The sequence below is a fragment of the Acinetobacter sp. ANC_7654 genome, assembly GCF_056779855.1.
Genome location: NZ_JBWYIR010000001.1, coordinates 403,434 through 451,164, shown reverse-complemented (window position 1 = coordinate 451,164; position 47,731 = coordinate 403,434). Strand labels below are relative to the sequence as shown.

Here is a 47,731-nt window from a genome sequence, read left to right as displayed (position 1 = left end):
ACACACCATCAGTTGAATTGGCAGATGGCGAATATGACGTAGTTGCAAAAGCAACAGATCAAGCAGGTAACACAGGTGAATCTCAGCCAGAGAGCTTCGAGGTTGACACAGTAGCGCCTGAATTAACCATCGATGAGCTTAAGCCAACAAACGATACTACACCAACAATCTCAGGTAAGACTGAGCCAGGTGCAACAGTAAAAGTTGAAATCTTAGACAAAGATGGCAACCCTGTAGCAACAGGTGATGCGACTGTAGATCCAGAAGGTAACTGGTCGTTCACACCGACTGAAGAATTACCAGAAGGTGAATATACAGTTAAAGCTGAAGCGAAAGATGCGGTGGGTAATACTGCTACTGAAACTGCGGATGGCAAATTAACTGTAGATACAACTGCACCATCTGATACCGATGTAACGATTGATCCAATTGCGGATACAAACGATACAACACCAGAAATCACAGGTACAACTGAACCAGGAACAACAGTAAATGTCGTTGTTAAAGACAAAGACGGTCAAGTTGTTGCAGAAGGTCCAGCGACAGTTACAGGTGACACATGGACATACACACCATCAGTTGAATTGGCAGATGGCGAATATGACGTAGTTGCAAAAGCAACAGATCAAGCAGGTAACACAGGTGAATCTCAGCCAGAAAGCTTCGAGGTTGACACAGTAGCGCCTGAATTAACCATCGATGAGCTTAAGCCAACAAACGATACCACTCCTGAAATTACTGGTAAAACAGAACCAGGAGCGATAGTTGATGTTGTGATCAAAGACAAAGACGGTGAAATTGTCTCTGAAGGTAAAGCAGAAGTTGATCCAGAAGGTAACTGGACGTATACACCGACTGAAGAATTACCAGAAGGTCATTACGATATTGAAGTAACTCCGACTGATAAAGCGGGTAACAAAGGTGATACTTCTAAAGAACAGTTAGAAGTTGATACAACACCTCCTTCTGACATTACTATTGATCCAATTGGTGGTGATGATTTCGAATCGAATGATCCTCAACCTGAAATTACAGGAACAGGTGAGAAAGGTTCGCTAGTGGATATCGTGATCACCGGTCCAGATGGCTTCGAAGAGAAGGCCACTGTTGAAGTTGGAGAAGATGGTAAATGGTCGTATAAACCAGAAGCTGAGTTGGAAGAAGGTGACTACAAAATCGAAGCTACTCCTAAAGATGAAGCTGGAAACGTAGGTAATCCAACTGAACAAGATTTTGTAATCGACTTGACACCACCAGATATCGATATTGATCCGTGGGAAGATGATAATGATCCTTGGTTAGATATCGATCCTTGGGATGATGAAGAAGCTGCATGGGATGTGAGTGAAGCTGCATCTGTACAGGCAGTATCATTAGCTGCTGAGCCTCAAATTGCTGCATTCTCTGCTTTCGCTGCACGCTCATTATTTATTGCTGAACCAGTAGTAACAGCATCTCAAGTAACGGCGGTTGATCCAAGTATTAATTATACTAATGATCCACAACGTACGATTAGTGGTAATACAGTAAATAATCCTAAAGAGGTTGCTGTAGAGATTAAAGATGCTAACGGTGCTGTGGTATCTAGTGGTTTAGCAGTGTTGTCTGCAGGCCGTTGGAGTTATAAACCAGCAGAACCTTTAGCAGATGGTATATATACACTTGTAGCCACTGCACGTGATGCTGCTGGTAATACTAGCCGTACAGTTTCTTTAAAATTTGGTGTAGATACACTTTCACCTGATTTGTCAGTTGAAGAGTTATATCCTACAAACGATACTACTCCAGCAATTTCTGGTTCAACTGAACAATATTCTAAAGTTCAAGTCGTGATTAAAGATAAGAATGGAAATACTGTTGTAGATGCACCAGCTTCTGTAGATAGCTCAGGCAATTGGACATTTACACCGCCAAGAGATTTAGCGGATGGAAATTACACAGTTGAAGTAACATCTACTGATTTAGCTAAGAACAAAAAAACTGAAACTCAGCAATTAACAGTTGATACTCAAGCTCCTGATGCTGTGATTATTAATCCAATTACAGATCCAAGTGACTTGAAACCAGTATTAACAGGTAAAGCTGAAGCGAATACTACTGTCGAATTAGTGATTAAGGACTCTACAGGTCGAATTATTGATTCTGCACTTGTTCCTGCTGATCAAAATGGTAATTGGACATATCCAATCAACAATAATTTACCAGAAGGTACAATTATCGTTGAAGCTAAAGCGATTGATGAAGCTGGAAATGTCGGTCCTTCATCAAGCATCGGCTTCGATTTGGATGTGACTCCTCCAGATGCGCCAACGGCAACATTTAATGCAGATGGTTCATTAGTAACAGGTACTGCACAAGCTTTATCAACTGTTAAAGTAAAAGATGCAAACAACAACGTGATTGGTACAACCACTGCGGATAGCAATGGAAACTACTCAATTAAGTTGATACCAAGTTTAAACGATGGACAAAATGTATATGTGACCGCTTCGGATGTAGCGGGTGAATCTGCACCACGTCAAGTGACTGCTCCAAACATTCCGTTGGATGCCATTGATAATGTTGCTAAAGCTGGTATTGAATACGAGTATCCTGTTACAGAGAAATTCATTAAAGATGCAATTTCTTATAATTGGTTGATTGGCTTCGCCGGTTTTGCGATTGGTAAAACAAGTGGTGCTACAGAGTTTACAATTGGTGCAAACAAAACTGCAGATGTGCAGCTTCAAGTAAAATCAGCATCATGGGGAACATTATTAGACTCAGTATCAATTGTTCTTTACCAGCAAAATAGTTCTGGTAAGTGGGTACCAATTGCCAATAATAAATCTGCAGGATTATTTGATTTCATCGGCTTATTTGGAGAAGTTGCTCATATCAATTTAGAAGATTTACCTGCAGGTAAATATTGCATAGAAATGAGTAATGGTAACCTTGCTTCTTTACCAGGTTATGTACAGACTAATTTAGTAATTAAAGAAACTAATACAAGTACAACGCCTGTAGTGAAGTCAATCACTGAAGCGAAGGGTAATGTGATTACTGATCTTGATCCTGTACATGGTAAAGATCTTGTAGTTGCTGGTGCTCTTGTGAAAGCTGTAAATGGTGTTGCGATTAATGGTGCAACAACAATCAAAGGTGAGTTTGGTACATTAACAATCGATGCAAACGGTACATACGCTTACAAACCAAATGCAAACCTTAATGCGATTGGTAAAACGGATGTATTTAAATACACGATTACTGATCCTGTAACTGGTAAGTCTGATACAGCGCAATTAGTACTTCAAATTGATTCTAAATCAGGTACACCATTGGCTTGGAGCAAATTCACACCAGAAGCAAACGCGAATGATGCTGATGCATTGGCGAATGAAACAGCTGGTAAGTTCAACTCTACTTACTTGAATGAAACAGTTTCTGCTAAAGGTTTGGATAAGTTGATCTTCAATGTGTTAAATGACAACAGCCATAACGGTGGTAACGGTGTTGACACAATCAATGACTTCCAATTAGGCAGCAATGTGAAGATTGATGTTTCTGAGTTGTTATCTGATAGTGCAACTGCTCAAAACATTGATAAATTCATTTTTGTCGAGAAAGACGGAAACAATACGAAGTTAAGTATTGATCGTGATGGCGCAGGTACAACTTATAACAAGGTTGACTTAATTACTTTCAACAATACTGATGTTTCACTTCAAGACTTGTTGAACAAAAATCACTTGTTGTTCTAATAGACTAATGTAAAAAAGAGGAACTTCGGTTCCTCTTTTTTTATTCTTGAATTAAAAAAAATGGGACATTTAAAATGTCCCATTCATTGTCTATAACTTATTTGAGTAGATTAAGAAAATTTAAATAATGTTGTACGAGGATTTGTTCTTGTTCCAATATTGGTGTATGACCTACACCTTTTAAGATGATAGGCCCTTGAGCATTTTTCAGTAATCCTTTCAGTTCAGCTGCAGCTTCTACATTAATAATTTGATCACGATCTCCCCAAATGATGAGTGTTGGTTGATCGATTGAACGAGCCGCTAGCGCAAATGTTTCAGGTGTAAATGATTTGGACATGAGAATAAGTTGCTCAACGAGTTTCGTGTTATTTGTAACATTGGATATCATGAGCTTTTCTTGTTCGACTTTCAGTTCGTTCGGTATAAATGGAGGTTGCTGCGTAGCAATTTTAAATAACCGATCAAAATCTCCAGGTTTAGAAACGATAAAATTTTTGAGTAAATTTGGGTCTTTTAAGTAAGGGGTATTGGCAGATTTAAATACACCTGCACTGTTAATGAGTAGTAATGATTTAGTATCGATTGGATACTGCGCAGCATAAAGTAATGCTACAGCTCCGCCCATGGAGTGACCGGCAACATTTAGATTTTGATCAACATGAATGGCTTCTGCAAAGCGACGTAATTTTTCTGTCAGATTAGGAATTGAATAATCAAAATCTGCAGCTACTTTACTATCACCTTGTCCAGGTAAATCAGGGATAATGACGTGATAATGTGGTGTCAGATAGCGAGCGACTCGGTTCCAATTATCCCGACTGCCTGCAAGACCATGCACAAGCATAAGTACTGGTTTGCCTTTGGTTCCACCTTCACTGTAAGCCCAATCGATGTCGGAGACTTTAATGCGCTTGGTATTCAGTCCAGCCCAAGCACGTTCTTGTTGTAAAATATTTTGTATATTTATACTGCTTGGCGCGGCTTGAGTCGTCGATGTAATAGAGATTGTACCGACTGCAATTGAAGCAGCAAGTAAGTGTGAAAATATCCTTTTCATTGTATTTCTCTGTGTATTGTTATTGTGCAAATTTAGATTAAGTGAGTCTGTTATGAAATGCATTTGCTCAAATCAATCATCCGATAAACTATAGGTCAATTATTGATGAATCGATCAGTATCAGCGGAAATGGCACAGTTGATCTTGGCCACAGTATCACAAATTCCTTATGGGAAAGTAGCCAGTTATGGTCAAATTGCTGCGATGTCAGGACTGCCTAAACATGCCCGTTTGGTTGGTCGTGTTTTGAATCAATTAGATGTGAGTAGCGACTTGCCTTGGCATCGTGTCATTAATGCACAAGGTAAAATTAGTCATCAGCGTTTGGATGATCAAGGTTTTAATTGCCAGCAAGCTAGATTGCTTGAAGAGGGGGTTGTGTTTAACAATGGCAAAATAGATTTCAAGGTTTTTGGATGGTTCGAGTAGCTCCGTATGACGATATACGGAGCTATCAGTTATTATTGCTTTACGACAAAAACAGGTACATTGACTTCAGTGATGAGGCTTTGTGCGACACTGCCCATAATTAATTTCTTGAATCCTGAGCGACCGTGCGAGCTGATAACAATCAGATCAATATTAAGCTCATCAATTGACTTCATTATGGTACGGTGAATACTTTCTCCTTCGAGTATTTTTGTCTCTACGTCTACTCCATATTCATTAAACTTTGCCTTAGCTTGAGCTAGGTTATCTTCAATAAATTTTCGTGCTCGTTCAATTAAAAGATTTGACTGCCCATCTGAGAGATATTCGGCTGCGATATAGGGATCGAGTGTCATCACTTGAACTACAGTAATTTTGCTATTAAATGCTTTAGCCAATTCAACAGCATGCTGAACGACGTTGAGTGCTACTTCTGAACCATCCACTGGAACGAGGATATTTTGATAACTCATGTTGTTTTCCTTTTTTAACCGTTTTAATTAAAAGTGTATAAGTTCATCATAGACCTTAATTGTTCAAAATAAAACCAAGTGTAAAACTATGGTTTTGTGTATTAAGTTATTGTTTTTGATTTAATATCTTAAAATTTTCGAGATATAAGATAGTAACGACTTATGAGAAAAAATTTGATCAACTGATTCATAAATCAAAAAATTTGAAAATATTGTGATGGGTAGAGATGTAATTAAGGGGGCGTAACATCTCTATAGAGTATGGAGTTGATGTTTAGAATTAAAAAAAGTATTAGTCTTAATTTAGACTCGATATTCTAAAAAAACCAACTCCGATTGAGAGTTTTTTTATGTCTTTAAGAATAATAATGATAAGATTTTTTTAAATAAGCTACTGAATTCTATATTTAATGAATAAGAAGTTTTTTGAATGGATTAAAGTAAATATTGGAAGTTGTCTTTCATGGGCTGTGACTATTGGTTGGCTAATTTTTATTTATTTTAAAATTCATAATGGAATTTTACCTACAGATTTAAATGAGTTTGGTGACTTTATCGCAGGTGCTTTTGCACCACTCGCATTCTTTTGGTTAGTTAGAGGATTTTATCAACAAGGTAAAGGACTTGAACAGAATTCTGAAGCATTAAAATTACAAGCGATTGAATTGCAAAAAACTAGTGAAGCCTTAAACTTACAAATAAAAGAAATGAAGGAAACAGTAGAACAACAAAAATTACTAGCAGAATATCAGCGTCTTGAGATTGAGGATAAACATCATTCAGTAAAGCCAATTCTTACAATAACTTTTACTGTTGAAGCACAATCATATAAACACTGCTTAGATTTTAGAGTTATTAATGCTACAGATAACCCTACCAAAAATTTAACATTATTTCCTGATTTAGAGAAAGATGTTGACTATGCTCCAATAATTAAACCTTACTGTGAAAAAAAATATATTCATATTACTGATGCATTGAGTGAGGCAGAAGAGGAATTATTTGATCAAGGTGCAGTGTGTATTAGAAACATACTTCTGACCTATGAAAATATATATTCAAGAAATTTTAGTGAAAAATATAAAATTTCTTTCCGTAAGGATGTAGACTCAAAGATATTGACAGAGGTCCATGTTATTGAATGAATCATTTTTAAACTTTATTTATGAACTTTATCAATAATTCAACATCATCCGTCTGCAATTGCTCACGCATTTTTAAAAACTGCTTTTCATCCATATCATAAAGTTTAAGGGAAAGCAGTTTTTCTATATCTTCTTCTGGGAAGCGGTATTTAATAATTTTCGCAGGTACGCCACCCACCACTGCATAAGGTGGCACTTCTTTGGTGACGACAGCACCAGTTGCCACCACTGCGCCTTCACCAAGTTTTACCCCTTGCATAATCATGGCACGACTACCAATCCAACAACCATCACCAATGACCGTGTCGCCAGCAGGCACAAAACTACGCGTATCAAAAGGAAATGCAGAAATCCAGTCGGTACGGTGTAACTGATTTCCACCCATCATGATGACACACTCAGCGCCAAAACAGACAAAATTGCCAATATAAAGCTGATCGATGGGTTTTTCTGGTGTCGAAGGTTTGTCATGTAGATAACGCACTACACAACGCTCAAAACCTTGATCCCAATAGGCTGAGTAATAACTGTAATTGCCTTTAATATGAATATTCGGATTTTTGACTGTTTTAGAGATAAATTCGAATTCGCACCAGTGATTGACAGGGGAGTTGATCAGCTTTTCAGACATGGTGAAATAAAAGGAGAATATTTTAGGGCATTATATACCAATTAAAACTTACATCCTGAATAAAAACTTTTATATTCATTGAGCATTAGAAGAATGGAAAAGCTATGTTTGTTGAAACAGAATTTAGAGAAGATAGACCTGAAGAAATATATAGAATAATAAAGGAGTATCCTCTTGCATCTTTGGTCGCACAGACCCAAACAGGGTTAATTGCTGAACATATCCCGCTCATATTAGTAGATGAACAAACATTGAGAGGACATGTTTCATTGCAGAATACACTATTCAATCATTCGATTTTGAATAATCAAATACTATGCATCTTTAAAGCAGAGGATGCTTATATTTCACCGAATTATTATCCTTCAAAATTTGAAGATCACAAAAAAGTACCTACTTGGAATTATCAAGTCGTACACATTAATGGTGAAATTCAGTTTTATCATGATCAGAAAACTAAACTTGCAGTATTAGGTCAACTCACCCAACAACATGAACGTATCACGAATGGTAAAAATGCTTGGAAAATGGCAGATGCACCAAAAGATTTCTTGATGGAAATGCTCAACCATTTTGTTGTATTTGAAATTAAAATTGAAAGAATCATTGCTAAATCAAAACTAAGTCAAAATAGAGAGGAAAAAGATTTTCGTAATGTTATTACGAAGCTTCATGAAGCTGGAAAAGTGCATCTAGCAAAAACAATGAATCAATTAAAATGAAAATAAAAAACCCCTCATCAGAGGGGTTTATAGCCTAAAATATCAAGAATTAAAGATATTCTACGCTCACAATTTCGTATTCAACTTCACCTTGAGGTGTCGTAATTTTAACTTCATCGCCTTCATTTTTACCCAAAAGACCACGCGCGATAGGGGAATTCACAGATATTTTGTTAATTTTAAAATCTGCTTCGTCGTCACCAACAATTTGATACGTTTTACGTTCTTCAGTATCCAAATTTTCAATTGTGACAGTCACGCCAAAAACAACGCGTCCATTTTGCTCAAGTTCTTTAACGTCAATCACTTGTGCAGCACCCAATTTTCCTTCGATATCTTGGATACGGCCTTCACAGAAACCTTGTTGCTCACGTGCAGCGTGGTATTCCGCGTTTTCTTTAAGATCTCCGTGTTCACGCGCTTCAGCAATCGCTGCTGTAATACGAGGACGATCTACAGTTTTAAGTTGGTGTAATTCTTTCTCAAGCGCTTCTTTGCCTTGAGGTGTCATAGGATAACGTTGCATAGTTGTCCCTCAAAAAAGTAAGTATGAAAAAATACTAAGTCTATAAATGAAAAAAAGCCCGCCACCAAGAGGTGGCGGGACTTCTTGGTAGTGTATTAACCTACTGTTTGTAAGTCTTGCAAACGATATACATCCATTGGCAATTTGATTGCTAAAGCTTGGCAAACTGCATCTGCACCATTAAGGGTAGTCGTATGATAGACCTTACCTTGAAGTGCAGAACGGCGGATTGAGAACGAATCCTGCTGAGCTTGTTTACCTTCTGTTGTATTGATAATGAGGTGTATTTCGCCATTTTTCAAGCGGTCCACAATATTTGGACGACCTTCAGTCACTTTATTTACACGTTCACATTCAATACCAGCCGCTTTGATGACATCGTAAGTGCCACCAGTAGCAAGTATTTTGAAGCCAAAGTCAGCAAGTTGTTTTGCAATACCAGCTGCACGTGGTTTATCAGAATCACGTACAGAGATGAACGCATGTTTAACTTCACCTTCCGTTGGAAGACCTGGTAAACGCTCATTTGCACCTAATACAGCTTTATAGAACGCTTCACCAAATGTTTTACCAACACCCATTACTTCACCTGTAGATTTCATCTCAGGCCCAAGGATTGGATCAACACCAGGGAACTTGTTGAATGGGAACACTGCTTCTTTAACAGAGAAGTGCTCAGGGATAATCTCTGTAGTGAATCCTTGAGATTCTAAAGATTGACCCGCCATACAACGTGCAGCGACTTTCGCTAAAGACTCACCGATACACTTAGATACAAATGGAACTGTACGTGATGCACGTGGGTTCACTTCTAAGATGTAAACGTCTTCGCCTTTAACAGCAAACTGTACGTTCATTAAACCAACAACACCAAGCTCTTTCGCCATCGCGATAGTTTGACGGCGCATTTCGTCCTGAATCTCTTTAGAAAGAGAGTAAGGAGGGATCGAACATGCAGAGTCACCTGAGTGGATACCTGCTTGTTCGATGTGCTGCATGATACCGCCGATCACCACGTCTTTACCGTCAGATACGCAGTCTACGTCAACTTCGATCGCGTCGTCTAGGAAGCGGTCAAGAAGAACAGGGGCATCGTTAGAAGCTTGAACAGCATCACGTAAATAGCGACGTAACTCTTCATCGTTGTATACGATTTCCATCGCGCGACCACCAAGTACATATGATGGACGTACTACAAGTGGATAGCCAACTTTCGCTGCTTCAGCCATACCTTCTTCAGCAGATTTTACAATGCTGTTGTTTGGTTGACGAAGTTGCAGACGTTGAATCATTTGTTGGAAACGTTCACGGTCTTCTGCACGGTCAATCGCATCAGGAGATGTACCAATAATTGGTGCACCAGCTTCTTCTAAAGCACGAGCCAATTTAAGTGGTGTTTGACCACCGTACTGTACGATGATGCCTTTTGGCTTCTCAATACGTACGATTTCTAACACATCTTCGAGTGTAATTGGTTCGAAGTACAGGCGATCAGATGTGTCATAGTCAGTAGAAACCGTTTCAGGGTTACAGTTCACCATGATTGTTTCATAACCGTCTTCACGCATTGCAAGCGCCGCGTGTACACAGCAGTAATCGAATTCGATACCTTGACCAATACGGTTAGGACCACCACCGATCACCATGATCTTGTCTTTGCTAGACGGGTTTGATTCACATTCGTCATCGTAAGTTGAATACATATACGCTGTGTCTGATTCAAACTCAGCAGCACAAGTATCTACACGTTTGTAAACTGGGGTTACGCCCAAGTTCCAACGATGTTTACGGAATTGTTTTTGTGAAATACCCATCAAGTTCGCAATGCGAAGGTCAGATAAACCTTTACGTTTAAATGAACGGATGTTGTCCGCATTTAGATCGCCAAAACCTAAAGTTTTGATTTGGTTTTCTGTTTTGATGATGTCTTCGATTTGGATCAAGAACCATTTGTCGATCTTAGTCGCTTGGAATACATCTTCTAATGTAAAGCCGTGACGGAAAGCATCAGCAACATACCAAATACGCTCAGGACCCGGAACACGAAGTTCTTGTAAGATTTTCTCACGCGCGCCTTCAGCACCCACTTCGATTTTTTCATCAAAGCCAGTTGCACCCACTTCAAGGCCACGAAGTGCTTTGTTCATAGACTCTTGGAAGTTACGACCAATCGCCATCACTTCACCAACAGATTTCATCTGTGTGGTTAAAGTTGCGTCAGCTTGTGGGAATTTCTCAAAGTTGAAACGTGGAACTTTAGTTACAACGTAGTCAATCGCAGGTTCGAAAGATGCTGGAGTTGTACCGCCAGTGATGTCGTTTTTAAGCTCATCAAGGGTATAACCAACCGCTAATTTCGCAGCGATTTTCGCAATAGGGAAACCAGTTGCTTTTGAAGCCAATGCAGAAGAACGAGATACACGTGGGTTCATCTCGATCACAACCATACGGCCAGTATTTGGACAAATACCAAACTGTACGTTAGAACCACCTGTTTCTACACCAATCTCACGTAACACTGCTAAAGATGCATTACGCATTAACTGATATTCTTTATCTGTTAATGTTTGTGCAGGTGCAACAGTGATTGAGTCACCTGTGTGTACGCCCATTGGGTCAAAGTTTTCAATCGAACAGACGATGATACAGTTGTCGTTTTTGTCACGAACAACTTCCATCTCATATTCTTTCCAACCAATTAAAGATTCATCGATCAATAATTGTTTGGTTGGAGAAAGATCGAAACCGCGTTCACAGATTTCAAGGAATTCTTCTTTGTTGTATGCGATACCACCGCCTGAACCACCCATGGTGAATGATGGACGGATAATCACTGGGAAGCCGAAACGTGCTTGAATTTCTAAAGCTTCTTCCATTGATTCAGCGATTGCTGCTTTTGGACATTCAAGACCAATTTTACGCATTGCTTGGTCGAAAAGTTTACGGTCTTCCGCTTTTTCGATCGCTTCTTTCGTTGCACCAATCAATTCAACATTGAATTTTTCTAAAATGCCATGCTCATCAAGGGCAAGGGCACAGTTCAATGCAGTCTGACCACCCATTGTTGGAAGAACTGCGTCTGGGCGTTCTTTCTCAATGATCGCTGCAACAGTTTGCCAAGTGATTGGCTCGATATACGTTGCATCTGCCATTGCAGGGTCAGTCATGATCGTTGCAGGGTTAGAGTTTACCAGAATTACACGGTAACCTTCTTCACGTAATGCTTTACATGCTTGTGCACCTGAGTAGTCAAACTCACACGCCTGACCGATAACAATTGGACCAGCACCAATAATTAAGATGCTTTTAATATCCGTACGCTTTGGCATTATTTGCTCCTCAATTACTTCTTAGATGCTTCAATAAGTTCGATGAAATGATCGAACAATGGTGCGCAGTCATGTGGACCTGGGCTTGCTTCTGGGTGACCTTGGAAACTAAACGCAGGCTTATCTGTACGATGAATCCCTTGAAGAGTTTGATCGAACAATGATTTGTGCGTCGCTTTAAGGTTTGCAGGTAATGTTTCTGCATCCACTGCGAAGCCATGGTTTTGAGAAGTAATCATCACTGTACCATCTTCGATGTTTTGTACAGGATGGTTCGCACCATGGTGACCATGAGGCATTTTCACCGTTTTAGCGCCAGAAGCGAGAGCAAGAATTTGGTGACCCAAGCAAATACCGAATACAGGTACGTTACGAGCATCTTCAACAATTGTTTTTACAGCTTCAATTGCATAGTCACATGCTGCAGGATCGCCAGGACCATTCGATAAGAATACGCCATCTGGATTTAGAGCAAGAACTTTTTCAGCAGGAGTTTGTGCAGGTACAACAGTTAATTTACAACCGCGGTCTGCGAGCATACGTAAGATGTTGGTTTTGACACCGTAATCATATGCGACAACATGAAATTTTGCTTCTGGTTGGGAGAAACCTTGACCTAATTTCCAAGAACCTTCAGTCCATTCGAAACCGTTTGGATCACAGCATTCTTTCGCAAGGTCTAAACCATTCAGACCGCCGAATGCACGAGCTTTTTCTAAAGCTTCTTCTTCTGTAATATTTTCACCAGCTAAGATACAACCGTTTTGTGCACCTTTAGCACGTAAAATACGTGTCAGTTTACGTGTATCAATGTCAGCGATAGCGACAACATTGTGAGATTTTAAGTATTCGCCTAAAGATTGCGTAGATCGGAAGTTGCTGTGCAATAAAGGTAGGTCACGAATGATCAATCCGTTTGCCCATACTTTATGAATTCGACCTGACTCAGCGTCTTCATCATTACAACCTGTGTTACCAATGTGTGGATAGGTAAGCGTAACAAGCTGTTGTGCATAACTTGGGTCAGTCAAAATTTCTTGATAGCCAGTCATGGCAGTGTTGAAAACGACTTCACCAGTCGTACTACCCGATGCACCGATTGACGTTCCTTTAAAGATCGTACCATCGGCAAGGGCTAAAATTGCTGGGGTGCTCAAACCAAAGCTCCTGAAATTTAGGCTGTAAAAAAGCGAGTAGACGAAAAAAAAGGAAGGCTACTTTAAAACCCACCCTCCTTACATCTGCTCGCTTGAACTTAACACGGCATTATACGCAAACACCTTGATAAAGTCCACGTAAATAAACCTGAATTCGTCAGATATATACCTTGTAATTTGTTTAAAAGTCTGCTTTTTAAACTTTGGACAAAAGTCTAAGAATGTAAGAATTGTTTAATAATTCAAAAGTTAAGTTTTATCACGATTTATCAAAATTTATGTAGACTTACAATTAATAAGCTAAGTTTCTGAAACAGAATAACAAAGCTTCTGAAAAGCTGATTTGTTAAATAGAACAAATGTTGAAGTTGCTCCAAATGCTTCCTAAAAGTTCGAAAAAAGTACTAATTAGGTCAATTTACAAGTATTTTAGAAAGGACTGATTAAATATGGAAAATAGAGGTAAATATTGAATTGCTTGTTAAAAGCGTAGGTTCAATTATTTAAAGATGAAATTGGTAGTTAGCATGTTGGGTTTTAAAAATTAAACCGAGATCGAATTTAAAGAGATTTGACGCTACTTCGGTGTTTGTGAAGAAATATTTAAGAGCAAATTGGGCTGTTCAAGTGATTAAGGACAATTTTGAAATTAGAAATGAATAACAGGAATTACAAATATAACTAGATATAACACGTTGAGATCAGCTGTATAAAACTTAACTCTAAAAGAGGTGGGAAGAGTCTACAACTATAGAACTGAAATATTGGGGTAAAAAAAATAGTGAGATTAAATCTCACTATTTTTTTTAAAACTGATGCAACCAATCGCGCTTGTTATGGAAGTCAGCCTCAGGACTACTATGCTGCATCGCATAATAATGTTTAGCTTGCGATGTGTTTAATACAGCGGATAAGCCAATAAAAATATCCTGCCATTTCAATTTATGTTTTAACATAAACTCCGTTAGATCAAGGCTCACATTTAAACCATAGTGCGTCTTTTTGAGTGAATTCAGTTCTATGTCATAAGCTGCTTGAGGTGGCATATCTTCAGGGTAACGATACTCTTCAAATTGATACGCTTGCCAAGCTTGAGAAGGGGAGAGATTGACTTCACGATAAAAGTCCTGATCTTTCACCCCAATGAAAATTTCAAAGCAGGTTTCTTCCCAAAGAAAATCTCGTCGTGGATGTCCAGCTACAATTTCCGGATAGACTAAGTATTGATTTGGGTCACGTAACCAATAGCCCACATTTAGTGTATATGGACTCACTTGTTCAATTGCACCAACCAGGGAGATATCAAAGTAACGGTCAAAAGAATTTAGTTCGTAACTTGCCATTCAATGCAACTCAAATTAATTAGAAAGATGTGCGTGGCGAACAAGATTCGAAAGTTTAGGATTTTGTTTTGCCGCTTTCTTATATAAAAGTGCAATCTTTCCAATGGTTTGAACAACCTCTGCACCAGTGACTTCGGCGATTTCAGTAATGACTGCTGCACGAGCATCACGATCTTCACCGCCAATTTTTACTTTAATTAACTCATGATCATTTAAAGCACGTTGAGTTTCTTCAATGACATTTTCAGTTAAACCTTGACCACCTAACATTACCACTGGGTTAAGTGCATGTCCGATTTGACGCAAACGTTTGCGTTCCTGAATTGATAAAGCCGCCATAAAGATAACCTAATTTTAAAAACGACTTAGTATAGCAAATCAAGAGATCAAACGCTTATGTTTCTCAGAAATAATCGATCAACTTAAATCAAAAAAACATAAACGATAATCTTGAATTAGATACAGATGAATACTGCAAGGGGGATAAAATTCACGTACAATAAAAAGTTAGATGATTACGTGTATTTAAAGAGTTATGGCAACACGCATTACCAATCAGAAGTTATCCAAAAGTAGTCGTGCGTGGATGAGAGAGCATTTAGATGACCCGTTTGTGAAAAAAGCACAAAAGGAAGGTTATCGTGCGCGTGCTGCATATAAATTGCTTGAAATCCAAGAGAAATACAAAATCATTAAACCTGGTATGACTGTCGTGGACCTTGGTGCTGCACCTGGTAGCTGGTCCCAAATCGCCGGAAAATTAGTGGGTGATAAAGGTTTAGTGATTGCATCAGATATTTTGGAAATGGATGCACTTCCAGATGTGACGTTCCTGCAAGGAGACTTTCGAGAAGAGGAAGTTTTCGAAAAATTGTTAAATATTTTAAATGGACGAACTGTAGACGTTGTAATTTCAGATATGGCCCCCAATACATCAGGTAATAAGGCCGTTGATCAACCTCGACAAATTTATTTGTGTGAACTTGCATTAGACTTTGCCAATAAAGTTTTAGGTCCGAAAGGACAGTTTGTTGTCAAAGTTTTCCAAGGAACTGGTTTTGACGAATTCCGTAAGGAAGTTGTAGACAGTTTTGAAGTATTAAAAACTGCAAAGCCTGCTGCTTCGCGTGCTCGTTCGAAGGAAGTTTTTTTAATTGGACAGGGCCGTAAAAAGAAATCGCAATAAAGTGACTTGCCAAGTCGCTAAAAAATGTGCATTTTGTACCTTTTGAATATTTTATTGCGAAATTGATTTACTCGCTTTTTGTTAAAGGTCACCCAATTTTGGGCATGATCAAATTAGATTGATATGGGAATAAAGCTTTGAGCGATCTCTTTAAGAATGCCGTTTTATGGCTTGTTATACTTGGTGTGCTGATATTAATTTTCAGCAACATTAGTGACCGTGATAAGCCTGCTGCATTGAACTATTCAGAATTTGTTGCAGCGGTTAATGCTGGTCAAATTAAACAAGTTACCATTGACGGTGAACGAATTAGTGGCGAAAAAGTAAATGGTTCTCCATTTGAGAGTATTCGTCCTGCGGTTCAAGATCCTGAGTTAATGCCGAATCTCATCAAAAATAATGTCGTTGTTGAAGGCACTGCTCCGCAACGTCAAGGTTTATTGATGCAGCTTTTGATCGCAAGCTTTCCAGTACTTTTAATCATTTTGTTATTCATGTTCTTTATGCGCAACATGGGTGGCGGTGCTGGTGGTAAAAACGGCCCGATGAGTTTTGGTAAGTCAAAAGCAAAAATGCTTTCAGAAGACCAAATCAAAGTCACTTTCACAGATGTTGCGGGTTGTGACGAAGCGAAACAAGAAGTCGTTGAAATTGTTGATTTCTTGAAAGATCCAACAAAGTTTAAGCGTCTTGGTGCGAGCATTCCTCGCGGTGTCCTGATGGTAGGTCCACCGGGTACAGGTAAAACTTTACTTGCGAAAGCGATTGCTGGAGAGGCTAAGGTTCCATTCTTTAGTATCTCAGGTTCAGACTTCGTAGAAATGTTCGTTGGTGTTGGTGCATCACGTGTACGTGATATGTTTGAGCAAGCGAAACGCCATGCGCCGTGTATCATTTTCATTGATGAAATTGATGCGGTGGGTCGTCATCGTGGTTCAGGTACTGGCGGTGGTCATGATGAGCGTGAACAAACCTTGAACCAGATGTTGGTAGAAATGGATGGTTTCGAAGGTAATGAAGGTATCATCGTTATTGCTGCGACTAACCGTGCTGACGTGCTAGATAAAGCTTTACTTCGTCCAGGACGTTTCGACCGTCAAGTGATGGTTGGACTTCCAGATATTAAAGGTCGTGAGCAAATCCTGAATGTGCATTTGAAAAAATTACCTTCAGTGACTGGTGTGGATGTCAAAGTATTGGCACGTGGTACTCCAGGGTTCTCTGGTGCGCAATTGGCAAACTTAGTCAATGAAGCTGCGTTATTTGCTGCACGTCGTAATAAAAATACGGTCGATATGCATGACTTTGAAGATGCAAAAGATAAGCTTTATATGGGGCCAGAGCGTAAATCAATGGTTCTTCGTGAAGAAGAGCGTCGCGCAACGGCTTATCATGAAGCAGGTCATGCGATTGTAGCTGAAATGCTTCCAGGCACAGACCCAGTACATAAAGTCACGATCATGCCACGTGGTTGGGCATTAGGTGTAACTTGGCAGCTTCCAGAGTTTGATCAAACCAGTCATTACAAAGACAAAATGTTGAATGAGCTTTCTATTCTGTTTGGTGGTCGTATTGCAGAAGAAATTTTCATTAATCAGATGTCGACTGGGGCTTCTAATGACTTTGAACGTGCAACAAAAATGGCGCGTGCAATGGTGACTAAGTACGGTATGTCTGACAAGATGGGTGTCATGGTTTATGAAGAAGATGCTCAACAGTCATTTATGGGTAGTCTAGGTGGTCGTACTATTTCTGAAACGACTCAACTTGAAGTTGATCGTGAAATTCGCCGTATCCTAGATGAGCAGTACAAAGTTGCACGTGATATCTTAGAAAATAATAAAGATATTGCCCATGCGATGGTAAAAGCTTTGCTTGAGTGGGAAACGATTGATCGTGATCAAATCCGTGACATTATGGAAGGTCGTGAACCTCAACCACCTAAGGTATATGTGGCTGAGAATCCAATTGTAGATGTAACCCCTACAGATGGTCCTTCAACGCCTCCACCTTTACCAGCAAGCTAAAATGAAGGAGCCTCTTATGAGGCTCTTTTTTTTGTGTTGAAATTATCCCTCATGTTTAAATTTTACTTGATATCATGTGAATAGATTTTCTAGGAACATCAATATGCAACTTATCTCTTTACCTAATCAGATTCTTAAATGTGGTGCATTGGAACTTGATTTGTCAAAGCCTCATGTAATGGGTGTGTTAAATGTAACGCCAGATTCGTTTAGTGATGGTGGTAAACACAATAGTGTAGAGGCGGCACTAGAGAGAGCAAAGCAAATGATTGCTGAAGGGGCGAGTGTTATTGATGTAGGTGGTGAGTCAACTCGCCCTGGCGCATCTGCTGTTGATGTTCAAGATGAAGTAGATCGTGTAGTTCCGGTCGTTGAAGCGTTGTCAAAATTGAATGTAGTGATCTCAATCGACACTTCTCAACCAGAAGTGATTAAAAAGGCGGTTAAAGCTGGAGCGCATATTTGGAATGATGTCAGAGCATTAACAAAGCCACATGCTTTAGAAACAGCTGCGGAATTAGATATTCCAGTCATTATCATGCATATGCGTGGTGAGCCAACCACAATGAACCAGTTGGATCAATATGATGATATTACTTTAGATGTGATTTCAGAATTGCAAACTCGATTAGATGCAGCATTAAATGCAGGAATTAAACCTGAAAATATCATGATTGATCCGGGTTTCGGATTTGCAAAAAATGCACATCAAAACCTGAAATTATTAAAAGAGTTGTATAAATTAAATGAGTTGGGCTATCCAATGCTTTCTGCATTATCTCGTAAGCGATTTATTGGTGAAGCTTTAGGTGGTGTACCTGCCCATGAACGTGCAGTGGGTTCGGTGACGGGGCATCTGTTAAGCATACAGCAAGGAGCATGTATGGTCAGAGCACATGATGTAAAAGAAATGGTGCAAGCTATTCAAATTTGGGTAGCAATGAATAGTGTTAGTTAAATTAAAGGCAGATTTAAGGCGGTTAAAATCATCAATGAAAATATTAGCTTAGTTATACTTTGATTAAAAGTGAGATTTACTCCTCGTTTTTATTGTTGGTTTAATGTCTAGCTTGTGTTATATAAGCTCGGTTTTTGTTAATGCTATTACTTGAGCTTTAATATGTTGAATGATGTACTTCTCCCGATGTTCGACGATGAATATTATCCTGATATTCTCGTGGCTGAAATTCAGCAACTCATTGAAAAATTCTCAAAGAAGGTATCTAAGGTGAATTCCGATGCTGAGATTTATCAAATCGCTAATGATATTGTGGCGGAAATTAATGAGATGAAACCTCAGTTCGAAGATCTTGATTCTTCTCTTGATGATGCAGCAGCAGACTATATTGCTGAGGCAATGATGATGGTCGTTCAGGAAGAGGGATTCTTAGATATCGAAATGGAAGAACTTGTTTCAAATAGAGAGTGGTAAATCGCTCTCTATTTTTTTGTGTTGTTATTGTTGTGGCTAAACGCTAGGCATAAAAAAACCAGCTTACGCTGGGTTCTTTATTTACACCATTATTCTCTATCAGAAGAATGGTGCCCGAGGCCAGACTCGAACTGGCACGCTTTGAGGGCGGGGGATTTTAAATCCCCTGTGTCTACCGATTTCACCACTCGGGCATGTGCGCAATAATAGAGGACACTTTTTAGCTTGGCAAGAGAAAATCGTATTATTTGCTTTCTTTTCAATCAAATTGCATTTATTAGATTAAAAAATATAAATTTTGGGGCGATGGTTTATGATATTTGTACATTAAATTGTCATCTGATTGCAATTTTAGCTTCATAAATACGGTTTAAGTTCGAAGTTAAAATAACTCGCCAATTCGTAAATAAAATGAAAAATAAAATCTCAAGACGCGCATTAATTAAAAATTCATTGGCTGGATTAGGTGCGATTTCACTGCCTGTTCTGATTACAGCATGTAATGGCGATGGTCAAACCAGCAATGAGCATAAAGTTGATTTTTTGCATGGAGTGGCGAGTGGAGATCCATTACAGGATCGAATAATTCTTTGGTCGCGAATAACACCTACAGATGTGGCGGCAACATATGAATTAGATTGGGAAATTGCACTTGATGAGAATTTTTCAAATATTGTTCAGATGGGGAAAATCAAGACTTCTGCTGCTAAAGACTTTTGCTTGAAAGTCGATGTACTTAATTTGAGTGCCGATACTCGTTATTATTACCGATTTAAATATGGGCAGATACATTCTCCAATTGGTCGTACGAAGACCTTAGCAACCAAGTCCAATGCGGTTAACTTTGCGGTATGCTCATGCTCAAATTATCCTGCTGGTTATTTTTATGTGTACCGTGAAATTGCGAAGCAGGACGTGGATGCTGTGCTGCATCTGGGTGACTATATTTACGAATATGGCAAAGATGGGTATGCAGCTGAACAAGCCGAAAAGCTTGGTAGAACACTCGATGTGGATAATCAAAACGAGATTTACCGTCTAGAAGATTATCGAAAACGTTATGCAAAATATCGAACAGATCCTGATTTACAAGCGGTTCATCAACGTCATCCATTTATTCTGATTTGGGATGATCATGAGCTGACAAATGATGCATGGAGAGCTGGTGCGCAGAATCATCAACCTGATTTAGAGGGAGATTTCGTAGCACGAAGAACAGCAGCCCTAACCGCTTATTTTGAGTGGATGCCAATCCGCGAAAAAAGCAATAACGATATTCTTCATATTTATCGTCAGTTTAATTTTGGTGATTTAGTTCAACTTAATATGCTAGATACACGTATGTTGGCACGTGATGAGCAACTGGCTTTTGCTCCATTTATGGATGGTGAAAATCTAAATGTTGAGCAATTTAGAGCGGCATTATTGAATGAGCAGCGACAGCTAATAGGGATAGATCAGTTAAATTGGTTGGCGAATAGTCTTCAGAGTTCTCGTGCAATATGGAATGTATTGGGTCAGCAAGTATTGATGGCGAAAATGTTGGTACCTGCTGAAGTATTGCAAATATTAAATGTTGCCAAAAGTGGAATGGTAGATGACAACTTTTTAATAGAAGCTCAAAAACGTCTGATGGAGTTGGTCGCGATTAAATTGCGTTATAAAAATAGTGACCCGAGCTTAACTGACGCTGAATTATTAAGAATCCTAACCGTGATTCCTTATAATTTAGACGCTTGGGATGGTTATTATGCTGAGCGTGAGCGTGTTTATGCTTTGTATGAGCAGTATCAGAAGAAAGTTGTTGTGTTGGCTGGAGATACCCATAATGCGTGGGAGTCTGCATTACATCAACAAAATGGTGAGAAGGTGGGGATTGAATTAGCAACAAGTTCAGTTTCTTCACCAGGTATGGAGAAATATCTCAATTTACCTGAGAACTTAATGCAACAATTTGAACAAGTGTTTATCCAATTGATTGATGAATTAAGCTTTTGTAATTTGAATCAACGAGGCTATTTAAAATTGAGCTTTGATTCTACGCAATTGAGTGCAGATTGGTTGTTTTTAACAGATATTCATTCACAGAAGTATCAAGTTGATCAACTCAGATTGCACTCAACAATGTATGATACCAATTTGAATATAATTAAAGTAATGCAGCAAGCAAGTTGATCGTAGCGCTACATGATGCTATCGATATATTTTTCTATATCGGTATGCTTGTAGCGCATACACAATTTGTTTTCATAGTTCATCAAATGAACATAAAGTTGCGCATTTTTTTGTTTTTGTTCAATCAATAATTGATGCTGCTTTGAGTTTTTGGATGAAAAGATTAGTTTTAAGTAAAGCTTAAAATTTTGTTTATAACTCCAGAAAGCCACTCTACGAATTTCTTGAATGTAGTAATAGTTTTCTTTAGAAGTATTTTCTCGGAATAAATTCTCTTTATAAAATTTAACGAAACCAAAATTCATAGCGAAATAAAACAAAATTCCCTGTAAGAACCAACTTTCCATAAAAGCGATATTTAAACTTTGTAAAAGAATGAGGATGGTCAGTTTGAATGGGGTATTTTTAAGTTGCTGGTAAGTTGAGATGCTACTATGCTTGATCTGTTTGAGGATGATTGGCGTAATCAGCATAAAAAATAACATGATACACAACACAGCACTCCCGCCAGATTGAAAGCCTTCTAAAAAAACAATGTGTTGTTTAAGCAAAAGGGTTAACAAATATGAGCAAGGGAGGAAAATCATTAATGCAAGTGCAAGCGGGATCAGTTCTTTACGCTCATCTAGAATCCCTTTGGTCTTTAACTGACTATAGAGCAAGAAGTTTTTTTTAAACGCTTGAGGATATTGTTGTTTTAGTTCTTGGAGATATTGAGCAACTTGCTGATTTTGATTCATTTGAATATGAAATTCTGAAGATGAGTGATTATAGCAGATGAGTTTAAAGAAAATGCAGACATAAAAAAACCAGCTTACGCTGGGTTCTTTATTTACACCATTATTCTCTATTAGAAGAATGGTGCCCGAGGCCAGACTCGAACTGGCACGCTTTGTGGGCGGGGGATTTTAAATCCCCTGTGTCTACCGATTTCACCACTCGGGCTTAACAAGATGGAGGCGGAGGTCGGAATCGAACCGGCGTACACGGAGTTGCAGTCCGCTGCATGACCACTCTGCCACCCCGCCATGTCTTGTTGATGCGTATATTAACAAGCTCTGAAAAAAAAACAATAGTGCTTTTATTCGTATGTGCAGAAAAACAGCATATAACGGAAATTATTTAAAATATTCATGTAGAATGTGCGAAATTGATTCATATCAACACTTGGGAGATGTGCCGTGGCATTAGTTTTAGATGGTCGTGCATTGGCAAAACAAATTGAGGCTGATTTGTTAACTCGCGTAGAAGCGTTAAAAGCAAAATCAGGACGTACTCCAATTCTTGCGACGATTTTAGTAGGTGACGATGGTGCATCTGCAACTTATGTGCGTATGAAGGGTAATGCATGCCGCCGTGTTGGTATGGATTCACTTAAAGTTGAACTACCAAAAGAAACGACGACAGAACAATTGCTTGCTGAAATTGAAAAACTCAATGCAAATCCTGATGTTCACGGTATTCTTTTACAACATCCAGTACCTGCGCAAATTGATGAGCGAGCGTGTTTTGATGCGATCTCACTTGAAAAAGATGTGGATGGTGTTACTTGCCTTGGTTATGGTCGTATGGCAATGGGTGAAGCGGCTTACGGTTCTGCGACACCTGCTGGTATTATGACGATTCTGAAAGAAAACAACATCGAAATCGAAGGTAAGCATGCGGTTGTTGTAGGTCGATCTGCAATTTTGGGTAAACCAATGGCAGCTATGCTTCTCGAGGCGAATGCTACTGTAACGATTTGTCACTCTCGTACACAAGACCTTGCTAGCTTTGTGAAGCAAGCGGATATCATTGTGGGTGCAGTGGGTAAAGCTGAATTGATTCAAAAAGATTGGATTAAACCTGGTGCAGTAGTTGTTGATGCTGGTTTCCATCCACGTGATGGCGGTGGTGTGGGCGATATTCAACTTGTTGGTATTGAAGAAATTGCTTCAGCTTACACACCAGTACCGGGTGGTGTAGGTCCAATGACAATCACAACGTTGATTCGTCAAACTGTAGAAGCGGCTGAGAAAGCACTAGGTTAATTTAATCCTCCCTAACCCTCCTTTTTCACAGTAGGGGATAAACTTCAAATCTAAAATTGAAGTGCCTTTTTTTTCTAAAGAGGGTTAGGGAAGATTCCTGAAAGATATAAATACCAATTAAAAGAATCTAAATGAGCTGTACTTTCCAATTTCCTAAAGCGCCTGAACATTTACTAAAAGCCTTACATGATGTGATTCCACATTGTGAACTTCATGCACAGCAATTGCCTGATACACCAATTTCACTTTGGCTCATTCCACCCGTTTTTCCAACCGATAAGCTAGATGATGAAGTTATTCGTCGAATTTGGAATGATACTCCATATTGGATTTTCTGTTGGGCATCAGGTTTAGCAATGTCACAATGGTTATTGGCTGAACCGCATCATGTGAAAGACAAAGTGGTTTTAGACTTTGGCGCAGGTTCAGGCGTAGTTGCGATTGCGGCGAAAATGGCTGGGGCAAAACGTGTCATTTGTTGTGACATTGATCAAGTTAGTTTGGATGCGTGTCGTGCCAATGCTGAATTGAATGATGTTGAGCTTGAATATTTGGATGACTTATATAAAGCTGAGCAAGTTGATATCTTGTTGGCGGCTGATGTGTTATATGATCAGTGCAACCGTTTCTTCTTAGATGAGTTTTTAAAATTTGCACCCGAGGTATGGGTGGCGGATAGTCGTGTGAAAAACTTTAGTCATCCGAAATATGAAAAGCTTGATGAGCGCAGTGCAACTACATGGCCAGACTTAGATGAATCACCTGAATTTAGAAATGTCAGTTTTTATAAGACACTCAATGAAGTACATTGAGTGTCCTAAGTTTAGAGTGTGCAGTTAAAGCGAACGACTTGTAAGAGACTAGGCTTAGTTTCTAAAGAAAGACGTGTATTGTAGTCTTCATTGCTGTATAGGCTTTGAGTGTTTGAGAGTCCGAATGATGTTTGTGATTGACCAATTTGAACTTGTTGAGTTTCTTGAGTTTTATAATTGGGATTAGCAATTTCATTTACACTCAAAATAGTGGTTTTGTATTGTTGAGTATGTCCTAAAACTTGTTGGCAAGTGCGTTGCAATTTGTGTTCATCAATATTTTGGTTGGCACGTGCAGAGAGGGTATACGAAATAGTGGCAGAATTCTCTGATTTATTTTCAATTTGATATCCTGTAGCTCCATTGTGCTGTCGCGGAACAGATTGACAGGCTGTAAGCATAAGGGCGATTAAACAAGAGCCAATCATTTCTATTTTTTTCATTATTCGATCCTAATAAGCTGTTTAAATCAGTATGCCATAAGTGTGACAACTTATTAGTACTAATAAACGTTACTAAATACACTTTATTCAGTTTGTTTGAAGTAAAAAAAAGGTCACCGAAGTGACCTTTTTTCTCATCATGCTTAAGCAGATTTAACCGCTTCTAAAAGCTCAGCTTGACGTTTTTTCAACGCTTCTGGTAAACGATCACCAAGTTTGTTAAATAATTCAGTATGGCTTTCAAGTTCTTTGATCCATTGCTCTTTGTCTTGAGAAGTCACAAGGTCAAATTGCTCTTTCGTAAAGTCTGAACCAGTCCAGTTCAACTGTTCGTAAGTTGGAACACGACCAATTGGAGTTTCAACAGCGTCAGCACGACCTTCACAGCGATCGATAATCCACTCAAGAACACGCATGTTTTGACCGAAACCAGGCCATACAAAGTTGCCTTCAGCATCACGACGGAACCAGTTCACGTTGTAAATACCAGGAAGCTTGTTACCAGCAGCTGCAGCTTTCTCGCCAACTTTCTCACCCATTTCTAACCAATGTGTGAAGTAGTCAGCCATGTTGTAGCCAGCAAATGGAAGCATCGCAAATGGATCGCGACGAACAATACCTTGTTGACCAACAGCAGCAGCAGTTGTTTCAGAACCCATCGTTGCAGCTTTATAAACACCGTCAACCCAGTCAAATGCTTCTGAAATTAGAGGCACTGTGTCCGCACGGCGACCACCAAAGATGAACGCAGAGATTGGAACACCTGCTGGATTTTCCCAGTCAGCATCAATAGAAGGGCATTGACCAGCTGAAACTGTGAAACGCGCATTTGGATGAGCCGCTTTTTCTTCACCAGTGTGTGGTTGACCTTTCCAGTTAGTTAGGTTAGCAGGCGCTTCTTTAGAAAGACCTTCCCACCATACTTCACCGTTGTCAGTCACAGCAACGTTTGTATAGATCACGTCTTTATGAAGCGTAGCCATACAGTTCGGGTTCGTCTTCGTGTTAGTACCAGGCGCTACACCGAAGAAACCTGCTTCAGGGTTGATTGCATATAAGCGACCATCTTCACCTGGTTTGATCCAAGCAATATCGTCACCTACAGTTTCAATTTTCCAACCTTCATAACCTGCTGGTGGAATTAACATTGCAAAGTTTGTTTTACCACAAGCAGATGGGAATGCAGCTGCGATGTAGTGTTTTTCACCTTGTGGATTTGTCACACCAAGGATGAGCATGTGTTCAGCTAACCAGCCTTGTTGACGACCCATGAATGATGCGATACGTAATGCTAAGCATTTTTTACCAAGCAATGCGTTACCGCCGTAACCAGAACCGAATGACCAAATTTCACGAGTTTCTGGGTAATGCACGATGTATTTTTCTTTGTTGCAAGGCCAAGCAACGTCTTTTTGACCTTCTTCCAATGGTGCACCTACAGTGTGTACACATGGAACAAATTCGCCATCAGTACCTAGAACGTCATAAACGGCTTTACCCATGCGAGCCATTTTAGACATGCTGACTGCAACATAAGGAGAGTCAGTAAGTTCGATACCAATGTGAGCAATATGAGAACCTAAAGGACCCATAGAGAAAGGTACAACGTACAAAGTACGACCTTTCATAGAACCGTCAAATAAACCGTTTAATTTTTCACGCATAACCGCTGGAGCTTCCCAGTTGTTAGTTGCGCCAGCATCTTCTTTGTTTTCAGAGCAGATAAAAGTACGGTCTTCAACTCGAGCAACGTCAGAAGGATCAGAGTTTGCAAGATATGAACCAGGGTGCTTTTCTTGGTTAAGCGCTTGCATTGTGCCGTTAGCGATCATCAAGTCGATATAACGTTGATATTCTTCTGCGCTACCGTCACACCATTCAATTTTTGCTGGTTTTGTTAGTTTAGCAATCTCTTCCACCCAAGCAATAAGCTTAGGGTGACGAACGAATTCTGGTGCGTTCACTTGGGTCATGGTGAGGCCTATATCAAAAGTGTACAATGTGGTGTACAAATAATATCTAGATGCTGGTTTGCAGACTCTAGATTCAGTATGAAAAAAAAGTGGCTGTATTAAAGCATATTTTCATAAAAAAAATAAGACCAAAGGCTGAAATACCGCTTAAGACTTTGATGGTATTAAGTGTATGTAATCATTATATATTTTTTTTAAAAATGAATGATTTCTTTTTCATGTTTAATTTTTATGTTTAGTATTTTTAGTTAAAATATTTATATTAAACATTAGTTTGGTTAAATTTTGAGATCAATTCTCATCATCGAAAAATCAAATGAACGTCATTTAAAAATTACATAAATTGGCTTTTAATTGAGTAGTAAATAGACGAAATTTTAAAGTAATTCAATTTTTAAAGCCATAAAATGAATTCAATGCTTAAGCCTTTGTCTATGATTTTTAATGAAAAATCTGGATTTCATGCCACCAATAATGATCAAATTTATGAGCAACTCATGCGTTATTGGACAGATCTAGGTTTTGAAATACAAGTTTTTGATATTGCATCAGAAATGAGTATTCAAGCACTCATCGAAAAAGTTCATCTTCGACATTTAAATCATGATAATCAGGGGGTAATTGTGGTTGCCGGGGGAGATGGAACGTTAAATTCTGTGGCTAATTATTTATTACATCAAACCATCCCTTTGGCAATTTTACCTTTAGGCACATTCAATTATGTTGCACGGGTTTTAAATATTCCTTTAGATATTCTCGAAGCTGCAAAACTTGTGGTTGAAGGTAAGCCTAAAGCAGTGCATGTGGCAAAAATTAATGATGCTATTTATCTAAATAATGCGAGTTTGGGTCTTTATCCATTGTTTATTAAAAAAAGAGAGTTATATAACCAAAAACTAGGGCGTCTACCATTACATGCCTATACTTCTGGCTTAGACGTGTTGATTCGTGATCGTAAAGAATTAAAGTTAGAAATTGAGGTGGATGGTGTAAATTATGCAGTTAAAACCCCTTTATTATTTTTAGGTAATAACCAACTTCAATTAAAAGAAATGAACCTCAATATCGCTAAAACGGCAGAAGAGGGTCGGGTTGCGGGAGTTGTACTTGCTCGCACGGATAAGCTGAGTATTTTTAAAACACTCATCCAACTCGTTCGTGGAAAATTAGATCAGGCAGCAGACGTATATAGTTTTAGTGCGGATCATGTGCGCATACGTTCTCATCAAAAAAAGATGACTGTAGCAATCGATGGAGAAATTATTCAACTGGATTCACCATTAAATATTCATGTTGAAAGAAATGCACTGACCTTAATGGTGCCACAATGATTTTACATTTGTCTGATTTGCATTTTGGGACTGAGCAACAAGATTGCTTAGATGCAATTACTCACTTTGTTGCAGAACATTTGATCGAAGCTGTTGTGGTCAGTGGTGATCTCACTCAAAGGGCAAGATTTTCACAGTTTTATCACTGCAAAAAATTTCTAGAAGAACTTAATGTTCCTTATATTGTGATTCCGGGTAATCACGATATTCCTTTGTTTCATTTATGGCGCAGATTTTTAAGTCCGTTTCATCGGTATAAGTTGTTTTTTGGTGACATGGAACAGACCTTAGAAACTGAGCATTTTTATATTATAGGAATCAATACAATTCACCCTAAGTACCATACCAAAGGTCGTATTACTGAGTTTCAAATTCAGGATGTTGATCAAAAAATTAAGGAAGCTCCTCAAGATAAATTAAAAATTCTGCTTACGCATCAACCTTTCTATAGTGGTGATCACGGTATAAATATGTCTAAAGATCGTCCTAAAAATACTGAAAAAGCCCTAAAGACATGGGCAAGCTCAGGGTTGAATGCAATTCTACATGGTCATTTACATGTATCTGCTGTTTATGATCTGAATAAGATTTTCCAACTTAATGCTCAACATCCAATATTGGATATTCATGCAGGTACCGCTACGTCACATCGTTTACATCATGACTTTTCTAATAGTTTTAATCTAATTGATGAAAAACTGAAGGTGCGTGAATATCGCTTTGATTCGAGATTCAAGAAATTTTATTTAGTTGCAAATCGGAATGAAGGCTAAATTATCGAAATGCCTAAAAAAAATACAAAAAATTAAATTTTTTTTCATTTTCCCCTTGAAGCAATTTTTTCCATCCCCACAAAAGTGACATCAAATAATTTTGGTGGTGATCTAAGGAAATTAAGATCACGACTATTAATCAAAAGACTTAGTCTGATGGAGTATTTTTATGAGCAACATTCGTCCATTACATGACCGTGTAGTAATTCGTCGTGTTGAAGAAGAAACAAAAACAGCTGGCGGCATTTTATTGCCAGGTTCTGCTGCAGAAAAACCTGCTCAAGGTGAAATTATTGCAGTTGGTAATGGTCAGATCACTGACAATGGCGTTCGCGCTTTAGATGTAAAAGTAGGTGACAAGGTATTGTTTGGTACTTATGCAGGAACAACTGTGAAAGTAGATGGCGAAGAACTATTAATCATGAAAGAGTCAGATATTTTAGCTGTTTTAGAAGGCTAATTGATTCTTTTTAATACTACTCATTTAATCAATCAGATTTAGTAATTTTAATAATATTCGGAGTCAAATATGTCAGCTAAAGACGTTAAGTTTGGTGATTCAGCTCGCACAAAAATGATTGCAGGTGTGAATATCCTTGCAGATGCGGTTAAAGTTACACTTGGTCCTAAAGGCCGCAACGTAGTTATCGATCGTTCATTCGGTGCGCCACACATCACTAAAGATGGTGTTTCTGTAGCGAAAGAAATCACATTAAAAGACAAGTTTGAAAACATGGGTGCTCAACTTGTTCGTGAGGTTTCTTCTAAAACAAATGACATCGCAGGTGACGGTACTACAACGGCAACTGTTTTAGCTCAAGCAATTTTGAACGAAGGGATCAAGTCAGTAACTGCGGGTATGAACCCAATGGACTTGAAGCGCGGTATTGATATTGCAGTTAAAGCTGTTGTTGCAGATATTAAAGCAACGGCTAAACCAGCATCTGATTCTAAAGCGATTGAACAAGTGGGTTCGATTTCTGCGAACTCTGATACGACTGTTGGTTCACTGATCGCTCAAGCGATGGAAAAAGTGGGTAAAGAAGGTGTAATCACTGTTGAAGAAGGTTCAGGCTTTGAAGATTCTCTAGATGTTGTAGAGGGTATGCAGTTTGACCGTGGTTATATTTCTCCATACTTCGCAAACAAACAAGATACATTGACTGCTGAATTGGAAAACCCATTTATCCTTCTTGTTGATAAGAAAGTAAGCAACATCCGTGAGTTGATTACTGTTCTCGAGGCAGTTGCGAAAACAGGTAAACCACTTCTTATCATCGCTGAAGATGTTGAAGGTGAAGCACTCGCAACGCTTGTTGTAAACAATATGCGTGGCATCATCAAAGTATGTGCTGTTAAAGCACCAGGCTTCGGTGATCGTCGTAAAGCAATGCTTCAAGATATCGCGATCTTAACTGGTGGTACTGTGATTTCTGAAGAAATCGGTATGCAGTTAGATCAAACAACACTTGAACATTTAGGTACTGCACACAAAGTAACTGTATCTAAAGAAAACACAGTGATTGTTGATGGTGCAGGCGATGCGAATCAAATTGCTGAGCGTGTTCAACAAATTCGTGCGCAAATCGAAGAATCAACTTCAGAATACGACAAAGAAAAACTTCAAGAGCGTGTTGCTAAATTAGCAGGCGGTGTAGCAGTGATTAAAATCGGTGCTGCAACTGAAGTTGAAATGAAAGAGAAGAAAGATCGTGTAGACGATGCTCTTCATGCAACTCGTGCTGCTGTTGAAGAAGGTGTTGTTGCGGGTGGTGGTGTTGCATTAGTACGTGCAGCTAAAGCACTTGACGGTGTAACGGGTATTAACGATGATCAAAACGTAGGTATCAACATCCTTCGTCGTGCGATTGAAGCGCCACTTCGTCAAATCGTATCTAACGCAGGTGACGAACCATCTGTAGTGATCAATGCAGTTAAAAATGGCGAAGGCAACTTCGGTTATAACGCTGCGACTGGTGAATATGGCGATATGCTAGAGATGGGTATCCTTGATCCAGCGAAAGTAACTCGTTCTGCTCTTGAACATGCTGCATCTGTTGCGGGCTTAATGTTAACAACTGAGTGCATGATTACAGAGATCCCAGAAGATAAACCAGCTATGCCTGACATGGGCGGTATGGGTGGTATGGGCGGTATGATGTAATTCATCCCACAGCCTAAAAAATCCCCGCATTAAGCGGGGATTTTTTTGTCATCTGTCTGATAAATATTTGAATACTATTGTAAATATTGAATAAAAGCCTAGTAGAGCGCTAATCTAAAGGAACATTAACACCATGATTGGGGGGGATGATGTTAACTGTTCAAGAAAATCAAATCATAGAAGAAATTTATGAGGCTGCCTTAAAGCCACATCACTGGGAAAATGTTTTAAAACAGGTCGTGGAATTTACACAGAGTTCAACGGCGATCTTTACTTACTTTGATCAGCTTCGGCCCGAACAAAATTTTATTTACACCATTAATATCCCGATTGATGGAATTCAAAATTATCAAACGTATAACTTAGATGTCGTAGACATGCGTATTCATGGTGAGTTAATGAATATCTATGGATTAGAGCATGCCTATCAAATTGATTGTCGATCATATGCTGAAACAGATAATGGGGATTTGAAAAGCTTTTATGAATATTGTTTAGTTCCTTCAAACATCTGTTATCTCAGTGGGGTATTGCTAGAGTATGGAAAATATAAATGGGGCGTACTTGCGGTACATCGACCATCAGATGCAGTTGCTTATGATGCTGCTGAATTACAAAGTTTAGAAAGACTCGCAAAACACTTTAGAAGAGCAATTCAAATTCATCGACAAATTAAGCATCTTCAACATGATAGAAGTAATTACACCGAAATTTTAGATAAGTTGAATGTGGGTGTACTCATCATTCAATCTGATTTAGAAGTTAGATTTGTGAATCAGTATGCGAAGGATTGTTTGAATGATACGAGTATGATTGAAATAGATTTGCATAATAGATTAAAAATCATCGAACCTTATAATACTCAATTAAAGAAATTGGTGCAGAGCACATTCAAAAAGAATGAGTGTCATTCATTAGAGAGGCTTGATCAAGATCAAGTTGGGGGTGCAATGCAATTATACAGTGATGGACATCAATCATCGTACTTAATCACAGTCTCACCACTTAAGGTGCTGTCAGATTCAATGATCTTAGACAATAATCAAATTGCATTATTCTTATCAAAAATGCAGGATCGAAAACGCTTGTCTAAAACATTACTGAAGTCAACATTTCAACTGACAGCTCGAGAAATTGAAATTTGTCAGCATTTTATGGACGATCAGCATCTTGAAAATATTGCTTTGAAATGTGGGATTACGCTGAGTTCACTGCGGACATATCTGAAAACGATTTATCAGAAGTTAGGATGCTCCTCACAAGCTGAAATGATGCGGATTTTGATCGAATTTATTGATGCTTTTCAACATATTGAATAATCCCCCTTTAACGAAGATGTTGAAGGGGGATAAAATTAATTCATTCTGGTCAGTGTAAATGTGCCTTCATCTGCTACGGTAAAGCTTAAACTTTGAGTAGAAATTTGTAATGGTAAGCCTAAATGCGCGTCTGTATTGGATAATCCAGCACAACCATTTGTATCAATGCTGAGGGGCGTGGTAACAAAGAGCTTGTTGTCGCGTAATTGATAACGACCATACTCAATACCAGGGCCACCACAAGGTCCGTCATATGGATCTGGTTGATCATCGCCAATAGCATCTACCATAATGAAAGTGTTATTAGAATTAAATACGAAAATTTGTTTACCACTTGAGGACTGCCATGCGCCTACAATTCCACTATTATTTCGAGGAACTCGCGTAAATTCTGCACTTTCATCAAGATTATTATCATCAAAAATTTTGAGTTTAGAACCATTAAAAGATAGCCTTAATGAACGTGATTCCCCATCATCGAGAAGTCCCCAATCTTCATTTGTGTCAATCACAGGCGTAGTACTATCTATGGAAGAAGTATAAAAGCTACCACTCAAAGCATCTAGATTAATCTTGGCGTATTCCATGCCATTTGAAGAACTATTGGGCTCACTTGGGATTGGTTCACCAAGCATATATTCGCCATTCTCTCCAATAAATAACACAATTTCAGACTCATTGTTTTTTGCATACCATACGCCTTGAATGTCTTTGAGCAGTGAGCTGCTAAAATGTTCTTTAGCTTGCTCTTCACTGACTACTGTATTGGAGGCAATTTCAGGAATATTGATAATTTGAGCTTGAAGTCGCTCTCTAAAATCACTTGTCGTGTTGCTGAAATCAATCGCTGAAGGCGAGAGAGTTGAAACATCATCAGGGATTTGTATGGTCTCTTTATCCTCATCGATATCCAGTGATTGTAAAAAAATCAGTAGATTGATAATTCTCTTGTTACGTTCATCTGCATTTAAATCTTCATCCACGAGTTCATTTGGTGTCACACGAGCTAAACCTTGTACAGTACCAATTTCGATATCACCAATTTTAAATGTAATGACATCTCCATCTTGATATTCAAATTCCCCATTTGCATTGGTTTTCTTCGCATTGTCATTATTGCCATTCACGATATACGTCGCACCTGCTACTGGGCTGTCAGTCAGTATTCCTATTTTAATCTGATCATCATTTTTTGCGGATTTATCCGAACCACCACAAGCTGCTAAACAGGTACTGAGCGCCAGTGTTAGAAGAGCTTTTTTCATCATTTCCCCCAAATCATTCGTATTTTTGTACCTCGAATATAGTTTTAAAAAATTGAATATGACTATCCTCAAATTGGGAGGGGGTGATGGCATTAATGCTGCGTAATTTTAGAAGTTTTTTACTTTTGAGAAATTGCGCATATTTTTTTTGAAGGATCTGATAAGCGGTTCATAGGTGAGGGCTTCATATTCTCTTCTTAATTCAATCAATGTTGATCGTTTCTGTTATTAGTTCTTGTTTTTTTATTCATAGTCACTGAATATCAATTAAATTTTTATATATTTTAATGAAAACACTTTCTAGAATTCTTTTGACGGCTTAACGACTATGTTATCTAAGTTCTTTATTGAACGACCTATTTTTGCTGGCGTACTTGCGATCATTGTCATGGCAATTGGTATATTTGCGGTGATGAGCTTACCGGTAGAACGCTATCCTGATATTGCTCCGCCAAGAATTACTGTATCAGCAACTTACACAGGAGCTGATGCCGAAACAGTTGAGGAAAGTGTCACACAGGTCATAGAACAACAAATTAAAGGAATTGATAACTTACTTTATTTTAGCTCTACCAGTAATGCATCTGGGAATAGTCGAATTAGTTTAAGTTTTGAAAACGGAACTGATCCAGACACAGCACAAGTCCAAGTTCAAAATAGCATTAATGGGGTGATCAATCGTTTGCCTGAAGACGTGCAGCGTCAAGGGGTCAATGTCTATAAATCCTTAGGTGACACCTTTATGGTGGTGGGGTTATATGACACTACGAACCAAAGTAATAATATTGCGTTGTCAGATTATTTGGCTGATCACATTGAACCAGAAATTGCGCGTGTAGAAGGTGTTGGTGAGGTTGATGTCTTTGGTTCTCAATATGCCATGCGTATTTGGCTAGATCCGAACTTATTGAAACAATATCAGTTGATGCCTAGTGATATTCGTGCCGCAATTGAAGCACAAAATACACAAGTTGCTGCAGGTGGAATCGGAGATTTACCGACAGTAGCAGACCAGTATCTTAATGCAAAAGTTACCGCTGGATCACGACTAAGAACAGTCGATGAATTTAAAAATATCATTGTCAAAGCGACCCCTGATGGAAGTTTTATTTATTTAAAAGATGTAGCACGCATTGAGTTAGGTGCTGAAAATTATCAAGCTTTTAATACCATTAATGGATCACCTTCAGCAGGCTTGGCTGTTTCAATGTCATCTGGTGCGAATGCTTTGGCAACCTCTGCAAAAATTAAAGAAGTCCTTGAAGACATCAAGAAAAAACTTCCTGAAGGCTACCAAATTGTCTACCCACGAGATAACACGCCGTTTGTTCAAGAGTCCATTAAAGAAATTGTAAAGACCTTAGTTGAAGCCATTATCTTGGTCGTGTTGGTCATGTTTATCTTTTTACAAAGCTGGCGCGCAACACTTATTCCAACGGTCACGGTTCCAATTGTTATTTTGGGCACTTTCGCCGTCTTATTTGCGCTCGGAATGACCATCAATACATTGACACTTTTTGCATTAGTTCTTGCGATTGGATTACTTGTAGATGATGCAATTGTGGTGGTCGAAAATGTCGAACGTTTAATGCATGAAAAGAGGCTATCTGCAAAGCAAGCGTCTATCTTATCTATGCAAGAGATGACGGGGGCTTTAATTGGAATTACAGTGGTGCTAACTGCAGTATTTATTCCCATGGCTTTTTTTACAGGATCGACAGGGGTTATATACCGTCAGTTTTCAATTACCTTGATTGCAGCCATGTCACTGTCATTATTGGTCGCGTTAATTCTCACACCAGCATTGTGTGCGATTATTCTTAAACCTAAACAACAAGAAGCAAAATGGGCGACATGGTTTAATACAAAAATGGAATCATTACGATTGCATTATCTAAAGTGGGTTGAAAAAAGCCTGTCACTAAAATGGATCGTTTTAACCAGTTTTGCTGGGTTAATTGTGATTTTTGCTTTGTTTTATAAGTCGCTTCCAACCAGCTTTATTCCAAGTGAAGATCAAGGTTTTATCAGTGTCCAATTCAGTTTACCAGAAGGCGCACCTATGACAGAAAGTCAGCTTGTTGGTGAAAGTATTCGAGAGTATTTTCTTGAACAAGAAAAACAGAATGTTAGGTTGGTTCAAATTCGTTATGGACGAAATTTTTCAGGAACGGGTCAAAATTTAGGAACAGGATTTGTAGCATTACATCATTGGGATGATCGTCCAGGTGAGGCAAACTCTGCACAATCCATTCGTGAACGAGCGATGGAGTTCTTTAGAAAAGACAGTCGCGCTCGGATTATGGTGAGTTTGCCAGGTTCTGTAAGTGGTCTTGGCGATACAAACGGCATCGAGTTTTGGCTGCAAGATTTAAATGGACAAGGACGACAGTATTTAGAAGATCAATTTCAAGCGCTAGAACGACAGGCAATCAACTTCACGACTTTTGAAAATTTGGGCAAACGCTCTAATCCAGATAAAGCCAAATTGAAAGTGAATATCAATCAAAAATTAGTGATGGCGAATGGTCTTTCACAATCTGCGATTAACAGCACTTTGGCTGCAGCTTGGGGTGGTTCTTATGTGAACGACTTTATTGATCGCGGACGTATTAAACGCGTCATGATGCAGGGGGATGCCGAGTATCGTTCAAAGCCTGAAGATCTCAATTTATGGTCTGTACGAAATAATCAAAATCAAATGATTTCATTTGGTAATTTTGCCACTGTGGATTGGGATGGAGGCCCTGATGTGGTGACTCGTTTCCAAGGTTATTCCGCGCTACAAATGGAAGCAGACACTGCAAAAAATGTGAGCAGTGGTGCTGCAATGCGTGATATCAAGTCTATGGTTGATCAATTGGACGGGGTTGGGCTAGCGTGGAGTGGATTATCGTTTCAAGAGCAACAATCGAGTACACAAGCCATTTGGCTTTATCTCATCTCTGTTGGCTTTATCTTTCTATGTTTAGCTGCCTTATATGAAAGTTGGTCGATACCTTCTGTTGTGATTGCTGCTATTCCATTGGGTATTGGCGGTAATATTATTTTTAGTTGGTTGGTCGGATTTCCAAACGATATTTACTTCCAAATTGCGTTACTTACGACGATTGGGTTGTCATGTAAAAATGCCATCTTAATTGTTGAATTTGCGGCAATGGCTCAGGAGCGTGGAGCTAACGCGATTGCTGCTGCTTTACAAGGTGCAAGTTTGCGCTTACGTCCAATTTTAATGACCTCGCTTGCTTTTGGTGCAGGGGTTATACCTTTGGTATTTGCTTCAGGTGCGGGTGCTGCCAGTCGTCAAGAAATTGGTGTCAGTGTCCTTGGTGGGGTAATTTTCGGCACAATTTTAGTTCTAGCCTTTATTCCCTTTATGTTTGTTATCGTTCGGAATATTTTCAAATATAAATCAAAATCAGCATCTGAAACTTAATGTGGTATCCGCAGTATAAAGAGTATGGTACTGCGTTTGATTTAATCCACTTTTAAATATCAGTTTTTGACAAGATCAATACGCACTAACATTTTCAATTAGTGTTAGCATGCCTTGCGTAATTCTAAACGATAATAAATGAAGCGATTATGGATCAAATTAAACAAGATCATAAAATTGAAGCATTACAACAAGCATTGATCAATTCTGATGTCGCTCAGATTGATCATATTGCGGATACGATTAATCCTGCAGATTTGGCTTTGTATTTACAGCAATTAGAAATTGATCAACAAATACAACTTATCCACCATTTAGAAAACGCAGCATATGTATTTGAGTTTTTGCCACTCAATCATCAAGTACAGTTGGTTAAAAAAATGGACGGTAAAAGTACAGTCCAGTTAATTCGTTCAATGCATTCAGACGCTCGAACAGATTTGTACAAAGCTTTACCGGATCAAATTAAAACATTTATTTTTGCGAATTTAGATCGAGAAACGAAGCAGCAAGTTCAATCTTTGGCATTGTATGCTGAGGAAACAGCTGGTGCGATCATGACATCTGATTATGTCACTTTGCCATCAGACATCTCAATGCAACAAGCTTTAGAGATTTTGCGTCATTCCGCCAAAGATACTGAAACCTTATATCTGATCTATATTACCAATCAATTTCAGAAACTTGAGGGTGTAATTTCTCTTCGAGAAATTGTGCAAGCACCTTTGGATAAAACAGTCCAAGAAGTCATGACCACTGAGGTCATTTACGGACGGGTAGATGAGGATCAGGAATCAGTGGCAAAAAAATTAAGCCACTATGATTTTATCGCCTTACCCATTTTAGATCATGATGATCATCTACTCGGTATCGTCACTTATGATGATGCTATGGATGTATTCCAAGAAGAATTTACCGAGGACTTTTTGAAAAGTGGGGCGGTAGAGCTTAAAGAAAATATCAGTATTCGTTCAGCACCAATATTATTTTTATTTAGACAACGTGTTTTTTGGCTAGTGTTTCTGGTCTTTGGCAGCCTACTTTCGAGTATTGGGATCGCCCATTATGAAGACATCATTGCTGCGCATATTGTTTTGGTCTTCTTTTTACCGCTATTGGTTGGGAGTGGTGGTAACGCAGGCTCCCAATCTGCAACCTTGATGGTTCGAGCAATCGCAACTGGTGATGTAAAAGCCAAGGATTGGTTTGTGTTGCTTGGTCGTGAAGCGATGGTTGCTCTATGTTTGGGTGCAACGATGGCTGCAGCTGTTTCAATTCTTGGCTATATCCGTGGAGATATGATGGTCGCTTTAGTGCTTGCGATCAGTATGATGGGTATTGTCATGATGGGCTGTATGATCGGGATGAGTTTACCATTTGTACTCAATAAACTAGGACTCGATCCCGCAAGCGCATCTGCACCCTTGGTCACTTCAATATGTGATGCAACTGGTGTATTGGTCTATTTATTTATTGCTTCACAACTCTTATTCTAAGGCTATGACTGATGGAGTATCTTTGCAGGATGTTGCTTAAATGACAAATAAAAATAAATTAACCCAAGCTGAAGTCATCAAAATGGAACGCGATCTTGCCAAGTTCGCAAACATGATGGATTCCGTCGTAAGAATTCCATTCACTAAACAAGGGGTAGGGGCTGATGCAGCATTGAGTACGATTCCTGTGGCGGGTGACGTAGCTGGATTTGTACTTACGTGTTATGCAGTATTACAAGCTCGAAAAATCGGTGTGCCCCAATCTAAATTGAATGGCGTGCTTAAACTTGCTGTGATGGATGGTGTAGTAGGTTTAATCCCTGTTGCAGGTACACTCTTTGATGTGTTTATTCGACCGAGTCGCAAGGCTTTAGATGTGGTTCATGATCATATTCGTGAAGAGTATCAGATTCATTCAGACCATCATGTGGTACACCCATTTTTACATGAAAACTTAGAGCGTAAACAGCAGAACTCTGCCTTCTGGCGAAATCCTGTCGTGGCATGGATTTGGATTCATATTCCTGATTTACTGGGTCTTCTGTTTTTAATTATTTTTGGTGTTGCCTTATGGTTTGGTGTAACGTTCTTATGGCAATGGTTTCAATCTATTTAAAGTGTTATAGATTGAGTCCAATAAAAAAGCCTCCCTATGGAGGCTTTTTTTAGATGCAGATTAAGGACAATCAAGTTGTTGTAATGCTGCTACACGTTGCTCAATTGTTGGGTGTGTTTGGAAGAGTGCAGCAAGGCTGAATCCTTCTTCACGACCAGATGAAATTGAGAAAGCTTTCATTTCTTTAGGCATTTGATCTGGCATTTCAGTTTCTGCTTGCAAGCGAAGTAATGCACTGATCATGGCTTGTTTACCTGCTAAACGCGCGCCAGCCTCATCAGCACGATATTCACGATAGCGAGAGAACCACATCACAATTGCCGAAGCAAGAATACCGAATACGATATCTAACACGATTGTAATGAGGAAATAGCTCCAGCCCGGTGCTTCACCTTCTTCACGACCAAATACATTGCGATCTACAAAGTCGCCGACGATACGCGCGAAGAACATCACAAACGCGTTGACTACACCTTGTACTAAAGCAAGGGTGACCATGTCACCATTAGCAACGTGACCAATTTCATGCGCCAACACTGCACGTAATTCATCTTTATTCATGCGTTCCAATAAGCCTGTTGAAACAGCGACTAAAGCATCGTTTTTGTTCCAACCAGTTGCGAAAGCATTTGATTGATAAGATGGGAAAATACCAACTTCTGGCATTTTAATACCAGCACGTTGAGAAAGTTGTGCCACTTCATTGAGTAACCATGCTTCCGCTTGGTTGCGTGGAGCATTGGGATCAATTAACTCTGTACCTGTGGTTTTCTTTGCAATCCACTTTGACATGAATAGGGAGATTAAAGAACCCACCATACCAAAGACAAAACAGATCACAAGTAAATTGCCAAGATTCAAGCCACCCGCGCCATGGTAACTACCGACACCGAAGAGTGACAAGATTATGCCAGCTACCACCAGTACCGCGAGGTTGGTCAGCAAAAACAAACCAATCCGCATCATCGAGAAAATCCTCTTATAAATAAAATTTAATAAGCTTTTTGAATTAAAAAACCTACGTCAAATATGCTTTCGAATAGGGAAAATTTCAAGAAAAAAATAAAAAATATAACGAAAAAAATTGAGATTAATTCGAAATATAGATCTTCGCTGATGCTGTGGCATTATTTGTAGAATATGAACCAGCTGGTGCGTCAGTAAAACTGCCATCAGCGGCCACAATAATTTGGCGAGGAGGTGACTTTGGTTTAGATGGTGCAGTCACTTGAGCTGATAAATTCTGATTGTTATAGCTCGGTGAACTTAACTTAGAGGATGCTGAAGCTGCATAACTATTGGTTGGATTTGAGCCTACACCATTGGCGTATAAATTATTGTAACGACTGAGTACACGTCTGACATAGTCTTGAGTTTCACGAAAGGGCGGAATTCCACCATATTTAGCAACATTTCCTTCGCCAGCATTATAACCCGCTAATGCCAATTGCGTATTGCCATTAAAGCGTTTCAATAGCCAAGCCAAATATTTTGCACCAGCGAAAATATTTTGTTCAGGATCATATGCATTATTGACATTAAATCGTTGTGCAGTCGCAGGCATCAATTGCATAAGACCCTGAGCACCAACAGGGGAGCGTGCATGTATATTAAAACCAGACTCTGTGTGCATCACCGCTTTAATGAGTCCTTCAGAAATGCCGTGTCGTTGAGCTGCTTGGCGAATATAGCCATCAAAGGCATTTCGATTTTTACTATGGCTTGGGAGAACAGATGCTTCGTTGCTTCCCCAATTGCTGTAACTATGAATATTGCTATCTGGATAGTAGGTTTTCTTTTCAACTTTAAGATGGTTGTATTTGTTTTTGCGGTTGGTCAGTACGGTAGTGCCGTTTGAATCTTTCAGCTGATAGATTGTTTGACCTGCAGAAGCCTGTGGCGAGAATATTAGAAAATTCACACACCCAAATAACGCTATGACTTTTATTTTATTTGTAGTTTTCATCATTCGAACACTATTTTTGTCCCTAAATGATATGTGGGTGATTTTCTGCAATGGAGATGTCTCTCGACTATGTAATGTTTTTTAACAATTCGTTGTAAAAAAATCAAGTCTTAATTGTTGGCTTAATATCCAAAAAAATTATTTATTTTTATTTATAAACAACTGCTTGACACATATAAGTTATTGAATTTTAAGGATATAGAATAGTGGTTAAAAAATGATCAATCTAAGGGAAAGCACCATCTTATCTTGCCAAAACTTTGTCAACCCCTAAAAAGTCCACAATTTTATCCACAGGTTTTGTGGAAAACTGTGGAAAAGTCCAAAAGATAAGCAATTCGACTAAAAAATGAACCCAAGCGTCCATTTTAGATGTGTGAATAAGACAGTGTTATGAAAAAATAAAAATTAGATGTAAAAAACAGATTCTTTAGATGCGATTAAGCACTGAATCGGCTAAAATTGCGCAGTATTTTTTTTATGGTTAATGTCGTCTATGTACTCGCCAGTTGAATCCAACCAAGGATTTAATTTTAAGCCAGAGCCACCTACAAGTTCTGCATATTATCGTTTATTAAAAAAACTTCGTCGTCAAGTAGGTCATGCAATCCGTGACTACAAAATGATTGAGGATGGCGATAAGGTCATGGTATGTATTTCAGGTGGTAAAGATAGCTATACCATGCTGGACATTCTCCTGCAGTTTAAACGCATAGCACCAATCAATTTTGATGTTGTAGCTGTGAATCTTGATCAGAAACAACCAGGGTTCCCTGAGGATGTATTACCCCGTTATTTAGAAGAAAATAACATTCCGTACTACATCTTAGAAAAAGATACATATAGCATTACCAAAAAGCTTACACCTGAAGGTAAAACCTATTGTGCAGTGTGCTCACGCTTGCGCCGTGGTTCTTTATATGGTTTTGCTCAAGAAATTGGCGCGACCAAAGTTGCTTTAGGTCATCATCGTGATGATATTATGGCAACGTTCTTCTTGAACCTATTCCATGGCGGTAGTTTAAAGGCGATGCCACCAAAACTACTTTCATCGGATAAAAAGAATATTTTGATTCGTCCTTTGGCGTATGTTGAAGAGAAAGACATCATCAAATACGCTGAAATGCGCAAATTCCCAATTATTCCATGTAACTTGTGTGGTTCGCAGGAAAACTTACAGCGCGCAATCATCAATGATATGTTGCGTGAATGGGATAAAGCTCATCCAAAACGTTTACACAGCATTTTTGGCGCGTTACAGAATGTCTCGCCATCGCAATTGGCTGACCGAGATCTTTTCGATTTTGAAGCCTTAGATGGACAACGTGAAGTTGATTTTGATGTAACTTGTTCAACAGCCGAAGGGGACACACCAAATAAGCGTATTAGCATGGTCAATCTCGGTTTTGCTGCTGAGTAATTCGTCTTAATAAAAAAAGCACTTTTCGAAGTGCTTTTTTTATTTCTTAGATTTTTACATTTTAATGAAGGTGTTGAGTCGATTTACAAAATGATGTTTTTTGTCACTTTAGGTCGTAGTACCGATACAAAAAATCATTGACAAACTTGTGAAAAAATAAAGATTTGATGATATTTAGGCGATTAGTTTTATTTACAAAAAAAATCGAACGCAGAGTACAAAAAAACGTATCGCATTTGGAAAATATCATGCTATAACTCTCTCAAGCGTAAAGCTTCTACATGTTGTTATCTTGGATAGGTAACGCAATAAATTGAATAAATACATCGAGGAAAGAACATGCCTGCATTTTTAACTGATGATTGGTTTGCAAACGTTGAGAAACTTACAGCTGAAGCTGGTGATTTGAACTTACCACCATCATTAGCAAATCTAGCATTGAATCTTGTAGTAACAGGTAGCGAAGGAACGACTGAATTAGCGCTTGATAGCGGTAAGATCCAAAAAGGCGCTTCTGCGAATGCTAAAACAACTTTAAACTTAGATGCGGATACTTTACGCAAAGTATTCTTAGAGTTTGACATGGCTGCTGCTATGCAAGCATTTATGACTGGTAAAATCAAAGTTCAAGGCGATATGTCTCAATTGATGGCTTTACAAACAGCGAAGCCAAGCCAAGAACAAAAAGATTTGTTCAAAAAAGTTTTAGAGCAAACTACTTAAGACTTTTTAAACAAAAAAAAGCTTACCTTTAGGTAAGCTTTTTTTTGTTAAATACTCACCAAACTTGGTGTCGTTTTTATATGTTCTAAATAAGCACGAATACGAGTGACGTATTGGATCGCTTGCTTATAACGCGTATTGTGCGATTGATTACGGTAAAGAAAATCATATACCTGTATCCAATCATTCGGATTTTTTCCTTGGGCTTTTAGGCGCTTCATAATCGCATCTGTGGCACCTGGCCCCATATTGTAAGCCACGAGGGCATACCAATAACGATCATGTTTAGGAATATAATCATATTTCGACATCATCAGATCAAAATACTTCGCACCACCTGCAATACTTTGAGCAGGATCAACACGATCTGACACACCCATTGCTTTTGCTGTGTTGTTGGTGAGCATCATGATGCCACGCACACCTGTAGGAGACACAGAATTCGGTTTTAAGAACGACTCTTGGTAGCCTATCGCAGCGAGGAAGTGCCAATCTAAGTCGTATGTTTGGGCTGACTTTTTAAAGCTAGCTTTATAAATTGGCATACGTGTTTTCAGATTGCGCTGAATAGTATCCCAATCATCTTGTTTAACCACGTTGCGGTTGTAGAAAGATGCCATTTGACGGATAGCACCATTTTGCTTGCTTTGACAAACAAAACCGCTGGCAGTATCTGTTAAAGGATCAGCAGCATTTTTAAAAACCCAATTGATTTCTGGATTAAGCCCATTTTTGCGTAAGCTTTCAAGGTCACCACATGATGCGGAAAAACCTGAAAGATTCTTTTGCTCAATGGTCATGATCGATGCTGTGGTCACCGCGAAATGAGCTTTACCTTGCTGCACCATTTTCAAAGCGGCTTCATTACTTTGAACCGTTTTAAAATCGAGTTTTACATTTAAGTTTTGAGCGTAACTGCTCACCAAGTCATAGCCAAAGCCATGTTTGAAGTTACCGTCTTTAAAAACCACGGTGGGATTTGACACGGCCACCACTGTAAGCTTGTTCGAATTTACAATGGAGTTGTATTGGTTGTCGGTCTTTGTTGCATTTAATGCATGAAATGGGATAAATGCTGTAGCGAGGACCATCGCTTTAAACGAGAGAGAAGAAGTTAGTGAATTAAGGCAAAGCCTCGATCCAGTGTTTGAACTACTGCGCATGTTGTCTCCGCTACAAGTAATTTATGCCCAAAAAAAGCAAAAGCAGTACCGCCTTAAACTTTTATTTAAAGTTGATAAATTCAATTAGGGTGGGCGTCATGAACGTCATTCAAAATGACATGTGTGGGTGGATAAAATATTGAAGAAAAGATCTTCGTACAAAAAGTAATCAAGATAAAACATGGGCGCATATTAATGGTCAATTTTACTCATGTCAAATTTTGTACAAAAAAAAATAAAAAACATGGTTTTAAGATATTGATAAATAAAAAGAAAAAACTTTATAAAATTTTTCCATGTAGAAATGCGGTATAAAATGTTGCAATGTGTCGCTATAACGTAAGCAAAATACTCATTTTATCGCCTATGAAATCGAATTTAATTACCCGAAGTGGGCATGACAAATTGGTCGCAGAACTACAATACTTATGGCATGAGGAACGACCTGAAATCACCAAAAAAGTGAATTGGGCTGCCAGTTTAGGTGATCGTTCTGAAAACGCAGATTATCAATACAATAAACAAATTTTACGAAAAATAGACCGTCGTGTTCGTTACCTCGGTAAACGACTTGAAGAGTTGCGGATTATCGATTTTTCTCCTGAACAAGAGGGCAAAGTATATTTTGGCGCTTGGGTAGACATCGAGAACGAGGAAGGCCAACTAAAGACGATTCGGATTGTCGGTGTAGATGAAATTTATGATCATCATCCTCAACATATTTCAATAGATTCACCTATGGCACGTGCAATGTTAGGTAAGCAAGTAGATGATGAATTTGAGGTACATACACCCTTGGGAAAAAAAACATGGTTTATTAATTCAATTCGCTATGAAAAGCTCGAAAATTCATCAAAATAGTAATTTCTGATTTAAAAATAGGCAGGCGAGCAAAATTTCTTAGAAAAGTGTTTGCCAATTTTAAAAAATATTTATATGATAGCCGCCATTGGAAGCGTGGCAGAGCGGTTTAATGCACCGGTCTTGAAAACCGACGAGGGTGTGAGTCCTCCGTGAGTTCGAATCTCACCGCTTCCGCCAAATTTTTAAAAAGCCACTAATCATTAGTGGCTTTTTTTATTTTCTTCATATTCGTGCGATATTAAGACTGATATTTACTGTTTGATTTAATTTTTTGAGCATGGCATAAAAAACCACCCTAAGGTGGTTTCTCTACAGCGTTTAAGCCACTTTTTCTGGAAGATCGAACCAAATCACACGAGCATCTTCTGATGCTTCAATCTGCGCTGGATCAATAAATGCAATAGCATCTCCAGCATTCACAGTGTGTTCAGCGACTTGAATTGAACCACTAATCACATGTAGATAGCTGACATGTTGTGTTGCAACAACTTCAAGTGAATGACCTTTCTCCAAAACAGCTGTTTTAACCTCCGCATTTTGGCGAATATGCATGGGTGCTTGTTCTGTCGGTCCACAAATCAGATGCCATTTGTTCGGTTGTTCAGCAGGATCGAGTTGAATTTGTTGGTAATTCGGCTCTGCATCGCGCTGATTTGGAATAATCCAGATTTGCAGTAAATGAACTGTTTCATCACCTTGGTTTATTTCACTGTGTTGAATGCCTGTACCTGCACTCATCAGTTGCCATTCACCAGCTTTGATATCACCGTGGTTACCCATACTATCTTTATGTGTAATCGCTCCCTGCAATACACAGGTGAGAATTTCCATATTGTCGTGTGGATGTGTACCGAAGCCTTGATGACCAGCTATGAGGTCATCATTAATGACACGGAGAGCACTGATGCCCATGTGGTTAGGGTCATACCAGCTCCCAAATGAGAAGCTGTGTTTGGATTCTAACCAACCCATTTTTACATGACCACGTGATTCACTGCGATGTAAATAAGCATTCATGATGATGCTCCTTTCATTATTCTTAAAGATGATGTTATTTTAATAGTTTAAAATGAATAAGATAGTAGGTTAGGACAACGTATCGTTCTAATTTTGAAACATAAAAAGGATAAAAAAGCCTGCTTGAAGCAGGCTTTTTAAAATTAGATTATTCTAAGAATTTTACTGTAACGCCAGAACGAACTTTGTTACCCAGATCATTCGCATCCCAGTTGGTTAAGCGGATACAACCGTGTGAAGCTGTCTTAGAAATACTTGATGGGTTAGGTGTGCCGTGAATACCGAACGATTTTTTGCTTAAACCGATCCAGATATTACCTACAGGGCCATTAGGACCAGGTGGTAATGAAAGTGGCTTCAAATTTTTACCTTGTACAAAGTTACTTGGTGAATAGCTATACCAAGGGTTTTTCGCTACACCAGTAATTTTGTATGTTCCAGTCGGAGAAGGGGTGTCAGCACTACCGATGGTTGCTGGGAATGAGCCAACCATTTGGTTTTGTTGGTTAAATAAATAAAGTTGTTTAGCGCCTTTATGAGCCACGATTAAATGAATATTTTCTGGAAGTTCATTGCGAATGTTGGTCACAATAAGCTTTTCACCCGCTTTCTTAAATGTCGCTTTAGGATTTAGTTTCTTGAGAAACTCTTCATCCATATGGAATTTTTCAGCCAGCATTTCACTTACACGAGTGTAATAAAGACCTTTCATTTTCGCTTGTAAAGCATAGTCATGAGGAATTGAGGCTGCATAAGGACCTTTTAGGTCTGCTTCGGTAATCGTATATTCAACATAAGCAGGTTTACCAGCTTGGCGTGCAACTAGAGCATCCCAAGTTTCTTTCGTCAAAACACCTGTAGCCTTTAAACCATTCATTTGCTGGAATGAAGCAATTGCTTTAAGTGTATTTTTTCCACTTGTACCGTCAATAGCACCTGGTGAAGCATGTGAATTATTTAACATTACATGTGCACGGGCATATACAGGGAATTGACCTTTGCCAATATTTTCATACCATTCAGCATTATTCAGACTGTCTAGCGTCCATGAATTTGCTGTAGCAGGTGCTGATGTAGATGGAGCTGAATTTGTCACTGCTGAAGATGCAGGTGCACTGCCAATGTCCGCAGTGCTATCCTCAGTTCTTTCTAGGTTTTGAAGCGTATCTGCAGCTTGATTTAGATCATTTTGCTCTTGCTGGCTAATTTGGGCTTCAGAGCTAGATTCTACCGCGAGAGGATCAATTGGATCTTGAATAGTATCTAAACTCGTTTTTGTAATTGGAGAAAGCGGTTGTTCAGCAGTACCAGAAGCAGCCAATGCAGTTCCAGACATAATACAACTTAAACTCAAAGCAAGAATTGAGCGAACGAACATGTAATTCAACCTTAAGAATTATTCATATTGATTTATAAAAACACGGATAAAGTATTGCAGAAAAAACACGGATATGCAGTATTTGTTTTGTTTAAATCAAATAAATTCCGATAGTCTCAATCTTTATTTTCATTCTAACTAAATACTTTAAAGTGCAGCTTTTTGGT

At 38.8% G+C, this 47,731-nt stretch carries 39 protein-coding genes and 4 tRNA genes; 23 read left to right on the top strand and 20 right to left on the bottom strand.

Translation table 11 applies throughout. From position 1 onward, the window contains the following. Nucleotides 1-3,740, top strand: a 3,740-nt coding sequence (locus tag AC1M86_RS02170) for a BapA/Bap/LapF family large adhesin (protein ID WP_481607134.1), incomplete at its 5' end; no start/stop codon positions are given. A 97-nt stretch (nucleotides 3,741-3,837) separates the two neighbouring features. Here the strand turns inward: AC1M86_RS02170 and AC1M86_RS02165 are convergent. Next, nucleotides 3,838-4,800, bottom strand: coding sequence for an alpha/beta fold hydrolase (locus AC1M86_RS02165; protein WP_481607133.1), 963 nt, complete (start codon nucleotides 4,798-4,800; stop codon nucleotides 3,838-3,840). A 105-nt stretch (nucleotides 4,801-4,905) separates the two neighbouring features. On the opposite strand from AC1M86_RS02165, the gene AC1M86_RS02160 reads away from it, so the two are divergent. Beyond that, nucleotides 4,906-5,229, top strand: coding sequence for an MGMT family protein (locus AC1M86_RS02160; RefSeq protein WP_481607132.1), 324 nt, complete (start codon nucleotides 4,906-4,908; stop codon nucleotides 5,227-5,229). A gap of 32 nt (nucleotides 5,230-5,261) precedes the next feature. Here AC1M86_RS02160 and AC1M86_RS02155 read toward each other — a convergent pair whose 3' ends face one another. Beyond that, nucleotides 5,262-5,702, bottom strand: a complete 441-nt coding sequence (locus AC1M86_RS02155; RefSeq protein WP_481588555.1) for a universal stress protein — start codon at nucleotides 5,700-5,702, stop codon at nucleotides 5,262-5,264. Between the two features lie 410 nt (nucleotides 5,703-6,112). Between AC1M86_RS02155 and AC1M86_RS02150 the strand changes: the two genes are divergently transcribed. Next, on the top strand, nucleotides 6,113-6,847 hold the full coding sequence (locus AC1M86_RS02150; protein ID WP_481607131.1) for a hypothetical protein: 735 nt from the start codon (nucleotides 6,113-6,115) through the stop codon (nucleotides 6,845-6,847). Nucleotides 6,848-6,854: 7 nt separating this feature from the next. Here AC1M86_RS02150 and AC1M86_RS02145 read toward each other — a convergent pair whose 3' ends face one another. Beyond that, on the bottom strand, nucleotides 6,855-7,478 hold the full coding sequence (locus AC1M86_RS02145; protein ID WP_481607130.1) for a CatB-related O-acetyltransferase: 624 nt from the start codon (nucleotides 7,476-7,478) through the stop codon (nucleotides 6,855-6,857). Between the two features lie 104 nt (nucleotides 7,479-7,582). Between AC1M86_RS02145 and AC1M86_RS02140 the strand changes: the two genes are divergently transcribed. Then, nucleotides 7,583-8,200, top strand: coding sequence for an FMN-binding negative transcriptional regulator (locus AC1M86_RS02140; protein WP_481596730.1), 618 nt, complete (start codon nucleotides 7,583-7,585; stop codon nucleotides 8,198-8,200). A 49-nt stretch (nucleotides 8,201-8,249) separates the two neighbouring features. Here AC1M86_RS02140 and greA read toward each other — a convergent pair whose 3' ends face one another. From greA to yhbY, 5 genes are all read right to left on the bottom strand, one after another. Then, nucleotides 8,250-8,726 (bottom strand): transcription elongation factor GreA, encoded by a 477-nt coding sequence (greA, locus tag AC1M86_RS02135; RefSeq protein ID WP_035266896.1) that lies wholly within the window; start codon nucleotides 8,724-8,726, stop codon nucleotides 8,250-8,252. A gap of 95 nt (nucleotides 8,727-8,821) precedes the next feature. Continuing rightward, the gene (carB, locus tag AC1M86_RS02130) at nucleotides 8,822-12,055 is read right to left on the bottom strand and encodes a carbamoyl-phosphate synthase large subunit (RefSeq protein WP_180028121.1); all 3,234 of its coding nucleotides are present in this window, start codon (nucleotides 12,053-12,055) and stop codon (nucleotides 8,822-8,824) included. Nucleotides 12,056-12,069: 14 nt separating this feature from the next. Further along, the gene (gene carA, locus AC1M86_RS02125; protein WP_035266900.1) at nucleotides 12,070-13,212 is read right to left on the bottom strand and encodes a glutamine-hydrolyzing carbamoyl-phosphate synthase small subunit; all 1,143 of its coding nucleotides are present in this window, start codon (nucleotides 13,210-13,212) and stop codon (nucleotides 12,070-12,072) included. 806 nt (nucleotides 13,213-14,018) lie between these two features. Next, nucleotides 14,019-14,555: a DOMON-like domain-containing protein gene (locus tag AC1M86_RS02120; protein ID WP_092765927.1), complete on the bottom strand. Its 537-nt coding sequence runs from the start codon at nucleotides 14,553-14,555 to the stop codon at nucleotides 14,019-14,021. A gap of 15 nt (nucleotides 14,556-14,570) precedes the next feature. Next, nucleotides 14,571-14,894, bottom strand: coding sequence for a ribosome assembly RNA-binding protein YhbY (yhbY, locus tag AC1M86_RS02115; RefSeq protein WP_035266903.1), 324 nt, complete (start codon nucleotides 14,892-14,894; stop codon nucleotides 14,571-14,573). Nucleotides 14,895-15,090: 196 nt separating this feature from the next. Between yhbY and rlmE the strand changes: the two genes are divergently transcribed. The 4 genes from rlmE to AC1M86_RS02095 all read left to right on the top strand — a co-directional run bounded on the left by rlmE (nucleotide 15,091) and on the right by AC1M86_RS02095 (nucleotide 19,200). After that, nucleotides 15,091-15,741, top strand: a complete 651-nt coding sequence (rlmE, locus tag AC1M86_RS02110) for a 23S rRNA (uridine(2552)-2'-O)-methyltransferase RlmE (RefSeq protein WP_035266905.1) — start codon at nucleotides 15,091-15,093, stop codon at nucleotides 15,739-15,741. Between the two features lie 137 nt (nucleotides 15,742-15,878). Next, entirely contained in the window at nucleotides 15,879-17,768 is a 1,890-nt protein-coding gene (gene ftsH / locus AC1M86_RS02105) for an ATP-dependent zinc metalloprotease FtsH (protein WP_035266907.1), read from the top strand. A gap of 103 nt (nucleotides 17,769-17,871) precedes the next feature. Further along, nucleotides 17,872-18,726 (top strand): dihydropteroate synthase, encoded by an 855-nt coding sequence (folP, locus tag AC1M86_RS02100; RefSeq protein WP_481607129.1) that lies wholly within the window; start codon nucleotides 17,872-17,874, stop codon nucleotides 18,724-18,726. Nucleotides 18,727-18,888: 162 nt separating this feature from the next. Further along, nucleotides 18,889-19,200, top strand: coding sequence for a DUF5713 family protein (locus AC1M86_RS02095; RefSeq protein WP_035266912.1), 312 nt, complete (start codon nucleotides 18,889-18,891; stop codon nucleotides 19,198-19,200). 108 nt (nucleotides 19,201-19,308) lie between these two features. Here the strand turns inward: AC1M86_RS02095 and AC1M86_RS02090 are convergent. Beyond that, a tRNA-Leu gene (locus AC1M86_RS02090) sits at nucleotides 19,309-19,394 on the bottom strand. Between the two features lie 217 nt (nucleotides 19,395-19,611). On the opposite strand from AC1M86_RS02090, the gene AC1M86_RS02085 reads away from it, so the two are divergent. Then, a complete protein-coding gene (locus AC1M86_RS02085; protein WP_481595649.1) occupies nucleotides 19,612-21,375 on the top strand; it encodes an alkaline phosphatase D family protein in 1,764 nt (587 codons plus the stop codon). A gap of 8 nt (nucleotides 21,376-21,383) precedes the next feature. Here the strand turns inward: AC1M86_RS02085 and AC1M86_RS02080 are convergent, their stop codons facing one another. The 3 genes from AC1M86_RS02080 to AC1M86_RS02070 form a co-directional block, all read right to left on the bottom strand. Further along, nucleotides 21,384-22,115: a hypothetical protein gene (locus AC1M86_RS02080; protein WP_180028125.1), complete on the bottom strand. Its 732-nt coding sequence runs from the start codon at nucleotides 22,113-22,115 to the stop codon at nucleotides 21,384-21,386. 119 nt (nucleotides 22,116-22,234) lie between these two features. After that, nucleotides 22,235-22,320, bottom strand: a tRNA-Leu gene (locus tag AC1M86_RS02075). Between the two features lie 9 nt (nucleotides 22,321-22,329). Beyond that, a tRNA-Cys gene (locus AC1M86_RS02070) sits at nucleotides 22,330-22,403 on the bottom strand. A 153-nt stretch (nucleotides 22,404-22,556) separates the two neighbouring features. Here AC1M86_RS02070 and folD point away from each other — a divergent pair. Together folD and AC1M86_RS02060 are read left to right on the top strand one after the other, a co-directional pair. Beyond that, nucleotides 22,557-23,405 (top strand): bifunctional methylenetetrahydrofolate dehydrogenase/methenyltetrahydrofolate cyclohydrolase FolD, encoded by an 849-nt coding sequence (gene folD / locus AC1M86_RS02065; RefSeq protein WP_481595648.1) that lies wholly within the window; start codon nucleotides 22,557-22,559, stop codon nucleotides 23,403-23,405. 131 nt (nucleotides 23,406-23,536) lie between these two features. Next, on the top strand, nucleotides 23,537-24,217 hold the full coding sequence (locus AC1M86_RS02060; protein ID WP_179998521.1) for a class I SAM-dependent methyltransferase: 681 nt from the start codon (nucleotides 23,537-23,539) through the stop codon (nucleotides 24,215-24,217). A gap of 11 nt (nucleotides 24,218-24,228) precedes the next feature. On the opposite strand, the gene AC1M86_RS02055 is transcribed toward AC1M86_RS02060, so the two are convergent. Next, a complete protein-coding gene (locus tag AC1M86_RS02055) occupies nucleotides 24,229-24,660 on the bottom strand; it encodes a hypothetical protein (RefSeq protein ID WP_481607128.1) in 432 nt (143 codons plus the stop codon). Between the two features lie 143 nt (nucleotides 24,661-24,803). Further along, the gene (locus AC1M86_RS02050) at nucleotides 24,804-26,633 is read right to left on the bottom strand and encodes a phosphoenolpyruvate carboxykinase (GTP) (RefSeq protein ID WP_481588545.1); all 1,830 of its coding nucleotides are present in this window, start codon (nucleotides 26,631-26,633) and stop codon (nucleotides 24,804-24,806) included. A 407-nt stretch (nucleotides 26,634-27,040) separates the two neighbouring features. Here AC1M86_RS02050 and AC1M86_RS02045 point away from each other — a divergent pair, with 407 nt between their 5' ends. The 5 genes from AC1M86_RS02045 (at nucleotide 27,041) to AC1M86_RS02025 (ending at nucleotide 32,220) form a co-directional block, all read left to right on the top strand. Then, the gene (locus AC1M86_RS02045; protein WP_481607127.1) at nucleotides 27,041-27,964 is read left to right on the top strand and encodes a diacylglycerol/lipid kinase family protein; all 924 of its coding nucleotides are present in this window, start codon (nucleotides 27,041-27,043) and stop codon (nucleotides 27,962-27,964) included. Continuing rightward, a complete protein-coding gene (locus tag AC1M86_RS02040; RefSeq protein WP_481607126.1) occupies nucleotides 27,961-28,737 on the top strand; it encodes a metallophosphoesterase family protein in 777 nt (258 codons plus the stop codon). The genes AC1M86_RS02045 and AC1M86_RS02040 overlap by 4 nt, the downstream gene beginning before the upstream one ends. Before the next feature lie 169 nt (nucleotides 28,738-28,906). Beyond that, nucleotides 28,907-29,197 (top strand): co-chaperone GroES, encoded by a 291-nt coding sequence (locus AC1M86_RS02035; RefSeq protein WP_004810787.1) that lies wholly within the window; start codon nucleotides 28,907-28,909, stop codon nucleotides 29,195-29,197. 69 nt (nucleotides 29,198-29,266) lie between these two features. Further along, complete coding sequence (groL, locus tag AC1M86_RS02030; RefSeq protein ID WP_035266940.1) at nucleotides 29,267-30,901, top strand: chaperonin GroEL; 1,635 nt, start codon at nucleotides 29,267-29,269, stop codon at nucleotides 30,899-30,901. 149 nt (nucleotides 30,902-31,050) lie between these two features. Beyond that, nucleotides 31,051-32,220, top strand: coding sequence for a LuxR C-terminal-related transcriptional regulator (locus AC1M86_RS02025; protein ID WP_481607125.1), 1,170 nt, complete (start codon nucleotides 31,051-31,053; stop codon nucleotides 32,218-32,220). Between the two features lie 35 nt (nucleotides 32,221-32,255). On the opposite strand, the gene AC1M86_RS02020 is transcribed toward AC1M86_RS02025, so the two are convergent. Continuing rightward, nucleotides 32,256-33,485, bottom strand: coding sequence for a hypothetical protein (locus AC1M86_RS02020; RefSeq protein ID WP_481607124.1), 1,230 nt, complete (start codon nucleotides 33,483-33,485; stop codon nucleotides 32,256-32,258). Nucleotides 33,486-33,813: 328 nt separating this feature from the next. Between AC1M86_RS02020 and AC1M86_RS02015 the strand changes: the two genes are divergently transcribed. From AC1M86_RS02015 to AC1M86_RS02005, 3 genes are all read left to right on the top strand, one after another. After that, on the top strand, nucleotides 33,814-36,921 hold the full coding sequence (locus AC1M86_RS02015; protein WP_481607123.1) for a multidrug efflux RND transporter permease subunit: 3,108 nt from the start codon (nucleotides 33,814-33,816) through the stop codon (nucleotides 36,919-36,921). A gap of 158 nt (nucleotides 36,922-37,079) precedes the next feature. Then, nucleotides 37,080-38,417, top strand: coding sequence for a magnesium transporter (gene mgtE / locus AC1M86_RS02010; protein ID WP_481607139.1), 1,338 nt, complete (start codon nucleotides 37,080-37,082; stop codon nucleotides 38,415-38,417). A gap of 40 nt (nucleotides 38,418-38,457) precedes the next feature. Next, nucleotides 38,458-39,033, top strand: a complete 576-nt coding sequence (locus AC1M86_RS02005; RefSeq protein ID WP_035266953.1) for a DUF4112 domain-containing protein — start codon at nucleotides 38,458-38,460, stop codon at nucleotides 39,031-39,033. A 60-nt stretch (nucleotides 39,034-39,093) separates the two neighbouring features. Here AC1M86_RS02005 and htpX read toward each other — a convergent pair whose 3' ends face one another. Further along, complete coding sequence (gene htpX, locus AC1M86_RS02000; RefSeq protein WP_035266954.1) at nucleotides 39,094-39,999, bottom strand: protease HtpX; 906 nt, start codon at nucleotides 39,997-39,999, stop codon at nucleotides 39,094-39,096. Nucleotides 40,000-40,123: 124 nt separating this feature from the next. Next, nucleotides 40,124-40,981, bottom strand: a complete 858-nt coding sequence (locus tag AC1M86_RS01995; protein WP_481595671.1) for a lytic transglycosylase domain-containing protein — start codon at nucleotides 40,979-40,981, stop codon at nucleotides 40,124-40,126. A gap of 514 nt (nucleotides 40,982-41,495) precedes the next feature. Here AC1M86_RS01995 and ttcA point away from each other — a divergent pair. Then, nucleotides 41,496-42,419: a tRNA 2-thiocytidine(32) synthetase TtcA gene (gene ttcA, locus AC1M86_RS01990; RefSeq protein ID WP_035266955.1), complete on the top strand. Its 924-nt coding sequence runs from the start codon at nucleotides 41,496-41,498 to the stop codon at nucleotides 42,417-42,419. A gap of 339 nt (nucleotides 42,420-42,758) precedes the next feature. Further along, complete coding sequence (locus tag AC1M86_RS01985) at nucleotides 42,759-43,142, top strand: SCP2 sterol-binding domain-containing protein (RefSeq protein WP_092765941.1); 384 nt, start codon at nucleotides 42,759-42,761, stop codon at nucleotides 43,140-43,142. A gap of 47 nt (nucleotides 43,143-43,189) precedes the next feature. Here the strand turns inward: AC1M86_RS01985 and AC1M86_RS01980 are convergent, their stop codons facing one another. Further along, nucleotides 43,190-44,305 carry a transglycosylase SLT domain-containing protein gene (locus tag AC1M86_RS01980; protein ID WP_481607122.1) on the bottom strand — a complete coding sequence of 372 codons (1,116 nt, stop codon included), beginning with the start codon at nucleotides 44,303-44,305 and terminating at the stop codon, nucleotides 43,190-43,192. A 366-nt stretch (nucleotides 44,306-44,671) separates the two neighbouring features. Here AC1M86_RS01980 and greB point away from each other — a divergent pair, with 366 nt between their 5' ends. Together greB and AC1M86_RS01970 are read left to right on the top strand one after the other, a co-directional pair. Next, nucleotides 44,672-45,166, top strand: coding sequence for a transcription elongation factor GreB (greB, locus tag AC1M86_RS01975; protein ID WP_180028138.1), 495 nt, complete (start codon nucleotides 44,672-44,674; stop codon nucleotides 45,164-45,166). Between the two features lie 90 nt (nucleotides 45,167-45,256). After that, nucleotides 45,257-45,346, top strand: a tRNA-Ser gene (locus AC1M86_RS01970). Between the two features lie 141 nt (nucleotides 45,347-45,487). Here the strand turns inward: AC1M86_RS01970 and AC1M86_RS01965 are convergent. Both AC1M86_RS01965 and AC1M86_RS01960 read right to left on the bottom strand, forming a co-directional pair. Beyond that, on the bottom strand, nucleotides 45,488-46,186 hold the full coding sequence (locus AC1M86_RS01965) for a pirin family protein (RefSeq protein WP_481607121.1): 699 nt from the start codon (nucleotides 46,184-46,186) through the stop codon (nucleotides 45,488-45,490). 148 nt (nucleotides 46,187-46,334) lie between these two features. Beyond that, nucleotides 46,335-47,564, bottom strand: a complete 1,230-nt coding sequence (locus tag AC1M86_RS01960; RefSeq protein WP_092765945.1) for a L,D-transpeptidase family protein — start codon at nucleotides 47,562-47,564, stop codon at nucleotides 46,335-46,337. Between the last annotated feature and the right edge of the window lie 167 nt (nucleotides 47,565-47,731).

Excerpts from the sequence above, each read along its gene's own strand:
- AC1M86_RS02165 (WP_481607133.1), bottom strand. The coding sequence starts at position 4,800 with ATGAAAAGGATATTTTCACACTTACTTGCTGCTTCAATTGCAGTCGGT.
- AC1M86_RS02160 (WP_481607132.1), top strand. The coding sequence starts at position 4,906 with ATGAATCGATCAGTATCAGCGGAAATGGCACAGTTGATCTTGGCCACA.
- AC1M86_RS02155 (WP_481588555.1), bottom strand. The coding sequence starts at position 5,702 with ATGAGTTATCAAAATATCCTCGTTCCAGTGGATGGTTCAGAAGTAGCA.
- AC1M86_RS02150 (WP_481607131.1), top strand. The coding sequence starts at position 6,113 with ATGAATAAGAAGTTTTTTGAATGGATTAAAGTAAATATTGGAAGTTGT.
- AC1M86_RS02145 (WP_481607130.1), bottom strand. The coding sequence starts at position 7,478 with ATGTCTGAAAAGCTGATCAACTCCCCTGTCAATCACTGGTGCGAATTC.
- AC1M86_RS02140 (WP_481596730.1), top strand. The coding sequence starts at position 7,583 with ATGTTTGTTGAAACAGAATTTAGAGAAGATAGACCTGAAGAAATATAT.
- greA (WP_035266896.1), bottom strand. The coding sequence starts at position 8,726 with ATGCAACGTTATCCTATGACACCTCAAGGCAAAGAAGCGCTTGAGAAA.
- carB (WP_180028121.1), bottom strand. The coding sequence starts at position 12,055 with ATGCCAAAGCGTACGGATATTAAAAGCATCTTAATTATTGGTGCTGGT.
- AC1M86_RS02120 (WP_092765927.1), bottom strand. The coding sequence starts at position 14,555 with ATGGCAAGTTACGAACTAAATTCTTTTGACCGTTACTTTGATATCTCC.
- yhbY (WP_035266903.1), bottom strand. The coding sequence starts at position 14,894 with ATGGCGGCTTTATCAATTCAGGAACGCAAACGTTTGCGTCAAATCGGA.
- rlmE (WP_035266905.1), top strand. The coding sequence starts at position 15,091 with ATGGCAACACGCATTACCAATCAGAAGTTATCCAAAAGTAGTCGTGCG.
- folP (WP_481607129.1), top strand. The coding sequence starts at position 17,872 with ATGCAACTTATCTCTTTACCTAATCAGATTCTTAAATGTGGTGCATTG.
- AC1M86_RS02095 (WP_035266912.1), top strand. The coding sequence starts at position 18,889 with ATGTTGAATGATGTACTTCTCCCGATGTTCGACGATGAATATTATCCT.
- AC1M86_RS02085 (WP_481595649.1), top strand. The coding sequence starts at position 19,612 with ATGAAAAATAAAATCTCAAGACGCGCATTAATTAAAAATTCATTGGCT.
- AC1M86_RS02080 (WP_180028125.1), bottom strand. The coding sequence starts at position 22,115 with ATGAATCAAAATCAGCAAGTTGCTCAATATCTCCAAGAACTAAAACAA.
- AC1M86_RS02060 (WP_179998521.1), top strand. The coding sequence starts at position 23,537 with ATGAGCTGTACTTTCCAATTTCCTAAAGCGCCTGAACATTTACTAAAA.
- AC1M86_RS02055 (WP_481607128.1), bottom strand. The coding sequence starts at position 24,660 with ATGAAAAAAATAGAAATGATTGGCTCTTGTTTAATCGCCCTTATGCTT.
- AC1M86_RS02050 (WP_481588545.1), bottom strand. The coding sequence starts at position 26,633 with ATGACCCAAGTGAACGCACCAGAATTCGTTCGTCACCCTAAGCTTATT.
- AC1M86_RS02045 (WP_481607127.1), top strand. The coding sequence starts at position 27,041 with ATGAATTCAATGCTTAAGCCTTTGTCTATGATTTTTAATGAAAAATCT.
- AC1M86_RS02040 (WP_481607126.1), top strand. The coding sequence starts at position 27,961 with ATGATTTTACATTTGTCTGATTTGCATTTTGGGACTGAGCAACAAGAT.
- AC1M86_RS02035 (WP_004810787.1), top strand. The coding sequence starts at position 28,907 with ATGAGCAACATTCGTCCATTACATGACCGTGTAGTAATTCGTCGTGTT.
- groL (WP_035266940.1), top strand. The coding sequence starts at position 29,267 with ATGTCAGCTAAAGACGTTAAGTTTGGTGATTCAGCTCGCACAAAAATG.
- AC1M86_RS02025 (WP_481607125.1), top strand. The coding sequence starts at position 31,051 with ATGTTAACTGTTCAAGAAAATCAAATCATAGAAGAAATTTATGAGGCT.
- AC1M86_RS02020 (WP_481607124.1), bottom strand. The coding sequence starts at position 33,485 with ATGAAAAAAGCTCTTCTAACACTGGCGCTCAGTACCTGTTTAGCAGCT.
- AC1M86_RS02015 (WP_481607123.1), top strand. The coding sequence starts at position 33,814 with ATGTTATCTAAGTTCTTTATTGAACGACCTATTTTTGCTGGCGTACTT.
- AC1M86_RS02005 (WP_035266953.1), top strand. The coding sequence starts at position 38,458 with ATGACAAATAAAAATAAATTAACCCAAGCTGAAGTCATCAAAATGGAA.
- htpX (WP_035266954.1), bottom strand. The coding sequence starts at position 39,999 with ATGATGCGGATTGGTTTGTTTTTGCTGACCAACCTCGCGGTACTGGTG.
- ttcA (WP_035266955.1), top strand. The coding sequence starts at position 41,496 with ATGTACTCGCCAGTTGAATCCAACCAAGGATTTAATTTTAAGCCAGAG.
- AC1M86_RS01985 (WP_092765941.1), top strand. The coding sequence starts at position 42,759 with ATGCCTGCATTTTTAACTGATGATTGGTTTGCAAACGTTGAGAAACTT.
- AC1M86_RS01980 (WP_481607122.1), bottom strand. The coding sequence starts at position 44,305 with ATGCGCAGTAGTTCAAACACTGGATCGAGGCTTTGCCTTAATTCACTA.
- greB (WP_180028138.1), top strand. The coding sequence starts at position 44,672 with ATGAAATCGAATTTAATTACCCGAAGTGGGCATGACAAATTGGTCGCA.
- AC1M86_RS01965 (WP_481607121.1), bottom strand. The coding sequence starts at position 46,186 with ATGAATGCTTATTTACATCGCAGTGAATCACGTGGTCATGTAAAAATG.
- AC1M86_RS01960 (WP_092765945.1), bottom strand. The coding sequence starts at position 47,564 with ATGTTCGTTCGCTCAATTCTTGCTTTGAGTTTAAGTTGTATTATGTCT.